The organism is Salmonella sp. GDC200615 (assembly GCF_050574145.1).
GTDB lineage: Bacteria > Pseudomonadota > Gammaproteobacteria > Enterobacterales > Enterobacteriaceae > Salmonella > Salmonella enterica.
In genome coordinates, this window is record NZ_CP192247.1 from 2,411,393 (window position 1) to 2,468,765 (window position 57,373).

57 protein-coding genes, 3 pseudogenes and 1 other annotated feature (2 of these 61 cut by a window edge) are annotated in these 57,373 nt (G+C 51.4%); of the genes and pseudogenes, 32 read left to right on the top strand and 28 right to left on the bottom strand.

Annotated features, from left to right (window positions below; translation table 11 throughout):
• Positions 1–235, top strand: the 3' end of a protein-coding gene (gene sapF, locus ACQ29O_RS11535; RefSeq protein WP_000230460.1) for a peptide ABC transporter ATP-binding protein SapF. The gene continues 572 nt to the left of window position 1, outside the view; 235 of the gene's 807 nt are visible here — the last part of the coding sequence; its start codon lies beyond the left edge, outside the window; the stop codon is at positions 233–235.
• A gap of 15 nt (positions 236–250) precedes the next feature.
• Here sapF and ACQ29O_RS11540 read toward each other — a convergent pair whose 3' ends face one another.
• Both ACQ29O_RS11540 and steC read right to left on the bottom strand, forming a co-directional pair.
• Entirely contained in the window at positions 251–958 is a 708-nt protein-coding gene (locus ACQ29O_RS11540; protein WP_001268403.1) for an EAL domain-containing protein, read from the bottom strand.
• A 466-nt stretch (positions 959–1,424) separates the two neighbouring features.
• Positions 1,425–2,796: pseudogene (gene steC / locus ACQ29O_RS11545) on the bottom strand (SPI-2 type III secretion system effector kinase SteC).
• A 34-nt stretch (positions 2,797–2,830) separates the two neighbouring features.
• On the opposite strand from steC, the gene ACQ29O_RS11550 reads away from it, so the two are divergent.
• From ACQ29O_RS11550 to osmB, 9 genes and pseudogenes are all read left to right on the top strand, one after another.
• Entirely contained in the window at positions 2,831–3,010 is a 180-nt protein-coding gene (locus ACQ29O_RS11550) for a hypothetical protein (protein ID WP_014341090.1), read from the top strand.
• Positions 2,985–3,283: pseudogene (locus ACQ29O_RS11555) on the top strand (hypothetical protein). Before ACQ29O_RS11550 ends, ACQ29O_RS11555 begins: the two are co-directional and overlap by 26 nt.
• A gap of 117 nt (positions 3,284–3,400) precedes the next feature.
• On the top strand, positions 3,401–4,189 hold the full coding sequence (fabI, locus tag ACQ29O_RS11560; RefSeq protein ID WP_000506501.1) for an enoyl-ACP reductase FabI: 789 nt from the start codon (positions 3,401–3,403) through the stop codon (positions 4,187–4,189).
• Between the two features lie 199 nt (positions 4,190–4,388).
• A pseudogene (locus ACQ29O_RS11565) lies at positions 4,389–5,370 on the top strand (carboxymuconolactone decarboxylase family protein); the annotation flags it as partial.
• Positions 5,371–5,614: 244 nt separating this feature from the next.
• Positions 5,615–7,549: an exoribonuclease II gene (locus ACQ29O_RS11570; protein WP_000485049.1), complete on the top strand. Its 1,935-nt coding sequence runs from the start codon at positions 5,615–5,617 to the stop codon at positions 7,547–7,549.
• Positions 7,550–7,810: 261 nt separating this feature from the next.
• A complete protein-coding gene (pdeR, locus tag ACQ29O_RS11575) occupies positions 7,811–9,793 on the top strand; it encodes a cyclic di-GMP phosphodiesterase (RefSeq protein ID WP_024143596.1) in 1,983 nt (660 codons plus the stop codon).
• Between the two features lie 123 nt (positions 9,794–9,916).
• Complete coding sequence (locus tag ACQ29O_RS11580; protein ID WP_253336057.1) at positions 9,917–10,096, top strand: hypothetical protein; 180 nt, start codon at positions 9,917–9,919, stop codon at positions 10,094–10,096.
• Positions 10,097–10,182: 86 nt separating this feature from the next.
• Positions 10,183–10,935: a DNA-binding transcriptional regulator YciT gene (locus ACQ29O_RS11585; RefSeq protein ID WP_001088593.1), complete on the top strand. Its 753-nt coding sequence runs from the start codon at positions 10,183–10,185 to the stop codon at positions 10,933–10,935.
• A gap of 258 nt (positions 10,936–11,193) precedes the next feature.
• Complete coding sequence (osmB, locus tag ACQ29O_RS11590; protein ID WP_000481166.1) at positions 11,194–11,412, top strand: osmotically-inducible lipoprotein OsmB; 219 nt, start codon at positions 11,194–11,196, stop codon at positions 11,410–11,412.
• Positions 11,413–11,531: 119 nt separating this feature from the next.
• Here osmB and yciH read toward each other — a convergent pair whose 3' ends face one another.
• From yciH to pgpB, 5 genes are all read right to left on the bottom strand, one after another.
• Positions 11,532–11,858: a stress response translation initiation inhibitor YciH gene (gene yciH / locus ACQ29O_RS11595; protein ID WP_001285199.1), complete on the bottom strand. Its 327-nt coding sequence runs from the start codon at positions 11,856–11,858 to the stop codon at positions 11,532–11,534.
• Positions 11,858–12,595: an orotidine-5'-phosphate decarboxylase gene (gene pyrF / locus ACQ29O_RS11600; protein ID WP_001675160.1), complete on the bottom strand. Its 738-nt coding sequence runs from the start codon at positions 12,593–12,595 to the stop codon at positions 11,858–11,860. Before pyrF ends, yciH begins: the two co-directional genes overlap by 1 nt.
• Positions 12,596–12,785: 190 nt before the next feature.
• Positions 12,786–13,955 (bottom strand): lipopolysaccharide assembly protein LapB, encoded by a 1,170-nt coding sequence (lapB, locus tag ACQ29O_RS11605; protein WP_000891378.1) that lies wholly within the window; start codon positions 13,953–13,955, stop codon positions 12,786–12,788.
• Positions 13,956–13,961: 6 nt separating this feature from the next.
• Positions 13,962–14,270, bottom strand: coding sequence for a LapA family protein (locus ACQ29O_RS11610; RefSeq protein ID WP_000876301.1), 309 nt, complete (start codon positions 14,268–14,270; stop codon positions 13,962–13,964).
• A gap of 149 nt (positions 14,271–14,419) precedes the next feature.
• Positions 14,420–15,184, bottom strand: coding sequence for a phosphatidylglycerophosphatase B (gene pgpB, locus ACQ29O_RS11615; RefSeq protein ID WP_020936995.1), 765 nt, complete (start codon positions 15,182–15,184; stop codon positions 14,420–14,422).
• Positions 15,185–15,379: 195 nt separating this feature from the next.
• Between pgpB and ribA the strand changes: the two genes are divergently transcribed.
• Positions 15,380–15,970, top strand: a complete 591-nt coding sequence (gene ribA, locus ACQ29O_RS11620) for a GTP cyclohydrolase II (protein WP_001176284.1) — start codon at positions 15,380–15,382, stop codon at positions 15,968–15,970.
• A gap of 55 nt (positions 15,971–16,025) precedes the next feature.
• On the opposite strand, the gene acnA is transcribed toward ribA, so the two are convergent.
• The 6 genes from acnA to topA form a co-directional block, all read right to left on the bottom strand.
• Complete coding sequence (acnA, locus tag ACQ29O_RS11625) at positions 16,026–18,701, bottom strand: aconitate hydratase AcnA (RefSeq protein WP_000099561.1); 2,676 nt, start codon at positions 18,699–18,701, stop codon at positions 16,026–16,028.
• A 182-nt stretch (positions 18,702–18,883) separates the two neighbouring features.
• Positions 18,884–18,976: a small membrane protein YmiC gene (gene ymiC / locus ACQ29O_RS11630; RefSeq protein WP_223148964.1), complete on the bottom strand. Its 93-nt coding sequence runs from the start codon at positions 18,974–18,976 to the stop codon at positions 18,884–18,886.
• A gap of 109 nt (positions 18,977–19,085) precedes the next feature.
• Positions 19,086–19,256 (bottom strand): hypothetical protein, encoded by a 171-nt coding sequence (locus ACQ29O_RS11635; protein ID WP_000029027.1) that lies wholly within the window; start codon positions 19,254–19,256, stop codon positions 19,086–19,088.
• Positions 19,257–19,397, bottom strand: a complete 141-nt coding sequence (locus tag ACQ29O_RS11640; RefSeq protein ID WP_213083631.1) for a YmiA family putative membrane protein — start codon at positions 19,395–19,397, stop codon at positions 19,257–19,259. It lies immediately after the preceding gene.
• 280 nt (positions 19,398–19,677) lie between these two features.
• On the bottom strand, positions 19,678–20,652 hold the full coding sequence (gene cysB, locus ACQ29O_RS11645) for an HTH-type transcriptional regulator CysB (RefSeq protein ID WP_000776233.1): 975 nt from the start codon (positions 20,650–20,652) through the stop codon (positions 19,678–19,680).
• 410 nt (positions 20,653–21,062) lie between these two features.
• Positions 21,063–23,660 carry a type I DNA topoisomerase gene (gene topA, locus ACQ29O_RS11650; RefSeq protein ID WP_000513597.1) on the bottom strand — a complete coding sequence of 866 codons (2,598 nt, stop codon included), beginning with the start codon at positions 23,658–23,660 and terminating at the stop codon, positions 21,063–21,065.
• A 402-nt stretch (positions 23,661–24,062) separates the two neighbouring features.
• Between topA and ACQ29O_RS11655 the strand changes: the two genes are divergently transcribed.
• Positions 24,063–24,314 carry a YciN family protein gene (locus tag ACQ29O_RS11655; protein WP_000548616.1) on the top strand — a complete coding sequence of 84 codons (252 nt, stop codon included), beginning with the start codon at positions 24,063–24,065 and terminating at the stop codon, positions 24,312–24,314.
• 41 nt (positions 24,315–24,355) lie between these two features.
• On the opposite strand, the gene sohB is transcribed toward ACQ29O_RS11655, so the two are convergent.
• Complete coding sequence (sohB, locus tag ACQ29O_RS11660; protein WP_000422081.1) at positions 24,356–25,402, bottom strand: protease SohB; 1,047 nt, start codon at positions 25,400–25,402, stop codon at positions 24,356–24,358.
• A 237-nt stretch (positions 25,403–25,639) separates the two neighbouring features.
• Here sohB and ACQ29O_RS11665 point away from each other — a divergent pair, with 237 nt between their 5' ends.
• A complete protein-coding gene (locus ACQ29O_RS11665) occupies positions 25,640–26,401 on the top strand; it encodes a YciK family oxidoreductase (RefSeq protein ID WP_000559310.1) in 762 nt (253 codons plus the stop codon).
• Positions 26,398–26,988: a cob(I)yrinic acid a,c-diamide adenosyltransferase gene (cobO, locus tag ACQ29O_RS11670; protein ID WP_001278857.1), complete on the top strand. Its 591-nt coding sequence runs from the start codon at positions 26,398–26,400 to the stop codon at positions 26,986–26,988. The genes ACQ29O_RS11665 and cobO overlap by 4 nt, the downstream gene beginning before the upstream one ends.
• Positions 26,989–27,074: 86 nt before the next feature.
• On the opposite strand, the gene rluB is transcribed toward cobO, so the two are convergent.
• From rluB to rnm, 3 genes are all read right to left on the bottom strand, one after another.
• A complete protein-coding gene (gene rluB, locus ACQ29O_RS11675) occupies positions 27,075–27,950 on the bottom strand; it encodes a 23S rRNA pseudouridine(2605) synthase RluB (protein ID WP_001291233.1) in 876 nt (291 codons plus the stop codon).
• A 100-nt stretch (positions 27,951–28,050) separates the two neighbouring features.
• Positions 28,051–28,671 (bottom strand): L-threonylcarbamoyladenylate synthase, encoded by a 621-nt coding sequence (locus ACQ29O_RS11680; RefSeq protein WP_000077250.1) that lies wholly within the window; start codon positions 28,669–28,671, stop codon positions 28,051–28,053.
• Positions 28,672–28,678: 7 nt separating this feature from the next.
• Positions 28,679–29,560: an RNase RNM gene (gene rnm / locus ACQ29O_RS11685; protein ID WP_000500445.1), complete on the bottom strand. Its 882-nt coding sequence runs from the start codon at positions 29,558–29,560 to the stop codon at positions 28,679–28,681.
• Positions 29,561–29,681: 121 nt separating this feature from the next.
• Between rnm and trpL the strand changes: the two genes are divergently transcribed.
• From trpL to ACQ29O_RS11735, 10 genes are all read left to right on the top strand, one after another.
• The gene (gene trpL / locus ACQ29O_RS11690; RefSeq protein WP_010989026.1) at positions 29,682–29,726 is read left to right on the top strand and encodes a trp operon leader peptide; all 45 of its coding nucleotides are present in this window, start codon (positions 29,682–29,684) and stop codon (positions 29,724–29,726) included.
• Positions 29,703–29,798 (top strand) — a sequence feature (Trp leader region). (Overlaps the previous gene by 24 nt.)
• 22 nt (positions 29,799–29,820) lie before the next feature.
• On the top strand, positions 29,821–31,383 hold the full coding sequence (locus ACQ29O_RS11695) for an anthranilate synthase component 1 (protein ID WP_020936997.1): 1,563 nt from the start codon (positions 29,821–29,823) through the stop codon (positions 31,381–31,383).
• A complete protein-coding gene (trpD, locus tag ACQ29O_RS11700) occupies positions 31,383–32,978 on the top strand; it encodes a bifunctional anthranilate synthase glutamate amidotransferase component TrpG/anthranilate phosphoribosyltransferase TrpD (protein ID WP_000763488.1) in 1,596 nt (531 codons plus the stop codon). Before ACQ29O_RS11695 ends, trpD begins: the two co-directional genes overlap by 1 nt.
• A gap of 3 nt (positions 32,979–32,981) precedes the next feature.
• Positions 32,982–34,340 (top strand): bifunctional indole-3-glycerol-phosphate synthase TrpC/phosphoribosylanthranilate isomerase TrpF, encoded by a 1,359-nt coding sequence (gene trpCF / locus ACQ29O_RS11705; RefSeq protein WP_001195280.1) that lies wholly within the window; start codon positions 32,982–32,984, stop codon positions 34,338–34,340.
• Between the two features lie 9 nt (positions 34,341–34,349).
• Positions 34,350–35,543, top strand: a complete 1,194-nt coding sequence (gene trpB / locus ACQ29O_RS11710) for a tryptophan synthase subunit beta (protein ID WP_000209485.1) — start codon at positions 34,350–34,352, stop codon at positions 35,541–35,543.
• Positions 35,543–36,349, top strand: a complete 807-nt coding sequence (gene trpA, locus ACQ29O_RS11715) for a tryptophan synthase subunit alpha (RefSeq protein ID WP_000443029.1) — start codon at positions 35,543–35,545, stop codon at positions 36,347–36,349. Before trpB ends, trpA begins: the two co-directional genes overlap by 1 nt.
• Before the next feature lie 479 nt (positions 36,350–36,828).
• Positions 36,829–37,011 (top strand): general stress protein, encoded by a 183-nt coding sequence (locus tag ACQ29O_RS11720; RefSeq protein ID WP_000807657.1) that lies wholly within the window; start codon positions 36,829–36,831, stop codon positions 37,009–37,011.
• Between the two features lie 89 nt (positions 37,012–37,100).
• Positions 37,101–37,604 carry a ferritin-like domain-containing protein gene (locus ACQ29O_RS11725; protein WP_001022826.1) on the top strand — a complete coding sequence of 168 codons (504 nt, stop codon included), beginning with the start codon at positions 37,101–37,103 and terminating at the stop codon, positions 37,602–37,604.
• A gap of 73 nt (positions 37,605–37,677) precedes the next feature.
• Positions 37,678–38,184 carry a ferritin-like domain-containing protein gene (locus tag ACQ29O_RS11730; RefSeq protein WP_001109977.1) on the top strand — a complete coding sequence of 169 codons (507 nt, stop codon included), beginning with the start codon at positions 37,678–37,680 and terminating at the stop codon, positions 38,182–38,184.
• A gap of 19 nt (positions 38,185–38,203) precedes the next feature.
• Positions 38,204–39,082 carry a manganese catalase family protein gene (locus ACQ29O_RS11735; protein WP_000488349.1) on the top strand — a complete coding sequence of 293 codons (879 nt, stop codon included), beginning with the start codon at positions 38,204–38,206 and terminating at the stop codon, positions 39,080–39,082.
• Between the two features lie 81 nt (positions 39,083–39,163).
• On the opposite strand, the gene ompW is transcribed toward ACQ29O_RS11735, so the two are convergent.
• Positions 39,164–39,802 (bottom strand): outer membrane protein OmpW, encoded by a 639-nt coding sequence (ompW, locus tag ACQ29O_RS11740; RefSeq protein ID WP_000714799.1) that lies wholly within the window; start codon positions 39,800–39,802, stop codon positions 39,164–39,166.
• A gap of 337 nt (positions 39,803–40,139) precedes the next feature.
• On the opposite strand from ompW, the gene ACQ29O_RS11745 reads away from it, so the two are divergent.
• The 4 genes from ACQ29O_RS11745 (at position 40,140) to yciA (ending at position 42,471) form a co-directional block, all read left to right on the top strand.
• Entirely contained in the window at positions 40,140–40,544 is a 405-nt protein-coding gene (locus ACQ29O_RS11745; RefSeq protein ID WP_000114955.1) for a YkgJ family cysteine cluster protein, read from the top strand.
• Between the two features lie 25 nt (positions 40,545–40,569).
• A complete protein-coding gene (locus ACQ29O_RS11750; RefSeq protein WP_000028507.1) occupies positions 40,570–41,313 on the top strand; it encodes a YciC family protein in 744 nt (247 codons plus the stop codon).
• A gap of 56 nt (positions 41,314–41,369) precedes the next feature.
• Positions 41,370–41,909, top strand: coding sequence for a septation protein A (locus ACQ29O_RS11755; RefSeq protein ID WP_000808682.1), 540 nt, complete (start codon positions 41,370–41,372; stop codon positions 41,907–41,909).
• A gap of 160 nt (positions 41,910–42,069) precedes the next feature.
• The gene (yciA, locus tag ACQ29O_RS11760) at positions 42,070–42,471 is read left to right on the top strand and encodes an acyl-CoA thioester hydrolase YciA (RefSeq protein WP_000210317.1); all 402 of its coding nucleotides are present in this window, start codon (positions 42,070–42,072) and stop codon (positions 42,469–42,471) included.
• 58 nt (positions 42,472–42,529) lie between these two features.
• Here yciA and tonB read toward each other — a convergent pair whose 3' ends face one another.
• Positions 42,530–43,258, bottom strand: a complete 729-nt coding sequence (gene tonB / locus ACQ29O_RS11765; protein WP_001525247.1) for a TonB system transport protein TonB — start codon at positions 43,256–43,258, stop codon at positions 42,530–42,532.
• 226 nt (positions 43,259–43,484) lie between these two features.
• Between tonB and ACQ29O_RS11770 the strand changes: the two genes are divergently transcribed.
• Positions 43,485–43,778 (top strand): YciI family protein, encoded by a 294-nt coding sequence (locus ACQ29O_RS11770; RefSeq protein WP_024134354.1) that lies wholly within the window; start codon positions 43,485–43,487, stop codon positions 43,776–43,778.
• A 43-nt stretch (positions 43,779–43,821) separates the two neighbouring features.
• Here ACQ29O_RS11770 and ACQ29O_RS11775 read toward each other — a convergent pair whose 3' ends face one another.
• Positions 43,822–43,995, bottom strand: coding sequence for a YciY family protein (locus ACQ29O_RS11775; RefSeq protein WP_134800391.1), 174 nt, complete (start codon positions 43,993–43,995; stop codon positions 43,822–43,824).
• Between the two features lie 142 nt (positions 43,996–44,137).
• Between ACQ29O_RS11775 and cls the strand changes: the two genes are divergently transcribed.
• Positions 44,138–45,598 (top strand): cardiolipin synthase, encoded by a 1,461-nt coding sequence (cls, locus tag ACQ29O_RS11780; RefSeq protein WP_000210314.1) that lies wholly within the window; start codon positions 44,138–44,140, stop codon positions 45,596–45,598.
• Positions 45,599–45,631: 33 nt separating this feature from the next.
• On the top strand, positions 45,632–45,961 hold the full coding sequence (locus tag ACQ29O_RS11785; protein WP_000425074.1) for an HI1450 family dsDNA-mimic protein: 330 nt from the start codon (positions 45,632–45,634) through the stop codon (positions 45,959–45,961).
• Between the two features lie 47 nt (positions 45,962–46,008).
• Here the strand turns inward: ACQ29O_RS11785 and ACQ29O_RS11790 are convergent, their stop codons facing one another.
• The 7 genes from ACQ29O_RS11790 to ACQ29O_RS11820 all read right to left on the bottom strand — a co-directional run bounded on the left by ACQ29O_RS11790 (position 46,009) and on the right by ACQ29O_RS11820 (position 53,920).
• Positions 46,009–46,845: an ion transporter gene (locus tag ACQ29O_RS11790; protein WP_000059075.1), complete on the bottom strand. Its 837-nt coding sequence runs from the start codon at positions 46,843–46,845 to the stop codon at positions 46,009–46,011.
• A gap of 47 nt (positions 46,846–46,892) precedes the next feature.
• Complete coding sequence (gene oppF, locus ACQ29O_RS11795) at positions 46,893–47,897, bottom strand: murein tripeptide/oligopeptide ABC transporter ATP-binding protein OppF (RefSeq protein ID WP_000994698.1); 1,005 nt, start codon at positions 47,895–47,897, stop codon at positions 46,893–46,895.
• Entirely contained in the window at positions 47,894–48,901 is a 1,008-nt protein-coding gene (locus tag ACQ29O_RS11800; RefSeq protein WP_000058859.1) for an ABC transporter ATP-binding protein, read from the bottom strand. Before ACQ29O_RS11800 ends, oppF begins: the two co-directional genes overlap by 4 nt.
• A gap of 11 nt (positions 48,902–48,912) precedes the next feature.
• Positions 48,913–49,821: an oligopeptide ABC transporter permease OppC gene (gene oppC, locus ACQ29O_RS11805; protein ID WP_253336059.1), complete on the bottom strand. Its 909-nt coding sequence runs from the start codon at positions 49,819–49,821 to the stop codon at positions 48,913–48,915.
• A 14-nt stretch (positions 49,822–49,835) separates the two neighbouring features.
• On the bottom strand, positions 49,836–50,756 hold the full coding sequence (gene oppB, locus ACQ29O_RS11810) for an oligopeptide ABC transporter permease OppB (protein WP_000911097.1): 921 nt from the start codon (positions 50,754–50,756) through the stop codon (positions 49,836–49,838).
• A gap of 121 nt (positions 50,757–50,877) precedes the next feature.
• Positions 50,878–52,509 carry an oligopeptide ABC transporter substrate-binding protein OppA gene (gene oppA / locus ACQ29O_RS11815; protein WP_001746720.1) on the bottom strand — a complete coding sequence of 544 codons (1,632 nt, stop codon included), beginning with the start codon at positions 52,507–52,509 and terminating at the stop codon, positions 50,878–50,880.
• A 763-nt stretch (positions 52,510–53,272) separates the two neighbouring features.
• Positions 53,273–53,920: a YchE family NAAT transporter gene (locus tag ACQ29O_RS11820; RefSeq protein WP_000615841.1), complete on the bottom strand. Its 648-nt coding sequence runs from the start codon at positions 53,918–53,920 to the stop codon at positions 53,273–53,275.
• Positions 53,921–54,396: 476 nt separating this feature from the next.
• Between ACQ29O_RS11820 and adhE the strand changes: the two genes are divergently transcribed.
• Positions 54,397–57,075 carry a bifunctional acetaldehyde-CoA/alcohol dehydrogenase gene (adhE, locus tag ACQ29O_RS11825; protein ID WP_253336060.1) on the top strand — a complete coding sequence of 893 codons (2,679 nt, stop codon included), beginning with the start codon at positions 54,397–54,399 and terminating at the stop codon, positions 57,073–57,075.
• Between the two features lie 196 nt (positions 57,076–57,271).
• Here adhE and tdk read toward each other — a convergent pair whose 3' ends face one another.
• Positions 57,272–57,373 carry the final stretch of a thymidine kinase gene (gene tdk, locus ACQ29O_RS11830; RefSeq protein ID WP_000068095.1) on the bottom strand. Its footprint extends 516 nt past the window's final position, so 102 of the gene's 618 nt are visible here — the last part of the coding sequence; the start codon falls outside the window, past its right edge — the gene reads right to left on this strand; its stop codon occupies positions 57,272–57,274.

The window sequence follows — 57,373 nt, forward strand, 5'->3', positions numbered from 1 at the left end:
TCTGATGCTTGAATTGCAGGAAAAGCAAGGCATCTCCTATATCTATGTCACGCAGCATATCGGCATGATGAAGCATATTAGCGATCAGGTATTAGTGATGCATCAGGGGGAAGTGGTTGAACGCGGCAGCACCGCCGATGTGCTCGCCTCTCCGCTACATGAGCTTACCCGCCGTTTAATCGCAGGCCATTTTGGCGAGGCGCTGACCGCTGACGCATGGCGAAAGGATCGCTAAGCGAAACAAATACCCTCAGTTCGATTCTCTGAGGGTGTTCATGCGACTGCCCAACAGCAATGTTTCAACCTCTTCTAACGCAACGGAAGGAAATAACGTGCCCTGGGTTGCCCAAATGCCTGCCGTTTTTAACACCGGCAAATAGCGTGTGTTTTCCTGGCCCCCCACCACGATCTTGTCACAATAACGCCGGATATGTTTGACAAGCAGCGGAAACGTCATTTTTTCAATTTGTGAGACAAAAAAGCTGCGATCAAGTTTTACGCCGCTAAAACACCCGCAAACTAATGGCGCAGCAGTTGCATTCCCTACGCCCAGGTCGCCCAGCCATAATGGATTAGGTTGCTTATGAAGCGCGTGTATTAAAGGATCGATTAAGGCGTTATCTTGACATGAAAAATGTTCAGCGACCTGCAGCTCCACAAATAGCATGGCGTGTAGTAATGCGCGAATATCTTTATCCTGAAGGACAAGCTGCGCCATACCCCGATCAATATTTACGATACAGAATAGGCCGTGGCGTAGAAACCAGCCATGTTTGGCCGCGATTGTCCGCAACAGATCAAGCAGAAAACGGCGCTTCTGCGAATTGTCCCATGACGAGATAACAAACTCAGGGTGTAGCGGACGAGCGGGCGACGATGCAAAATGGGTAGTGATTTCGACACCCAGTAAATCCCCCTCCATTGCCCTTATCGGCTCTGCCATAAAAAAATAGCGCATGTGACCACTCCACTTGATCTTAACTCCCTGATAATGCGCTTTTAACGCAAATCAATCAATAAAAACGATCAATATATAAAAAATGATCGAAAAAAACAATATATGTTAACTTCATGATAACTTGCTAATTTTATGTTTTGAGAATGTTCTTCTATTGCTATAAGGAAATTTACATACTACGCCGAACAACGCTAATACGACGGCATGAGACCATCCGTAAAGCCAGGTTTTTCTTGTCAGGCAGAGGGGAAAAATCAAGGCGAGTTAATGTTGTTACACCATTGCGAGGCATTTCACCCACTATGGCAGCGCGGCATCGCCAACCCTAGTGGCGAGTTGCATCTCCGCTACAGGCTGTCCAGATCCCCCGAACGACCTTTAAGCGAATAGCAACTCTCAATAATTGATCGGTAAATCTGTAGCGAATGTGCCCCCGGCGATTCGCAGAAAAGAACGGAACTAAATGCTATTTTTTTAATTCATCCTTTAATACCTTAGCCACAAGAGTCCCTTCCTCCGGCGCGGCTAGTTTAAAACGTCTTCCTGGCGCAGGTGTCTGTTCTTCCTCTCCGATTAACGCATCAAGATCCGTAATAAGTGACTTATAATATTCAACATCTTCAGTATTTCCTTCGGTCTCGGCCCGCTTTAATTTTATCATGTGATGGGCCTTAATTTGCTCTTCCAGTTGCCTTGTTGCAAGAGAAACGCTTCGCTGTTGCCGTGATTCTTGTGATAACACGATTTGATCGCCATCCACAAAGAAAAGAACCCCTCTTTAACCAGAATATTACCTAAGATATTTATATCATGCATATAAACCCCCCGGGATTTAAGAAGCGCCTCCGCTATTCGATAGTTATCTTCATCTTCAACATCGAACTCCTGACCTTGAATATATTTTGAAACTAAAACCGTAACGTCTTTACCATTAATATTCATGATGGCCGAACGAGAAAAATTCTTGTCGCCATTGGCCATATTCAAATACTTACTGACACGCTCAGGATGACAATTACGATGTTCCTGAGAGTTAACATCCACTTTTATTCCCCGCTCATTAATTGGAATCTTAACAACAAAGTCATCATGTAACCGATAGACTGTCCCATAACTTCCGCTACCTATTTTATTTTTTTCAATATCACGCATGCGAATATTTTTCTGAAACTCCGGCGAGTTAATAAACGCCTCTATTGCCGCTGGTTGTGATGCATCCGTCTGATCAATAGCGCCGCTCTCATCACCAGACGCCGTGGCGGGCGTGGTCAGGAAGCCTATCAAACGTTGCTCAAAAGCCTCATAGATTCCATTACTACCTGCCTCGCTCGGCGGTAGATTATCATTACCCAAAGCGGCAAGCGTAATTTCCCCGTTATTATAATTAAACATCGTTTCTTTTAAAAAATCGACGCAACGTTCAGAACACTCCGTCTCGGTCACTAATACTCCATCGTAAAACATCTGTAGTAGTAACATATTTTCTTGATGTGCTAATACCTCTACAGTGTATTTATCTATTGTTTCAGGTCTGGAGGCATCAATAAGTTTAATATATCCAAGAAGGGGGCGCCATCGTGTACAGTCTTCATCTCGCTTCGAAAATGGTCCTGGAGAGAAAGGCCCTTTAATATCGGGATGCTCTTTTTTTGGCACAGTAGATTATAGATTTCTCTATAATCAGAAATTAAACTTCGCCTGGTAAATATATTCCTGAAAAAATCTATAAATTTCTCACACGTTGAAAAAACATGTTCTCTTTTATTATCGATGATATCTCTTAAATACCTTTCTGATATCTGGCAACTATGATTTCCGATATGAAATGTAAACGGCATATGTCTCATCCTCTGAAAATTTATTATAATACACATGCAAACATATAAAAACCTGGTTTGTAACTACTGTAATCACCTGATTTCCAAAATTTTTCATATTCAGTATTACTCTGCATCAATAAATAGAGAAAACCTTCAGCGCTTAAAAAAGAAATTATTTTTGTTAAGCATTTGCTGGTTAAAATTACATGTCCATAACACCGCTAATAGGTGAGGTAAACCATTTGGATGAATATTCAGGCTTCCTACAGAACCTTTATTTGTCTGGTGGAAAGCGCATCGCTATCGTACTTGCTATCCGTCCCGGTGTCTCTGGTTGGATGAGGCGAACCTTACACCAGCTGGTATACTGCACCCTAGGGCCTGTCCCATTAGACTCTTTGATTTGCCAGTTTGGCCCTGGGAGTGCTCAAAATCCTCAGGGGCTTCGTTACCGTGTGGTTTTAGAACGTCACCTGCCGGAGATAGCGGCGGAAAAATAGCGTGACACACGGGGCCAGGAGTGGGATATAATTTCAGACTAATTTCGAATAATGTTGAAAAGTTGCTGTTAACCATTGTTCGTAAAAGCAAAAAATAAGCAATGACTATAAGGATTAAAGCTATGGGTTTTCTTTCCGGTAAGCGCATTCTGGTCACTGGCGTGGCCAGTAAACTGTCCATCGCCTACGGTATCGCACAGGCGATGCACCGCGAAGGAGCTGAACTGGCGTTCACCTACCAGAACGACAAACTGAAAGGCCGCGTAGAAGAATTTGCTGCCCAGCTGGGTTCCAGCATCGTTTTACCGTGTGATGTCGCTGAAGATGCCAGCATTGACGCTATGTTTGCGGAGCTGGGTAACGTTTGGCCGAAATTTGACGGTTTTGTACACTCGATCGGTTTCGCGCCTGGCGATCAGCTGGACGGCGATTATGTTAATGCGGTTACCCGCGAAGGCTTTAAAATCGCTCACGATATTAGCTCTTACAGCTTTGTTGCCATGGCGAAAGCCTGCCGCACCATGCTGAATCCGGGTTCTGCGCTGTTGACCTTGTCTTATCTGGGAGCGGAGCGCGCCATCCCGAACTACAATGTCATGGGTCTGGCGAAAGCCTCTCTGGAAGCCAACGTGCGTTATATGGCAAATGCAATGGGGCCGGAAGGCGTTCGCGTCAACGCCATCTCTGCGGGTCCAATCCGCACGCTGGCGGCGTCCGGTATTAAAGACTTCCGTAAAATGCTGGCGCATTGTGAAGCCGTTACGCCAATTCGTCGCACCGTGACCATTGAAGATGTGGGTAACTCAGCGGCGTTTCTGTGTTCCGATCTCTCGGCAGGCATTTCTGGCGAAGTCGTCCATGTTGACGGCGGGTTCAGCATTGCGGCAATGAATGAACTGGAACTGAAGTAAGCACATTAAGTTTATTAGCGGGCGGCACGGCTGTGCTGCCCCATTCCCCTCACTCACCGCTCATCTCGTTATATAGCGTTCTGATATTTGTTATCACCTAACAATCTTTCATCCCTTTCCCGCATACGCCAGGATAATCCAGCATAAACGATCCGACGCCGAATCATTATCGATCGCCATTTCATCCTCGGGAAACCCTATGGAACAATGCCGAAAAGCGGGTAAAAGCCACTGGTATCATGAAACACAATCCACTATGTCGTCACAACCCCCGCTTTCGCTGATGCCGGAAGCCGCGTATGTTAACGATCGTTTTTTACTGGATTTAACGGTATCAGAAACCGCGTTGACGCCTTTTGAGTCATGGTTAAAGCCCGCTCACCAGTTGGCGGATGTCTTATTTCCCCGCACGGTTCTCAACGACCGGCTTCATACGTTTAGCACCTATGAACGTATGAGCACCGCGCTGACCGCCGCTCAGGTATTTGGGGTTCAGCGTTTGTGCCGCTATTATGCCGCGCGTCTGGCGCCGCTACCTGGCCCTGATGCCTCAAGAGAGAGCAATCAACGGCTGGCGCAAATTACGCAATACGCTCGTCAGCTTGCCGGCTCCCCCTCCGTTATCAATACGCGAGCCCGCGAACAGCTTGCAGAGGTGGGATTAACCGCCCGGGATACCGTACTCATCAATCAGATCATTGGGTTTATCGGTTTTCAGGCGCGGGTAGCGGCGATATTTCAGGCGTTTTGCCGTCTGCCCGTGCGCGAACTGCCCGGCCAGGAGATGCAGCGCTTTGCCAGGGCCGCGCGGTTTCAAAACCCCCAGACGATATGGCGGCCCGCCGCCAGTCTGGTAGAATATCCTCCAGCCCATACCAAAGTTCGGCGGCAATATTCGTCTTCACAATGCCAAATGATGGCGCCGGTACTCATGCGCGATCCGTCTTCATTCGCGTTACTCGAACGCATACTGACCAGCACATTACACACTGCATCGCCCCCTTCTTTACTTCCACTTATCACGCTCCTCACATCCATCACGTATCAACGGCAGCGCCGCCTGCTTTAACGAACAGGCAACCCAACCTGGCGCGTGGCGTCGCGCTGTCATCACGTTACGCCAGGAAGACGACGACATCGCTCGTTGGGAACTTGAGCCTGCGCTGACACAGGCGATACAATGGCTCACCAGAGCGCCCGATCGCTTTAGCGCCGCGCATTTTTTCCCGCTACTCACCAGGGGAGTTTCATCGGAGCAGGCCATTAATATGTTAGGCTGGTGCGGCGTGTGCGGATGGTTAAATCGTTTAAAAATCGCGTTGGGCGAAACCTATTAACTCATCCATTACTGAAAGAGCGCTTGCTGCGCCAGGCAGAATCGCGTAAAACTGTCAGCCGCTCTTTTGGCTACGAAAATAGACGAATATGTTTCAGGACAACCCGCTGCTAGCGCAGCTTAAACAGCAACTGCATTCCCAGACGCCGCGCGCTGAAGGGGTCGTAAAAGCCACGGAAAAAGGCTTTGGCTTCCTTGAGGTTGACGCGCAAAAAAGCTATTTCATTCCTCCGCCGCAGATGAAAAAAGTGATGCATGGCGATCGTATCGTCGCGGTCATCCACACGGAAAAAGAACGTGAGTCTGCCGAGCCGGAAGAACTGATCGAACCGTTCCTGACGCGTTTTGTGGGAAAAGTTCAGGGTAAAAATGACCGCCTGTCCATCGTGCCGGATCATCCGTTGCTGAAAGACGCGATTCCCTGCCGCGCCGCGCGCGGCGTTCAGCATGAGTTCAAAGAAGGTGACTGGGCGGTTGCCGAAATGCGCCGCCATCCGCTTAAAGGCGACCGTTCGTTTTACGCCGATTTAACGCAGTACATCACCTTTGCCGACGATCACTTTGTTCCCTGGTGGGTTACGCTTGCCCGCCATAACCTGGAAAAAGAAGCGCCGAACGGCGTAGCGACGGAGATGCTGGACGAAGGGCTGGAGCGTCAGGATCTGACCGCGCTGAATTTCGTCACTATCGATAGCGCCAGCACTGAAGATATGGATGACGCGCTATATGCTGAGGAATTAGCGGACGGCAGACTCCAGCTTACGGTGGCTATCGCCGATCCTACCGCCTGGATTGCCGAAGGCAGTAAGCTGGATAACGCCGCGAAAATTCGCGCCTTCACCAACTACCTGCCGGGCTTCAATATTCCTATGCTGCCACGTGAGCTGTCTGACGATCTGTGCTCACTGCGCGCCAACGAAGTGCGTCCGGCGCTCGCCTGTCGCATGATAATCTCCGCGGACGGCACCATTGACGATGATATCGCCTTTTTTGCGGCCACCATCGAATCGAAGGCCAAGCTGGCGTACGACAATGTCTCCGACTGGCTGGAAAATAACGGCACCTGGCAGCCGGATAACGAAGGCATTGCCCAGCAGATTCGTCTGTTGCACCGTATTTGCCTAAGCCGCAGTGAGTGGCGTCATCATCATGCGTTAGTCTTTAAAGACCGCCCGGATTACCGCTTTGTGCTTGGCGAAAAAGGCGAAGTACTGGATATTGTGGCGGAACCGCGCCGTATCGCTAACCGTATCGTAGAAGAGTCGATGATCGCCGCTAACCTTTGCGCCGCGCGCGTACTGCGCGATAAGCTCGGTTTCGGTATTTACAACGTACATACGGGCTTCGATCCCGCGAATGCCGACGCGCTGGCCGCGCTGCTGAAAACGCATGGTCTGCATGTCGATGCCGAAGAGGTGCTGACGCTGGAAGGCTTCTGTAAACTGCGTCGCGAACTGGATGCGCAGCCCTCCGGTTTCCTTGACAGCCGCATTCGTCGCTTCCAGTCTTTTGCGGAAATCAGCACCGAGCCGGGGCCGCATTTCGGTCTTGGTCTTGAGGCTTACGCCACCTGGACCTCTCCTATCCGTAAGTATGGCGATATGATTAACCATCGCCTGCTGAAAGCGGTCATCAAGGGGGAGGCTATTGCGCGTCCGCAGGAAGATATCACCCAGCAAATGGCGGAACGCCGTCGCCTGAACCGCATGGCGGAGCGCGATGTCGGCGACTGGTTATATGCACGCTTCCTTAACGATAAGGCGGGGACAAATACCCGTTTCGCGGCAGAAATTATTGACGTCAGCCGCGGTGGTATGCGTGTGCGACTGGTCGATAACGGCGCTATCGCCTTTATCCCTGCCCCGTTCCTGCACGCCGTTCACGATGAACTGGTATGCAGCCAGGAAAACGGTACGGTACAGATTAAAGGTGAGACGGTTTATAAAGTGACGGATGTCATTGATGTCACTATTGCGGAAGTTCGCATGGAAACCCGCAGCATTATTGCCCGACCGGCAGCGTAACCACGCTTAGCTCGCTCAACGGCCTTTGCTGAGAAGGCAAAGGCCGTTTCTTTTCTTCTTCTCCCTTCCGTCATGCTCTAAGTTTAATCTTATTCAAGCGCCCCATTTCTTGTTATTTTTAGCTGGCGACTATGCTTTTTCCAGAATCTGGATTACATATGAATACATAGATAAAACAATACGTTCAGCCATAATTACCCTTATGTATAACATGGCTAACCTTTCTTTTCGGGCACCTGGCGCTTAAATGGGATGGTACGCATGATGAAACAGATTCAGGAACAAACGGCGCTAAATCCCCTTCACTCTCACTGGCGTCTGGCTGATGACCGCAACGTGCTGTATCTCTCCCCGACAGGTGAAACGGATACAGAAAAAACGGTCGAGCTATCGCCGGAGCAAGCCGGGCGTATCCGGGAAATAACGGCGATTACGTCCAGTCTGCTGATAACGTTGTTGATAGAAAAACAGGTTACCGCTGTGCACCTGGTAGGCCGTAAGATTAATAACCGTGAATGGGCTGGCAGCCTGGCAACCTGGCCTGATACGCCTGCCGTCACGCCAACGCAGGCGCAGGAGCTCTCTTTTGCCGAGCAAATCGTATCAGAAGCCAACTCAGTCATTGCGATACTGGATAGTCGGGGAAAAATCTGTCGATTTAATCGGTTATGCGAAGAGTACACGGGCTTAAAAGAGCGAGATGTAATTGGTCAAAGCGTCTTTAAATTATTTATGAGTCGCCGGGAGGCGGTTGCCTCCCGGCACTACATTGAGAATTTTTTTCGCAATGGCAATGCCTATGAAATCGAACGCTGGATAAAGACCCGTAAAGGCCAACGCCTGTTCTTATTTCGTAATAAATTTGTCCATAACGGTAGCGGAAAAAACGAAATTTTCCTGATCTGCGCAGGCACGGATATCACCGAAGAAAGGCGGGCTCAGGAGCGTTTACGCATACTGGCGAATACAGACACCGTCACCGGCCTGCCCAATCGCAATGCTATCCATGAATTTATTAATCATGCTATTGCCTCGGCTGGCGAGTCGCAAGTGGGTATCGTTTATCTCGATCTGGATAACTTCAAGAAAATTAATGACGCCTATGGGCATATGTTTGGCGATCAGCTCTTACAGGCCGTTTCGCTGGCGCTGTTGAGTTGTCTGGAGGAAGATCAATTGCTGGCCAGACTGGGGGGAGATGAATTCATTGTCCTCGCTGCCCATACGTCTCAGGCCGCGCTGGAAGCAGTAGCCTCACGAATCCTTACCCGTCTGCGGCAACCGTTTCGTATTGGACTCATTGAAGTTTACACGGGATGCGCCATTGGCATTTCGTTGGCCCCCCGGCACGGACAGGACAGCGACAGTCTCATTCGCACTGCCGACACCGCAATGTATAACGCCAAAGAAGGCGGCCGCGGTCAGTTCTGCGTTTTTTCGCCGGAAATGAATCAGCGCGTATTTGACTATCACTGGCTGGATACAAACCTGCGAAAAGCGCTGGAAAACGACCAGTTACTTATTCACTATCAGCCCAAAATTACCTGGCGCGGCGAAGTACGTAGCCTGGAAGCGCTGGTACGCTGGCAATCGCCGGAACGCGGATTAATTCCGCCGCTGGAGTTCATCTCATACGCCGAAGAGTCAGGACTCATCGTCCCGCTGGGCCGCTGGGTGATTCTGGATGTGGTTCGCCAGATTGCGAGATGGCGCGATAAGGGGATTAACTTGCGCGTAGCCGTTAACTTTTCGGCGCGACAACTGGCCGACCAGACGCTTTTTACTGCGCTTAAACAGGCTTTGTACGATCTGAATTTTGAGTATTGCCCGATCGATGTCGAGCTAACGGAAAGCTGCCTGATCGAAAACGACACGCTGGCGCTATCGGTTATCCAGCAATTTAGTCAGCTCGGCGCCCAGATTCATCTGGATGATTTTGGCACCGGGTATTCTTCGCTTTCTCAACTCGCCCGGTTCCCTATTGATGCCGTTAAACTGGATCAGGCTTTCGTCAGAGATATCCATAAGCAACCGCTGTCGCAATCTCTGGTTCGGGCGATTGTCGCGGTGGCTCAGGCGCTAAATTTACAAGTGATTGCCGAAGGCGTAGAAAATGCTAAAGAAGATGCCTTCCTGACAAAAAACGGCGTCAATGAACGACAGGGCTTTTTATTCGCCAAACCTATGCCCGCCGTTTCTTTTGAACGCTGGTACAAACGTTATCAGACGAAAAAAATGCGTTAATGGCGGCGATAATAGGGAGAACAGCCTGTGCAGACAGGCTGTTCTCCCTATTTTTCCCTTCTCTTTTCAGATTAATTTCTGCATCATGAATTGAAACCTTTTCTGACATTAAGGATGACAAACATGTCTGATATCGAAGCACAACGAATTGCCGCACGCATTGATACCGTGCTGGATATCCTTGTTGCTGGCGATTACCACTCGGCCATCAATAACCTTGAAATATTGAGAGCAGAGCTGTTAGATCAGGTTAAAGACGGTATCTCGCCATCCCAGGCTCCCGGGTCGCCCAGGGAAATCTGATAGCGATTATTTGTCCGGGATGGCCGTTAGCCCTTCCCGGCTCTCTGACTGTCTGTTGACTCCTCTTAACGAATAAAATTAATACTATGAACTCCCGACAACAATCAATTTTGCAAATGGTGGTTGATAAAGGCCAGATGAGCGTTGCTGAACTGGCGAAAATTACCGGCGTATCTGAAGTCACGATTCGTCAGGATCTGAATACCCTGGAAAAGCAGAGCTATTTACGCCGTGCGCACGGTTTCGCCGTTTCGCTTGAGAGCGATGACGTAGAGACTCGCATGATGACGAACTACACGCTAAAACGCCGACTGGCGGAGTTCGCCGCCTCGCTGGTCAGTCCAGGGGAATCCGTTTTTATTGAAAATGGCAGCAGCAATGCGCTATTGGCCCGGACGCTGGCGGAACAAAAAGATGTCACGATCATCACCGTGAGCAGTTATATCGCGCACCTGCTCAAAGAGACCCCTTGCGAAGTCATTCTCCTCGGTGGAATCTATCAGAAAAAAAGTGAAAGCATGGTAGGGCCGTTGACGCGACAGTTTATCCATCAAGTGCATTTCAGCAAAGCATTTATCGGTATTGATGGCTGGCAGGCTGATACCGGTTTTACCGGACGCGACATGATGCGATCGGATGTAGTTAACGCTGTTCTGGAAAAAGGCTCAGAAGCGATTGTCCTCACCGACAGCTCCAAATTTGGCTGTGTGCATCCCTATCCCCTGGGCCCGCTCTCTCGCTTCCATCGTGTCATTACGGATTCCAAAATTTCCGCCAGCGATCAAATGCAGTTAGAACATGCGGGGCTGCTAGTCAATGTTATTGGCTCATCCGTTTAAAATATTTCCCGATGGTTTGCCCTATGGCAAATCATCCTCTCTCTAAGACTTTTCTGACATCCCAATTAAGACTATTTACCTGTTGTAACGAGCGTAACGTCGTAAAATTAATATTAGCGAAATAACAGGAAGTGACTATCACCTGCGTGATATACCCCTGCGCAATAAGGTTTTACGGAAAATCTCTTAACAGGTTTTATTTTAACTATAGTTATAGTGAGCTTAATTCCGTGAATCGTTAATTCAGGAGAGAGTATTATGTTTATGACGAGCAAAAAAATGGCCGCTGCTGTGCTGGCAATCACCGTAGCAATGTCTCTGAGCGCCTGCTCAAACTGGTCCAAGCGCGATCGCAACACGGCTATTGGCGCAGGTGCGGGGGCGTTAGGCGGCGCAGTGTTAACGGACGGCAGTACATTAGGCACCCTGGGCGGCGCGGCGGTCGGCGGCGTGATTGGTCACCAGGTTGGAAAATAATCCAGACGTTTAAATATTGAACGGCTCAAAATAATACGTTTATTCTTTTCAGGTCTGGATTACAAAAATAGACAAAGTTGACTTTTACGCCACGGTAATTTACAACCGTGGCGTTTTCATTAGCCGCCAGCTAATTTTACTTTCATTCCTTTAGCTTCCAGCAATGATTTTATCAAGTCGCGTTTATCACCCTGAATTTCAATAATCCCTTCTTTTACTGCCCCGCCACAGCCGCATTTTTTCTTCAGTTCAGCCGCCAGTTTGGTTAATTCCGCATCATTCATCTCGATACCGGTAATCAAACATACGCCTTTACCCTTACGGCCACTGGTTTGACGCTGAATGCGAACGATACCATCCCCTTTGGGACGAACCGGCGCCGTTTTAGGTTCTTCAATGCGCCCCGTCTGTGTTGAATAAACCAGACGACTATTGGAATCGCTCATTATGCCTCCCGTTTCAGTGACGCGTTAATATCCTTCAGCGTTTGCGCCGGATCTACCGATTGCGTAACCGGGCGGCCAATCACCATATAGTCGACGCCAGCGGATAATGCCTGTTCGGGCGTCATAATGCGTCGCTGGTCGCCTGCCTCGCTGCCTGCGGGCCGAATGCCCGGCGTCACCAGCTTAAATGCAGCGCCAAAGGCCTGTTTAAATCTGACAGCTTCCTGAGCGGAACAGACCACGCCATCCAGCCCGCATTGCTGCGTCAGGCGCGCCAGCCGCTCCGCATGTTCCGCCGGTGACAACGTCACGCCCAGATCGTGTAGATCGCTGGTTTCCATACTGGTCAACACGGTCACGGCAATGAGCAACGGCGCATCTTTACCGAATGGCGCCAGCGCGTCGCGCGCTGCGGCCATCATTCTCGCCCCACCAGACGCGTGAACGTTTACCATCCAGACGCCCAGGTCTGCCGCTGCGGCGACTGCCCGGGCCGTGGTGTTGGGAATATCATGAAATTTTAGATCAAGAAAGACATCAAACCCACGTTGCTGGAGATCCCGAACGAGTTGTGGACCAAACAGCGTGAACATCTCTTTGCCCACTTTTAAGCGACAATCGCGAGGATCGATTTTGTCGACAAACGCCAGGGCTTTATCGCGTTCATGGTAATCCAACGCCACAACGACAGGCGATTCAGTAATAGCGCAGGAAGAAGATGAAGCAGTAAACGTCATGACCAGACCTTCTTGATGATGGGCACCGGAAGTGGCGCAAATTGGATAAACGGCGTGCATTCTACCTGCGGCGCAGGGAAATTAACAGGTTCGATTGACAACCTGATAAGCCCTGGCCGCCGATGCCAGCGTCGTTTCTAGCTTTACGTCATCAAGTATGTTGTAACTAAATTGAGGCTTTTTTTATATACTACTGCCCATCAAGTCCGCGAATAGGTTTAATGGTCGACCATGCCCGGCAGGACGGACAGTGCCAGTACAAGGTATAGGCGGTAAAACCGCATTTCTGACAACGATACCGCGGTTTACTGCGCACCTGCTCGCCAACCATATCACGCAGTACCATCAGGCTTTCTTTCGCTCGCCCTTCTTCCGCCTCGTTGAGATGGTAATCCATCAGCTTATGGAACACCCGCATGGTAGGATGTCGCTGTAGCTGACGCGTGATATAGACTTGAGCTGCGTCACTACCTTCACGCGCTTCCAGAATATCGGCAAGCATTAACTCAGCGCCAGCACCGGTATTCTCCTCAACGGCGCGACGTAAAAACTCCGCCCACTCGGCATTTTTACCGAGCTGTTGATAACAAGTTTGCAGCATCTCCAGCGTTTCGCTGACCAGCTCTTTATCCTGAACGATCACACGTTGCAGGCTTTCGACCGCTTTGGCGTAATCCCCTCTCGCCATATAAACGCGCCCCATCATGATAGACACCCGGGCGCTATTTTTATCTGCGGCGGCACCTTTTTTCAGCAACGCCATCGCGCGATCCATGTCGTCGTTGCCCATCTGCTGTAACGCTAACTCACAGTAAAAATGGGCGATTTCGATACGTTGTTTATCTTTGCCCAGCTTCACCAGCCGTTCTGCTACTTCGATCGCCTTTTGCCAGTCGCTGGTTAGCTGATAGATTTGCAAGAGCTGCTGTAACGCGCCTACGCGAAATTCCGTTTCGTCGGTAAGTTGGTTAAACATATCTTCCGCGCGGTCATATAAACCGGCGGCCATATAGTCGCGCCCCAGTTGCTGAACAGCCAGTAAACGCTGTTCATAGGTCAATGAAGCGCTTTCCATGAGCGTTTGATGAATACGAATGGCGCGATCGACTTCGCCGCGAGAGCGAAACAGATTACCGAGAGTGAGATGAGCCTCAACGGTGCCCGTATCCTCTTTAAGCATATCGAGGAACAGATCCACCGCTTTATCTTGTTGGTTACTCAGCAGGAAGTTAACCCCTGCGACATAATCGCGCGACAGGCGGTTAGCTTCATCCTGTTTTGTTTGTTGCGCACTTCTGCGACCCATATACCACCCATAGGCAGCGGCTACAGGCAACAGCAGAAATAACAACTCCAACATAAATGATTATTCCTTTACAACCGACGAGTCGGCAGGGACCGCAACGTCGGTTGCTGGCGAGAGCTTGTTTTCCAGTCGTTTAATTTTACGTTCAGCACGGGCAAGGGAAACGCGGACCCGCAGCCAGAACAGGCCGCAAATCAGCCAGCCAATCGCAAAACCGACGGCGAACAACACAGCAAGCAACGTGGAGATACGATACTCCCCTTGCGCCAGCAGGTAGTTAAACGTCACCTGTTGATCATTCTGCGCGCCCAGCGTCACCGAAATAACAAAAATCGCCAATACCAGTAAGAAAATGAGTAAATATTTCACATTACTTCCCGTTATGTGGTTTGCGCGAATAAATCGTGTCCAACTTACCGCATCCAGCCTTCTAAATTACCATTTTCCCGCCTCGCGCGAAATGGAAATGCGCCCACCATCAGATGATTTAAGGGCAATAGTCAGAAAATCAACCGTTGTCAGCTTTCCTGCTCGCGTTCAGCAATTTCTTGCGCTTCTTCGCGAGGCGGCATAAGCGGCCCGCAAATTCGCTGCGCCAGCCAGGTCGCCAGGGTAACTAATAGCCAGGAGATGAGCGTGGCGACCACTAAATCTCGCGGCCAGTGCATTCCCAGAAGCAAACGGCTGCCCATTACGCCGGTCGCCCAGACTAACAAAAACGCGATGGTGAAAGTCCGTCTGCGCGGCCATAACAGACCCACGGCCAAAAGCGCCCAGCTCGCTGCAAACATGGTGTGTCCGGAGGGAAACGCAAAGCCCGTCTCTTTTTGCCAGTGCTGACGCAGGAAAACGGGGATGTTCTGTTGCCCGGCCAACTGCTCTTTCACTAAATGTCCGCGTTCTGTACGCTTTAAAGTGTAGAACTCATCGACGGGAATATGGTGCGTTTTTTCAAGCCAGACCACAAATGGCCGCGGCTCCTGTACGCGCTCCTTTACCCATGACTTCACACCCTGCCCGACGATAATCGCCCCGCCGAGGATCGCAAACAGCATAATGGCGGCGCACAGGCGAAATCGCAGGCACCATAAGAACCATCCACAAAGAATCACATGCGTGATAACGCCCCAGGGTTTGGTCACGGTTTCCGTTATCCAGAATAGCGTTTTTAGCCACCAGACCTGATGTCCTGGCTGCCACTGCCAGCCTGATACCCATACGGCAAGCGGCATGATAAGCAACAGGGTGGCGCCTGCCGCGGTGCGCCTCGCAATTGAAAGCATGGATGCTCCTTTTATAAGTAAGTATCACAATCATAACTGAAAATTCTCGCCGGACTGGAAAATTGACAAATTTGTGCCATTCCTGAGCAATTACGTGGTAGTGATTAGGTGATGACCGCCGCCTTATGGCAAAATAGCGGGATACAATCCAACAGGCGACGACACCGCAGGCGTCAGCATAATCTGGAGAAATACATGCAGCTTAAACGTGTGGCAGAAGCCAAACTGCCAACCCCATTGGGTGACTTTCTGATGGTGGGATTTGAAGAACTGGCAACCGGACACGACCATGCCGCGCTGGTTTTTGGCGATATTTCAGGTAAAACGCCGGTCTTGGCTCGCGTTCATTCCGAATGTCTTACCGGGGACGCGCTTTTTAGTCTGCGCTGTGATTGTGGTTTTCAACTGGAAGCCGCGCTGACGCATATTGCGGAAGAAGGACGCGGTATTCTGATTTACCACCGTCAGGAAGGCCGCAATATCGGCCTGCTTAATAAAATTCGCGCTTATGCGTTACAGGATCAAGGCTATGACACGGTGGAGGCCAATCATCAGCTCGGCTTTGCCGCCGATGAGCGTGATTTCACCCTGTGCGCGGATATGTTCAAATTACTGGGCGTAGATGAAGTTCGCCTGCTGACCAATAATCCGAAGAAAGTCGAAATACTGACCGAGGCGGGAATTAATATCGTCGAACGCGTTCCGCTCATTGTGGGTCGTAATCCAAATAATGAGCATTATCTCGATACTAAAGCGGCCAAAATGGGCCACCTACTAAGCAAGTAAGCCACCGGTATTAAAGCGCGGGCCTGCCTGTTTACGGCAGGCCCGATAAACGGCTTTAGTTCAGCATATTTCTAATGACATAGTGCAATATGCCGTCATTCTGGTAGTAAGTCAGCTCGGTGGCGGTATCAATGCGACAGCGGCAAGGCACCGTTTCTTTGCTGCCGTCCGATCTCGTTAACGTCACCGGAATGGTCGCGCCAGGGCGCAGGTTTTGCAGATCCGCGATATCAATCACCTCTTCCCCGGTCAGTCCCAGCGTTTTACGCGTTACGCCCTGTGGAAACTCCAGCGGCAGGATCCCCATCCCAATCAGGTTTGAGCGGTGGATACGTTCGAACGACTCGGCGATCACCACGCGGATACCTAACAGCCGCGGACCTTTTGCCGCCCAGTCACGGCTCGATCCCGACCCATACTCTTTCCCGGCAATTACCGCCAGCGGCGTTTTTTCCTGCTGGTAGAGCATCGCAGCATCATAAATCGACATCGCTTCCGTACCCGGCAAATGCCGCGTCATCCCACCTTCGACGCCGGGCAGCATTTCGTTGCGAATACGAATATTGGCGAACGTACCGCGCATCATCACTTCATGGTTGCCGCGCCGTGATCCATAGGAGTTAAAATCCTTCCGCTCAACGCCGTGGTTTTGCAGATAGCGTCCGGCGGGACTGTCCGGCTTGATACTGCCGGCCGGAGAAATATGGTCGGTCGTTACCGAATCCCCCAGCATCGCCAGGATACGCGCGCCGTGGATATCTTTGACTGGCGCAGGCTGGGCCTGCATTTCATCAAAGAAAGGCGACAGGCGAATATAGGTTGAATCCAACTGCCAGCCGTAGGTATCGGACGATTCAACCTGAATCGATTTCCATTCTTCCGTGCCCTCAAACACTTCCGCATACTCTTTACGGAACATATCTGATGATACCAGTTCAACGGCGCGGGCAATTTCCTGCGCCGAAGGCCAGATATCCTTCAGGTATACCGGATCGCCTTTACGATCGTACCCCAGCGGGTCTGTCGCGAGGTTAATATTCATGTTTCCGGCCAACGCATACGCGACCACCAGCGGCGGCGACGCCAGCCAGTTCGTTTTCACCAGCGGATGGATACGCCCTTCAAAATTTCGGTTACCGGAAAGCACGGCCCCTACCGTCAGATCGCCTTTTTTAATCGCGGTCTCAATAGGCTCCGGCAACGGACCAGAGTTCCCGATACAGGTCGTACAGCCATAACCGACCAGGTTAAAACCGAGCTCATCCAGATAAGGCGTAAGTTTGGCCTGCGCCAGATAGTCAGATACCACTTTTGACCCCGGCGCCAGAGAAGCCTTGACCCACGGTTGACGCTTCAACCCCAGCGTTACTGCTTTTTTCGCCAGTAATCCCGCCGCCATCAGCACGCTGGGATTCGAGGTATTCGTGCAGGAGGTGATGGCGGCAATGACGACAGCGCCATCCGGAAGCTGATATGGCTGTCCGTTCATCGTATAGTCAACCGGCTGGCGATCTCTTTGCGCGGTATTCAGCTCCAGCTCGGCGCTGGCGGCAAAGGCTTTCGGCACATCGCCTAACGCCACGCGATCCTGCGGGCGTTTCGGCCCGGCCAGGCTGGCCTCGACATCGCCCATATCCAGTTCCAGCGTACTGGTAAATACCGGTTCGTCTCCGGGATTACGCCACATTCCCTGCGCCTTCGCGTAGGCTTCAACCAGCTCGACCAGATCGTCGCTACGTCCGCTTAATCGCATATATTCCAGGGTGATGGCGTCAATAGGGAAGAAACCACAGGTGGCGCCATATTCCGGCGACATATTAGCGATGGTCGCGCGATCCGCCAACGGCAGCGAATCCAGACCATCACCATAAAATTCAACAAATTTACCCACGACGCCATGCTTACGCAGCATTTGCGTGACGGTTAGCACCAGGTCAGTAGCGGTGATCCCCTCCCGAAGCTTACCGGTTAACTTAAAGCCGACAACATCCGGGATAAGCATCGACACGGGCTGACCAAGCATCGCCGCTTCCGCTTCGATACCGCCCACGCCCCACCCCAATACGCCCAGACCATTAATCATGGTCGTATGGGAGTCAGTCCCCACCAGCGAGTCCGGGTAAGCAATCCACTCCCCGTCCTGTAATTCGCTCCAGACGGCTTTACCCAAGTATTCCAGGTTAACCTGATGGCAAATACCGGTGCCGGGCGGCACCACGCTGAAACGGCTGAATGCCTGCTTTCCCCATTTCAGGAACATATAACGCTCATGGTTACGTTCCATTTCCAGCCGCACGTTTTCTTCAAACGCATCGTCATCGCCGAAATGATCGACCGTCACAGAGTGGTCAATAACCAGATCAACCGGCGATAACGGGTTCACTTTCGACGTATCGCCGCCGAGGCGTTTAACGGCTTCACGCATCGCCGCCAGGTCGACAACGGCAGGCACGCCGGTAAAGTCCTGCATCAGGACACGGGCGGGCCGCCAGGCAATTTCACGATCGGCATGGGCATTTTTAAGCCAACCGGCCAGCGCCTGAATATCTTCATCAGTCACAGATTCGCCGTCCTGCCAGCGCAACAGGTTTTCCAGTAACACTTTAAGTGATTTGGGCAAACGGGCGATATCGCCCAGGGATTTGGCAGCCAGCGGCAGACTGTAGTAATAATACGTTTTATCTTTGGCCTGCAATGTATCCTTACTGGCTTCTCGTAGGGTTGACGACATAGCTCCTCCTTAAATGACAGGGTTGCGTTACCCTGATTCTCCACAGGGTTTTATTAAAGATAACACAAACAAAATGTAACGTTTTGATAACAACCCAAATTGCTAAAAGAGGAGAAACCTAACAGGCGAGGAACGAAGATGAAAAAGCCCGATAAATAACGCATTATCGGGCTTTGACGAGATTAGACGGCAATCCAGATTAACTCGGCCCAGAACAGTAGCGATAATATAAACGCGCCAGTCCATGACCAATACTTTATATTTGACGTTAACATAGGCGACACCAACTGTGTTTAATCAATACTGAGAAGCGCTCAGCACACGGTTGCTGCGGTGTAATAAGACAGCGTTAATAAAACAGTAACGCCAATAAAAAGACGAATATTATTTTTGTGACACCTCGTCAGCAAAAGCATCAATAAATGCCCGCTGCTGCGGTGTGAGCGTCCAGTGTTGCGGAACAGACCGAAAAACGGTCGTATCCGGGGTGTTATCATCGTCACCAGATTGAATCGGGGGCGCGACCACGCGCTCGCGTTCCGACGTAATGCTCACTTAGCCCCACCAATGCCAGATAACAAGCGCTACCACTACCCAGAACAACGCAGAACTCACAAAAACCGCCAGCCATGCTTTACGTTTGAGCTCAGGGTCGCGGCGCGGTTCCTGGTTTTCAGAAGGCATTACTAACCTCATGCTATCGGTATCACTTATCATTTCAGCACCAAACAATCGGTACAATTAATCATCAGATGAGACAAATCCTAAATAAACTTTAGTCAAAAATCCAGTCAATTTACGAATCGTTGCCAGTGAATAAATCAATCTTTTGACTCAAGATAACTATTTGGAAAAAGAAACTGGCGGGACGGGTAATTCAACACTATTTTGCTGATCATTACCCGTAATACTTCGAGGGATATTGCAAAAGGCGGCTTTGTCTGCCATGCCACTACGACACAAACCGACGGTGATATTACTTTTCAGGCAGCTTTATATCCTGAAACATCGCTTCAATTTCTTCATTAGAACGCAACGCCACCGCCGTATCCACCACATCACGCGTCAGATGTGGCGCAAAACGCTGGATAAAATCATACATATAGCTGCGTAAAAAAGTACTACGGCGAAAACCAATTTTTGTGGTGCTGTGGCTAAAAATATCGTGCGCGTCAATCCGCACTAAATCAGGATCGGCAAGCGGATCGACCGCCATGCTAGCAATGACGCCAACGCCCAGTCCCAACCTGACATACGTTTTAATCACATCCGCATCGGTTGCAGTAAAGACGATCCGCGGCGTTAATCCTGCGCGATTAAAAGCGGTATCCAGTTCGGAACGCCCGGTAAAGCCGAAGGTATACGTCACCAGCGGATACTGCGCCAGCGCTTCGATCGTTACGGAAGACGTTGCCGCCAATGGATGATCCGGCGTCACCACTATCGAACGGTTCCAGTGATAGCATGGCAACATCACCAGATCGTCATATAAATGCAGCGCTTCCGTGGCAATCGCGAAATCGGCGTTCCCTTTCGATACCGCTTCCGCAATCTGCGTTGGCGACCCCTGGTGCATATGCAGCGAAACGCGCGGGTAACGCTCGATGAAGCCTTTAATCACGCCTGGCAATGCGTAACGCGCCTGAGTATGGGTAGTGGCAATATAGAGCGAGCCTTTATCCGGCCAGGTGTGCTCGCCGGCGACCGACTTAATGGCATCGACTTTGGAAAGCACCTCACGCGCAATACGAATAATCTCCTGACCTGCGGGCGTCACCTGAGTCAGATGCTTACCACTGCGGGCGAAAATCTGGATGCCAAGCTCATCTTCCAGCATCCTAACCTGCTTGCTGATCCCCGGCTGGGAAGTATACAACCCCTCAGCGGTAGAGGAGACGTTAAGGTTATGATTAACCACTTCAACAATGTAACGAAGCTGCTGCAATTTCATAATACATCATCCAGATTAGCGCCATCAGGCCATCGTTTATCTGCAGACTTAATCGGGCTGCTAATACGATTTAATAATAAAAAAGGTGTTAACTATAACCACTATATCATTTATATCTGAACTGTATAGCCAGCGCGATAAAATAATAAGACCGCTATACCTAAAATAATTCGAGTTGCTTAAAGGCGGCAAGGGAGTGAGTTCCCAGGAGCATAGATAACTATATGACTGGGGTGAGCGACAAATCTGCCGGGAGCAGATTTGAACGTCGCGTGCGACGGCCCGTCAGGGCGAGGCCATAGATGGGCCGAGTAATCCGTAGCCAACACATAAGCCACTTGAAGTATGAAGGGGATATAAAAAAGGGCCGCTTACGCGGCCCGCTTGACTACAGTGGCGACAGGCCGGGGTTATTTCTTACCTTCAACCCACTTGCCGTCGACGAAGAACGCTGACCATCCCGTCGCCTTCCCGTCTTTTTCCGCCGCAACGTACTGCTGTTTTGTTTTGCGGCTAAAGCGAACAACGGTTTTATTACCTTCCGGATCCTGCTGCGGCGCATCCGCCAGATACCGCAGTTTTTCCGGCAGGCGATCGCGGAACCGGTAAAGCTCCTCGACTAATGGCGCGCGCGTTTCGCGTGATTTCGGGAACGTATTGGCCGCCAGGAATATCCCTGCGGCGCCATCGCGCAGCACAAAGTACGCGTCCGATTTTTCACACGGCAGTTCCGGTAATGGAACAGGATCTTCCTTCGGCGGCGCAACTTCGCCGTTACGCAAGATCTTACGGGTATTTTTACATTCGTCGTTAGTACAGGCCATGTACTTACCAAAACGCCCCATTTTAAGGTGCATTTCGGAACCACATTTCTCACACTCAACGATCGGGCCGTCATACCCTTTGATGCGGAACTCGCCTTCTTCAATCTCGTAGCCGTCACAGGTCGGGTTATTACCACACACATGCAATTTACGCTTCGGATCGATCAGATAGCTGTCCATCGCCGTACCGCACTTCTGGCAGCGACGCTTGGCGCGCAGGGCGTTGGTTTCGGCGTCGTCGCCTTCCAGCACGTTCAGAACTTCATTTTCCGGCACCAGGTTAATGGTCGTTTTACAACGCTCTTTCGGCGAAAGCGCATAACCTGAACATCCAAGGAAAACGCCCGTACTGGCAGTACGAATTCCCATTTTACGGCCACAGGTTGGACAGTCGATGCTGGTCAGCACCATCTGGTTAGGACGCATCCCCCCTTCTTCCGGATCTTTCTCGGCTTTATCGAGCTGCTGAGTAAAATCGCTGAAGAAGTTATCCAGTACCGCTTTCCACTCGGCCTGGTGATTCGCAACCTGATCCAGACTATCTTCCATCTGCGCAGTAAAATCGTAGTTCATCAATTCGCGGAAGTTTTCTTCCAGCCGATCGGTGACGATTTCACCCATTTTTTCCGCATAGAAGCGACGGTTTTCAACGCGAACATAGCCGCGATCCTGAATGGTCGAGATAATCGACGCATAGGTAGACGGACGACCAATACCGCGCTTCTCAAGCTCTTTAACCAGAGAAGCCTCGCTGAAACGGGCTGGCGGTTTAGTAAAGTGCTGAGCAGGCGTCAATTCAAGTAGCGTCAGCGCATCGCCCTTATTCACGGCAGGCAATGTGCGATCTTCATCGCCTTTACGCAGCGCCGGCATCACTTTTGTCCAGCCGTCAAAGCGCAAAATACGCCCACGCGCTTTCAGACGGAACTCGCCTGCACCAACGGTAAGCGTAGTGGAGTCATATTGTGCTGGCGTCATCTGACAGGCGACAAACTGACGCCAAATTAGCTGATACAACTTCTGCGCGTCAGCCTCCATGTCTTTCAGCGACTCCGCCATGACCGCAACGTCGGAAGGACGGATCGCTTCGTGCGCTTCCTGAGAGTTTTCTTTGCTGGCGTACTGGTTCGGGTTATCCGGCAGGTATTTCTTGCCGAAATTATCGCCAATATAGCCGCGCACCATGTTGACCGCATCCTGACTCAGGTTGGTGGAGTCTGTACGCATATAGGTGATGTAGCCCGCCTCATACAGACGCTGCGCCATCATCATGGTTTTCTTCACGCCAAAGCCCAGCCGGGTGCTGGCCGCCTGTTGTAGCGTGGAGGTGATAAACGGCGCGCCTGGCTTGCTGCTGGTCGGCTTGTCTTCTCGCTCCAGCACGCTATAGCTGGCTTTTTCCAGCAGGCTCACCGCAGCAAGCGTCTGCTCGCGATTTACCGGCCGGAATGGCTTGTCGTTCTGATGCGTGACCTGTAGCGGTAGCGCCTCGCCAGACGGCGTCGTCGTATTAGCGTCAATTTCCCAGAACTCTTCCGGAACAAACGCTTTAATCTCGCGCTCGCGTTCAACGACCAGACGGACCGCGACAGACTGAACGCGACCTGCCGACAAACCACGGGCGATCTTTTTCCACAGCAGCGGCGAGACCATATAGCCTACCACGCGATCCATAAAGCGGCGCGCTTGCTGGGCGTTGACCCTGTTAATGTTCAGCTCGCCCGGCTGTTCAAACGCCTGGCGAATGGCATTTTTGGTTATTTCGTTAAAGACTACGCGACTGTAGCGCGCGTCATCGCCGCCGATCACTTCCCGCAGGTGCCATGCAATGGCTTCCCCTTCGCGGTCAAGGTCGGTTGCGAGATAGATGTGGTCGGCTTTTTCCGCCAACTGTTTCAGTTCAGAGACGACCTTCTCTTTACCGGGCAGCACTTCATAGTGCGCATCCCAGTTGTGCCACGGGTCAACCCCCATACGGTTGACGAGAGCGCCACGTTCATCCTTTTTGGGCTTTTTAGCCGTTTTGGTGGAGGTAGAGTCGGCGCTCTTTTTAGCTGCTGAGCCACTGGTCGGCAAATCACGGATATGACCCACGCTGGATTTCACCACGTAGTCATTACCCAGATACTTGTTGATCGTTTTGGCTTTTGCCGGGGACTCAACGATGACAAGAGCTTTACCCATATTCACCTTTACCTAAGTTGATTCTTCCAGGAATGCGTCGCACGTTGATTCACCTTCCACTGGCGACGAGACAACGATATATGGTCTCTGCGTCTGCGGATATCAACCCCTTGTACTGGCTTTGTGTACGAAATGTAACCCTCAGGTGACTGAGTTAACAGGCTTTTTTGCACACACGCGCTATAGCACGACGGAATTTTGGTCGAATGTCAAGCAATTCTGTTGCCAGATTGACGAAAGCGTCACACTGTACCTGATAAAATTCGATACGCAACTTTATTAGCATGCAAAAACAAATCTTGCCAGTGAACGCAACATGACAAATCCATCAATTTCCTGTGAGAATATTTGCCCATCAGAAGTGCTCAGCGTAGACTAATCTCCTTGTTTAAGGAGTAAAAAATGCATAAAGAGACGCAACCTATCGATCGCGAAACACTGTTGCTTGAAGCCAACAAAATTATTCGGGAACATGAAGACACGATGGCAGGTATTGTCGCCACCGGCGTAACGCAGAGAAATGGCGTGCTGGTTTTCAGCGGCGATTACTTTTTAGACGAGCAAGGGTTACCGACCCCTAAAAGCACCGCGGTGTTTAACATGTTTAAACACCTGGCGCATGTGCTGTCTGAGAAGTATCACCTGGTTGATTAATCCATGCCGGATGGCGCTGAATGCCATCCGGCAATAGCGGTTTACATCAACGGCTTTTGTCCACGCTGCCACCAGCGCAGCAGCAGCCGAGCCGCGCTTTCCGCCGCGCTGCCGGTAACACGATCGATCAGTTTTTTACGCTGCATATAGCGCACATTCAGCACCTCGCGCCCTTCCATCAGGCCGAGGATAACCTCATCGCTGGTGTTAATCTCATCAACCAGTCCCTTCTCCAGCGCCTGCTGACCGTACCAGTGTTCGCCCGTGGCGACCTGTTCAATGTCCAGAGCCGGACGCATCCGCTGCACAAACTCTTTGAACAGATGGTGCGTTTCGTTGAGATCTTCACGAAACTTCTGACGCCCTTCTTCCGTATTCTCGCCTAACAAAGTCAGGGTACGTTTGTACTGCCCTGCGGTATGCAGTTCAATATCAATGTCTTTACTTTTGAGAAAGCGGTTAAAGTTCGGGATTTGCGCGACAACACCAATTGACCCCACAATAGCGAACGGCGCCGCGATAATTTTTTCCGCCACGCAGGCCATCATGTAGCCTCCGCTTGCCGCGACTTTATCCACCGTCACGGTCAGCGGAATATTTTTATCGCGCAGGCGCTGCAATTGCGATGCCGCCAGGCCATAGCCGTGCACAACGCCACCGGGGCTTTCCAGACGCACAACCGCCCGATCGCCGGGTTTCGCCACTGCCAGCACCGCCGTGACCTCTTCGCGTAACGCATTAACTTCGTGAGCGTCCATACTGCCTTTGAAATCTATCACCCATACGCGCGGTTTGTCCGATGTCGCAATGTCCCCCAGCTTCGCTTTCGCTTTGGCGGCTTTCGCCTCCTGCTTATGCTTTTTTTTCTGCGCTTTATGCCACAGTTTTTGCTGATGGCCATCCATCAACGCCGCAGCAAGGTCATCCTTCATCTCCTGATACTGCTCGCTCAAATTGGTCACGCGCAGCTCGCCGCGCTGACGTTTGCGTTGCGTAGCATTCACGATCAGCAGCACAATGACGGCAATGGCCACCACAACGGTGACGATTTTTGCCAAAAATAAGCCATATTCAGACAACAATTCCACGACTCCCACCTTGATTAAATAACGCGACTTGCGCTCAGTGTACAACAGGCATCGAAGTCAGTCTCTCTTCATCCGTATGCCTGTTGAGGAAGAAAAAGTATGACAAGACGTTCATTTTACGGCGTTATCGCCCCTGTCTGATTGAAAAAAAAGGCGCTTTCAGGCATAAACCCGAAAAGTTAACGCGAAGATAAGACAACCTGGCAGGACGGTGCACCACACCGTTGAGGAGTAGCCATGCATTACCAACCGAAACAAGATCTATTGCAAAACCGCATTATTCTGGTCACTGGCGCCAGCGATGGCATTGGGCGGGAAGCCGCGCTTACGTATGCGCGTTACGGCGCAACGGTGATTCTGCTGGGACGCAACGAAGAGAAACTGCGTCGGGTCGCGCAGCACATTGCTGACGAGCAACATGTTCAACCACAGTGGTTTACGCTCGATCTGCTGACCTGCACCGCTGAAGAGTGCCGGCAAGTGGCCGACCGCATCGCCGCGCACTATCCCCGCCTGGATGGCGTCCTGCACAATGCCGGGTTACTGGGGGAAATCGGTCCAATGAGCGAACAAGATCCGCAGATCTGGCAGGATGTCATGCAGGTAAACGTTAACGCCACCTTTATGCTCACCCAGGCGCTGTTACCGTTATTGCTGAAGTCCGATGCCGGCTCGCTGGTCTTTACGTCATCAAGCGTTGGCCGTCAGGGACGCGCCAACTGGGGCGCCTATGCCACCTCGAAGTTTGCTACTGAAGGAATGATGCAGGTGCTGGCGGACGAATACCAGAATCGTTCTCTGCGTGTTAACTGCATTAACCCGGGCGGCACGCGCACCAGTATGCGCGCCAGCGCCTTTCCGACGGAAGATCCACAGAAATTAAAAACGCCTGCCGATATTATGCCGCTTTACCTGTGGCTTATGGGCGACGACAGTCGCCGTAAAACCGGTATGACCTTTGACGCCCAACCGGGCCGTAAACCAGGAATCGCCCAATGAGTGATGAACGTTATCAGCAGCGCCAGCAGAAGGTAAAAGATCGGGTTGACGCCCGTGTCGCCCAGGCACAGGAAGAGCGCGGTATTATTATCGTGTTTACTGGCAATGGTAAGGGCAAAACCACGGCGGCTTTCGGAACTGCCGCCCGCGCCGTAGGACACGGTAAAAACGTAGGCGTGGTGCAATTTATTAAAGGCACCTGGCCCAACGGCGAGCGTAATCTGCTGGAACCGCATGGCGTCGAATTTCAGGTGATGGCAACGGGATTTACCTGGGAGACGCAAAATCGCGAGGCAGACACCGCAGCATGTATGGCCGTTTGGCAGCATGGGAAACGGATGCTGGCCGATCCGCTGCTTGATATGGTGGTCCTGGATGAGCTGACCTATATGGTGGCGTATGACTATTTGCCGCTGGAAGAGGTCATAAGCGCGCTAAACGCGCGCCCTGGTCACCAGACGGTGATTATTACAGGTCGCGGCTGTCACCGGGATATTCTTGATCTTGCGGATACCGTCAGCGAACTGCGTCCGGTTAAACATGCTTTTGACACGGGCGTAAAAGCCCAGATGGGAATTGATTATTAACCGTAGGCCGGATTAAGGCGTTTGCGCCGCCATCCGGCACAAACCCTCTTGTCTGATGATTCTCGGCCTATAGACCGCGGTAGAGATTACCCGTTGTTATTACGCCCACCGGAGCGGCGTCCGCCAGCGATCTGGCTGTGGCGTTTTACCGCCCGACGGATCTGGTTCGCTTTCATACGACGGCGGTCTTTTTCGACGGCAACCTTCGACGAGGTTTCCGGCGGGAGCTCTACCAGACCACGCAGATAGTTCGTTTGCGCGAGGTCGAGCTCAGTCCAGCCGCCGCGCGGCAGGCCTTTCGGCAGCGGGATATCGCCGTAACGAACGCGGATCAGACGGCTGACCTGAACGCCTACCGCTTCCCACAGTCGGCGAACTTCGCGGTTGCGCCCTTCCGTCAGCGTCACGTTGTACCACTGGTTAATGCCTTCGCCGCCGCTGAATTTAATGGTCTTAAATGCCGCCGGACCATCTTCCAACTGTACGCCACGGCTTAAATCACGCAGTTTCGATTCATCCACCTGACCGAACACGCGCACGGCATATTCACGTTCAACTTCACGACTAGGGTGCATCAGGCGGTTCGCCAGTTCACCGTCGGTGGTAAACAACAATAGCCCGCAGGTGTTGACATCCAGACGTCCTACCGCAATCCACCGCGCGCCGCGCAATTTCGGTAAGCGATCAAAAACGGTTGGCCGCCCTTCAGGGTCATTGCGGGTACACAGTTCACCTTCTGGTTTGTAATAGGCCAGAACGCGGCAAATTTGTTCCGCCGACTCTTTCACCGAAATCAGGTGACCGTCGATACGGATTTTCAAACCGGGAGTGACTTCAACACGATCGCCAAGCGTGGCGATTTTACCGTCAACGCTGACACGTCCCGCTTCAATAATGGATTCGATTTCACGGCGAGAGCCGTGGCCAGCGCGCGCCAGCACTTTTTGTAACTTTTCGCTCATAGAGCTTCCTTCAGGTGTCGCCTTCACAGGCGTCGAACAGGAGAATGAACGGCGCGTTGCCGCGCCATTTTAAGGCCGCGTAGTATACAGGCTTACGCCCTTATAAGAAAGGTGTAACGTCGCCGACGCCTTCGCGCAGCACCACCGGGGAGTCATTGGTCAAATCGATTACCGTGGTAGGCTGTTGACCGAGGTAACCACCGTGGATGATCAGATCCACCTGCTTCTCCAGCCGATCTTTAATCTCCTCCGGGTCCGACTCGGTAAAATCGCTGCCAGGCAGCATCAACGACGTCGAGAGCATCGGTTCGCCCAGCGTATCCAATAACGCCAGCGCAATCGGGTTTGACGGTACGCGCAGGCCGATAGTTTTACGCTTTTCCTGCAACAGACGGCGCGGCACCTCTTTTGTCCCCTTCAGGATAAAGGTGTAATTACCCGGCGTATTGTTTTTCATCAGACGAAATGCCACGTTGTCGACGTAGGAGTAGGTCGACAACTCGGACAAATCGCGGCACATCAGCGTGAAGTTGTGGCCGTCCGGCAGATGACGGATGCGGCAAATGCGCTCCATTGCGCCTTTGTCTTCAATTTTACAACCAAGGGCATAGCCGGAATCGGTTGGATAAACAATAACACCGCCTTTACGCACAATGTCGACGGCCTGATTAATCAGCCGTTGCTGTGGGTTATCCGGATGGATATAAAAAAACTGGCTCATACTTCCCTCACTGTGATATTTGCGGCTGTTCCCATGCCTGCCATACGCCTTCAACGCCAGCGGGCAGCCAGAGTTTACGCCCCAACTCAATCCACGGGCAGGGCTGATGGAAATCAGATCCAAGCGATGCCCATAAATGATGCTGACACGCAAGCGTCGCCAGTTGGGTGCGTTCATTGGGTGATTGTTGGCACTGCGCCACTTCCATCGCGTCGCCGTGATGGTCGGCAAAATGCGCCACTAATCTTTTCAGCCACTTAGCGCTAAGGTCGTAGCGTCCCGGGTGGGCCAACACCGCCTTACCGCCAGAATGATGAATGACATCAATAGCTTGTTCTATTGTACACCACTGCAGCGGAACGTAACCGGTTTTCCCACGCGCGAGATATTTTTTAAAAACATCCGCCATGGTCGCTGCTTTGCCGCACTCCACCAGAAAGCGGGCGAAGTGGCCGCGCGTCACCGCGCCGCCATTGGCCAGTCTCAATGCCCCTTCCCACGCGCCGGGAATATGGGCTTTTTCCAGACGCTCCGCAATGAGCCGACCACGCGCCTGACGCCGCTGTGTCTGCTGCGCCAGAAAATCGCGCATTGCCGGATGCGCAATATCAATATTCAGACCCACAATGTGAATCTCATGATTCTCCCAGACCGTTGAAATCTCCACGCCGGGAATAAGATTCAGGGCCAGCCCGGAACGTGAAATTTCTTCTCTTGCCGCAGGAATCGCGGCTGTGGTGTCATGATCGGTAATCGCCAGCGTGCCGACTCGCATCTCTACCGCACGGTGTACTAATGTTTCTGGCGTCAACAGTCCATCGGACGCCGTGGTATGACTGTGCAGATCGTAAATCACTGCGTAATTCGTGTCGCTCAAGGCGGCTCCCATAGAGATAAAGTTATGTCATGTACATCATAACGGTTCCGGCAAATATACTGAAATAGGTGTTGACATTATTCCATCGAACTAGTTAACTAGTACGAAAGTTCACATGAAGAGGGTATCTAAAATGGCAGCGACATTTGCATTACACGGTTGGTGGCGCACTTCCTGATAGCGGGCGGTGTATGAACAGCTGTAATCAGCCAAACGATACCCGGCCCGCCTGTTAAGCGGGCTTTTTTTTGAACAAAATAATGAGAATAACCATGCAAACACCAAAACCCACGCTCGAACTGTTGACCTGCGATGCCGCCTATCGGGAAAACCCAACGGCGCTTTTTCACCAGGTCTGCGGCGATCGCCCGGCAACGCTGCTGCTGGAATCCGCGGATATCGACAGTAAAGATGATTTAAAAAGCCTGCTGCTGGTAGATAGCGCGCTGCGCATTACCGCTTTAGGTGACACTGTCACCATTCAGGCGTTATCTGATAATGGCGCCTCGTTATTGCCGCTACTGGATACCGCCCTGCCCGCTGGCGTGGAGAACGAAGTCCTGCCTGCCGGTCGCGTTCTACGCTTCCCGCCCGTCAGCCCATTATTAGATGAAGACGCCCGTTTATGCTCTCTGTCGGTATTTGATGCGCTCCGTCTGTTACAGGGAGTGGTGAACATACCGACGCAAGAGCGGGAGGCTATGTTTTTCGGCGGTCTGTTTGCCTACGACCTGGTCGCTGGCTTTGAAGCGCTGCCACACCTTGAGGCTGGCAATAACTGCCCGGACTACTGCTTTTATTTAGCGGAAACGCTGATGGTCATAGATCATCAGAAAAAAAGCACCCGTATTCAGGCCAGTCTGTTCACCGCAAGCGACCGGGAAAAACAGCGCCTGAACGCCCGCCTAGCTTACCTTAGCCAACAGTTAACCCAGCCTGCGCCGCCGTTGCCGGTCACGCCGGTGCCGGACATGCGCTGCGAATGCAATCAGAGCGATGACGCGTTCGGCGCGGTGGTACGCCAGTTGCAAAAAGCCATCCGCGCGGGGGAGATATTTCAGGTGGTGCCGTCGCGCCGCTTTTCACTGCCCTGCCCGTCGCCGTTGGCTGCCTACTACGTGCTGAAAAAGAGCAACCCCAGCCCGTATATGTTCTTTATGCAGGATAATGATTTCACGCTTTTCGGCGCGTCGCCGGAAAGCTCGCTGAAATATGACGCCGCCAGTCGTCAGATTGAGATTTACCCCATCGCGGGTACCCGTCCACGCGGTCGCCGCGCCGATGGTACGCTGGACAGAGATCTCGACAGCCGTATTGAGCTGGACATGCGTACCGACCATAAAGAGCTTTCCGAACATCTGATGCTGGTCGATCTGGCGCGCAATGACCTGGCGCGCATCTGTACGCCGGGCAGTCGCTACGTTGCCGATCTGACCAAAGTTGACCGCTATTCGTACGTGATGCATCTGGTTTCCCGGGTAGTGGGCGAACTGCGTCACGATCTCGACGCGCTGCACGCCTATCGCGCCTGCATGAACATGGGCACCCTGAGCGGCGCGCCGAAAGTACGCGCCATGCAGTTGATTGCCGATGCGGAAGGACAGCGCCGCGGCAGCTATGGCGGCGCGGTCGGTTACTTCACCGCCCACGGCGATCTGGACACCTGTATTGTTATCCGCTCCGCGCTGGTGGAGAACGGTATCGCCACCGTACAGGCGGGCGCCGGAATAGTGCTGGACTCTGTTCCGCAGTCTGAAGCCGATGAAACCCGTAATAAAGCGCGCGCCGTATTGCGTGCTATCGCCACCGCGCATCATGCACAGGAGACCTTCTGATGGCTGATATTCTGCTGCTCGATAACATCGACTCGTTTACCTGGAACCTGGCAGATCAGCTACGGACCAACGGTCATAACGTGGTGATTTACCGTAACCATATTCCGGCGCAGACGCTTATCGATCGCCTGGCAACAATGAAAAATCCGGTGCTAATGCTCTCCCCCGGTCCGGGCGTTCCCAGCGAGGCAGGCTGTATGCCGGAGCTGCTGACCCGACTACGCGGCAAGTTACCGATCATCGGCATTTGTCTGGGGCATCAGGCGATTGTCGAAGCTTACGGCGGTTATGTCGGTCAGGCGGGAGAAATCCTGCATGGCAAAGCCTCCAGCATTGAGCATGACGGTCAGGCGATGTTCGCCGGGCTGGCGAATCCGCTACCGGTCGCGCGTTATCATTCGCTGGTCGGCAGTAATGTTCCTGCCGGGCTAACCATTAACGCCCATTTCAACGGCATGGTGATGGCGGTACGTCATGATGCGGATCGCGTTTGCGGTTTTCAATTTCATCCTGAGTCCATCCTGACGACACAGGGTGCGCGTCTACTGGAGCAAACATTAGCCTGGGCGCAGCAAAAGCTGGAACCGACCAACACCCTACAGCCAATTCTGGAGAAACTCTATCAGGCGCAAACTCTGACGCAACAAGAGAGCCATCAGTTGTTTTCGGCGGTCGTCCGCGGCGAACTTAAACCTGAACAGCTCGCCGCCGCGCTGGTGAGCATGAAAATTCGCGGCGAGCATCCCAATGAAATTGCCGGCGCCGCCACTGCGTTGCTGGAAAATGCCGCCCCGTTCCCGCGCCCGGACTACCTGTTTGCGGATATCGTTGGTACCGGCGGCGATGGCAGTAACAGTATCAATATCTCTACCGCCAGCGCCTTTGTCGCAGCGGCCTGTGGACTGAAAGTGGCGAAACACGGCAACCGTAGCGTGTCCAGCAAATCGGGGTCATCCGATCTGCTGGCGGCGTTCGGTATTAATCTGGATATGAACGCCGATAAATCACGTCAGGCGTTAGATGAACTGGGCGTCTGTTTCCTGTTCGCGCCGAAATATCACGCCGGATTCCGTCACGCGATGCCGGTTCGCCAACAGTTAAAAACGCGAACCCTGTTCAACGTACTCGGCCCGCTGATCAACCCGGCGCATCCGCCGCTGGCATTGATTGGCGTCTATAGCCCGGAACTGGTGCTGCCGATTGCGGAAACCTTACGGGTACTGGGCTATCAGCGCGCGGCGGTGGTACATAGCGGCGGCATGGATGAGGTTTCGCTCCATGCGCCGACGATTGTCGCGGAGCTGCATGACGGCGAAATTAAAAGCTATCAACTTACGGCGGAGGATTTTGGCCTGACGCCTTACCATCAGGATCAGTTGGCTGGCGGCACGCCGGAAGAAAACCGTGACATTCTGACGCGGTTATTACAAGGTAAAGGCGATGCCGCGCATGAGGCCGCCGTCGCCGCCAACGTGGCGATGCTGATGCGTCTGCATGGTCAGGAAGATCTCAAAGCCAACGCGCAAACCGTGCTTGATGTTCTGCGCAACGGCACCGCATATGACAGAGTCACCGCACTGGCGGCAAGAGGGTAAATAATGCAAACCGTTTTAGCGAAAATCGTCGCAGACAAGGCGATTTGGGTAGAAGCCCGCAAACAGCAACAGCCGCTGGCCAGCTTTCAAAATGAGATCCAGCCAAGTACACGCCATTTTTATGATGCGCTCCAGGGCGCGCGTACCGCCTTTATTCTGGAGTGTAAGAAAGCATCGCCATCAAAAGGCGTGATTCGCGATGATTTCGATCCGGCGCGTATTGCCAATATTTATCAACATTACGCCTCGGCAATCTCGGTGCTCACCGACGAAAAATATTTTCAGGGTAGCTTCGATTTTCTGCCGGTCGTTAGCCAAAGCGCACCGCAGCCGATTCTGTGTAAGGATTTTATTATCGATCCCTATCAGATCTATCTTGCCCGTTACTATCAGGCCGATGCCTGTTTACTGATGCTCTCGGTTCTGGATGACGAACAGTATCGCCAACTCTCCGCCGTCGCGCACAGTCTGAAAATGGGCGTGCTCACGGAAGTCAGTAATGACGAAGAACGGGAGCGCGCGATAGCGTTAGGCGCAAAAGTGGTAGGTATCAACAATCGCGATCTGCGCGATCTGTCGATTGATTTGAATCGCACCCGCCAGCTGGCGCCAAAACTGGGCCACGGCGTGACTGTCATCAGCGAGTCCGGGATTAACACCTATGGTCAGGTACGCGAACTGAGCCACTTCGCCAACGGTTTTTTAATTGGCTCGGCGTTAATGGCGCATGACGATCTTAACGCCGCCGTCCGTCGCGTGCTGCTTGGCGAAAATAAAGTCTGCGGCCTGACCCGCGCCCAGGACGCTAAAGCGGCCTGTGACGCTGGCGCAATATATGGCGGGTTGATTTTTGTGCCCTCATCTCCACGCGCGGTGAGCGTTGAGCAGGCGCGAGAAGTGATAAGCGGCGCGCCATTGCAGTATGTCGGCGTTTTCCAGAACGCTGATATCGCCGATGTTTGCCAGAAAGCCGCCGTCCTGTCGCTTTCTGCCGTACAGCTACATGGCAGCGAAGACCAGGCGTATGTCAACGCGCTGCGCGAGGCGTTGCCGCGCAATGTGCAAATCTGGAAGGCGCTGAGCGTTAGCAATGCCCTTCCCGCACGCGATTATCACCATGTCGATAAATACATTTTCGACAATGGGCAAGGCGGCAGCGGGCAGCGCTTCGACTGGTCACTGCTACAGGGGCAACCGCTGGATGATGTGTTACTGGCGGGCGGGCTGGCGGCCGATAACTGCGTCCAGGCGGCGCAAGTCGGCTGTGCCGGTCTCGATTTTAATTCAGGTGTAGAGTCACAGCCGGGCATCAAAGATGCTCGTCTTCTGGCCTCGGTTTTTCAGACACTGCGCGCATATTAAGGAAAAAACATGACAACACTTCTCAACCCCTACTTTGGTGAATTCGGCGGCATGTATGTGCCGCAGATCCTGATGCCTGCGCTGAACCAGCTTGAAGAGGCCTTCGTCAGCGCGCAAAAAGATCCTGAATTTCAGGCGCAATTCGCCGATCTGCTAAAAAACTACGCGGGACGCCCCACCGCGCTGACGAAATGCCAGAACATTACCGCCGGTACGCGTACCACGTTGTATTTAAAGCGCGAAGATTTACTGCACGGCGGCGCACACAAAACCAATCAGGTACTGGGTCAGGCGCTGCTGGCCAAACGGATGGGTAAAAGCGAGATTATCGCTGAAACCGGCGCCGGTCAGCACGGCGTCGCCTCTGCGCTCGCCAGCGCCCTGCTGGGTCTGAAATGCCGTATCTATATGGGTGCCAAAGACGTTGAGCGCCAGTCGCCGAACGTCTTCCGTATGCGTCTGATGGGCGCTGAGGTTATCCCGGTTCATAGCGGCTCCGCTACGCTAAAAGATGCCTGTAACGAGGCGCTGCGCGACTGGTCCGGTAGTTACGAAACCGCGCACTATATGCTCGGCACGGCGGCAGGACCGCATCCCTATCCCACCATCGTTCGCGAGTTCCAACGCATGATTGGCGAAGAGACGAAAGCGCAAATCCTCGACAAAGAGGGCCGTCTGCCAGATGCCGTTATCGCTTGCGTCGGCGGCGGCTCAAACGCTATCGGGATGTTTGCGGATTTTATTAATGATACCAGCGTCGGGCTAATAGGCGTTGAACCTGGCGGTCACGGTATTGAAACCGGCGAGCATGGCGCGCCGCTTAAACATGGTCGCGTTGGCATCTATTTCGGGATGAAAGCGCCGATGATGCAAACAGCGGACGGGCAAATTGAAGAGTCCTATTCCATTTCCGCCGGGCTCGATTTCCCATCCGTTGGGCCGCAACATGCGTACCTGAACAGCATCGGACGCGCGGATTATGTCTCCATTACCGATGATGAGGCGCTGGAAGCCTTCAAAACGTTGTGCCGCCATGAGGGAATTATCCCGGCGCTGGAATCCTCCCACGCGTTGGCGCACGCTCTGAAAATGATGCGCGAGCAGCCGGAAAAAGAGCAACTGCTGGTGGTCAATCTCTCTGGCCGCGGAGATAAAGACATCTTTACCGTACACGATATCCTGAAAGCGCGAGGGGAAATCTGATGGAACGCTACGAAAATTTATTTGCACAGCTCAACGATCGCCGGGAAGGCGCTTTTGTCCCCTTCGTGACCCTGGGCGACCCTGGCATTGAACAGTCACTGAAAATTATCGACACACTGATTGACGCTGGCGCCGACGCTCTGGAACTGGGAGTTCCCTTCTCCGATCCGCTGGCCGATGGCCCTACCATCCAGAATGCGAACTTACGCGCCTTCGCCGCTGGCGTCACGCCGGCTCAGTGTTTTGAAATGCTGGCGCTGATTCGTGAAAAACACCCGACCATTCCGATTGGCCTGCTAATGTACGCGAATCTGGTGTTCAATAACGGCATAGATGCGTTCTATGCCCGTTGTGAACAGGTTGGCGTAGATTCCGTGCTGGTCGCAGATGTCCCGGTTGAAGAGTCGGCCCCCTTCCGCCAGGCGGCGTTACGGCATAATATCGCGCCGATCTTCATCTGCCCGCCAAATGCGGATGACGATCTTCTGCGCCAGGTCGCATCTTACGGCCGCGGTTACACCTACCTGCTTTCGCGTTCGGGCGTCACCGGCGCGGAAAACCGTGGCGCATTGCCGTTGCATCATCTCATTGAGAAGCTTAAAGAGTACCATGCCGCGCCTGCGTTACAGGGCTTCGGTATCTCCTCGCCGGAACAGGTGTCTGCGGCCGTGCGTGCCGGGGCGGCTGGCGCTATCTCCGGCTCAGCCATTGTCAAGATTATCGAGAAAAACCTCGCGTCTCCCGAACAGATGTTGGCGGAGCTCAGGTCCTTTGTCTCAGCCATGAAAGCCGCCAGCCGCGCATAACGAGTTAAGCCGTCAGCATAACGCTGGCGGCTTAATGAGTGGCTGGCGCCGAACCAGAATCACGATTCAGATGTACATCATCAATCTTTTTGGTGTTATTCCCCGTCCAGCTTTCAAAAAGTCTGAAGTCAATTTTTGCTAAGAAAACTCCTAATCACGCCGAAAAATTTAGCGTTTTCACGTCAATTTCCCCCGCCTTTATGTAAAGAAATGTCAACAAACAATGCATTAACGTTTCTATGGCTGCAGATAGTGACGCTTGTTATTAATAACAATGCAAAGCATTTTCTGTTAAATCGCTTATTCTAAAAGAAAATATAGAATATATTATCTCTAAACCATTTTTTGTGCGTTATTTACGCGGTAAATCACAACTATTTCCGTCAATTTGACTAATCGGTTTAACCAACTAATTTTAATAGGGTGTCGACACGGTTAAAACCGATTTTTTCAGCAAGCAACGAGACAGGAGAAATAATATGGCCGAACATCGTGGTGGTTCAGGAAATTTCGCCGAGAATCGTGAAAAAGCATCTGAAGCGGGCCGCAAAGGCGGTCAGCATAGCGGCGGGAATTTCAAAAACGATCCGCAACGAGCTTCTGAAGCCGGTAAAAAAGGTGGTCAGAATAGTCACGGCGGACGTAAATCCGATAATTCCTGATTTACTGTAATGTAAATACAACACATGCTTTTATCAAGCAATCTGCGAGTCTTCTGGCTCGCAGTATTTTGCCCAGGAGAATTAGATTTATGAATATCAAAACCGTTGAAGACCTTTTTATCCATCTACTTTCAGATACCTATAGTGCAGAAAAACAATTAACCAAGGCTCTTTCTAAACTAGCCAGAGCCACGTCCAATGAAAAATTAAGCCAGGCCTTTCAATCTCATCTTGAAGAAACCCAGGGTCAGATTGAACGTATTGATCAGATCGTCGAATCTGAATCTGGCATTAAACTGAAAAGAATGAAATGCGTCGCTATGGAAGGGCTGATCGAAGAAGCCAATGAAGTCATCGAAAGTACGGAGAAAAACGAAGTACGCGATGCAGCGCTTATCGCCGCGGCGCAAAAAGTCGAGCATTACGAAATCGCCAGCTACGGCACGCTAGCCACCCTGGCCGAGCAGCTCGGCTATAGCAAGGCATTAAAACTGCTCAAAGAAACCCTCGACGAGGAAAAACAAACTGATTTAAAACTTACCGATTTAGCAGTCAGCAATGTTAATAAAAGTGCTGAACGCAAATCGAAATAATATTTTTAATTATCAGCTTGCATGATTCCGATTTTATTATCGGAGCAGATTATCACGCATTGAGGAATGTAAAATGAATTATACTGAACATTATCATGACTGGCTTCGTGACGCCCATGCCATGGAAAAACAGGCAGAATCGATGCTTGAATCTATGGCCAGCCGTATTGAAAATTATCCTGATATAAAAGCCAGAATTGAACAACATATTAGTGAAACCAAACATCAAATTACCATGCTCGAAGAAGTATTGGACCGTAATGGCATTTCTCGTTCGGTGTTGAAAGACTCCATGAGTAAAATGGCAGCAATGGGGCAATCTATCGGTGGCATGTTCCCTTCCGATGAAATTGTCAAAGGCTCAATTAGCGGTTATGTTTTCGAGCAGTTCGAAATTGCTTGTTATACCTCCCTGCTGGCGGCGGCAAAAAAAGCTGGCGACACTGCCTCAATTCCGACGATTGAAGCCATTCTGAAAGAAGAAATGCAAATGGCTGACTGGCTGATCAAACATATTCCGCAGACAACGGAACAATTTTTACTGCGATCTGAAGCAGATGGCGTTGAAGCCAAAAAATAAATAATAAGCAGGAGGCAATATGTTTCGACACGTAAAACAACTTCAATATACTGTGCGAGTGAGCGAACCTAATCCTGGATTAGCGAACCTGCTGCTGGAACAGTTTGGCGGCCCGCAGGGCGAACTGGCGGCCGCCTGCCGCTACTTCACGCAAGGTTTAAGCGATGATGATGCCGGTCGTAGAGAAATGTTAATGGACATCGCCACCGAGGAGCTGAGTCATCTGGAAATTATCGGCTCACTGGTAGGAATGCTTAATAAAGGCGCTAAAGGCGAGCTGGCGGAAGGTACCGAAAACGAAGCGGAACTTTATCGCTCGCTGACGCAGAATGGTAATGACAGCCATATCACCTCTCTGCTGTATGGCGGCGGCCCGGCGTTGACGAACTCCGGCGGCGTACCGTGGACCGCGGCTTATATTGATACTATCGGCGAAGTCACAGCCGATCTACGCTCAAACATCGCGGCAGAGGCGCGAGCGAAGATCATTTATGAACGCCTGATTAATCTGACCGACGATCCCGGCGTAAAAGACACGCTCAGTTTCTTAATGACCCGTGAAGTCGCGCACCAGCTCTCTTTTGAAAAGGCGCTGTATTCGATTCGTAACAACTTCCCGCCGGGTAAATTACCGCCGGTAGAACAGTATACCGACGTGTACTACAACATGTCGCAAGGCGACGATCCGCGAGGTAGCTGGAATAGCGATGAGAACTTCAACTATGTCGCAGAACCGATGCCTGCTGTTGATGGCGGCGATGGCCTGGCGACAGTGAAATTGCCGCGCGAGCAGATGGCGCTGCTCAAAGCGATGGCAGAAAGAACGAAATCGGACCCCACCGTTGATCCTCTCACTGGCGCAGAACTAGGCTGCGGCGAACCGAAAGAAGACAAGTGAGTTCCGACAAGTAAAATCCGTGTGTCATGTCCTTTTTTGACCCCGCCTGGCGGGGTCTTTTTTCGTCACAACATCACGCGATTAGAAACGATAGCCTGCCGAGAACATAAATACCCATGGGTCCAGACGCACGCTGTCATGATGCTGAACGCCGCCCATTTTATAATTGGCGGTAGTATCAATATCCATGTACCAGACAGAGGCGCCAATTAACCAGTCGCGGTTAATCAGGTAATCTACCCCAACTTGCCCTGCCGCGCCCCAGGAATCCTTAAAGCTCAGATCGGACAGCCCGGCATTTTTACCATTATCGTTAAAGTCGTTATCGAAGAAGGTGGTGTAGTTCACCCCCACGCCGACATAAGGACGCACTTTGCTGCTGGAATCGCCGAAGTACCACTGCGCCATTAACGTTGGCGGTAACAGGTGAACCGTGGCGATATCTCCCGTCGCGCCCGTACCCACCTTATGGCGGAACGGCGTGGCCGCCAGCAATTCAACCCCGATATTGTCCGTCGCCATGTAAGTGAATGTCAGGCCGAGTTGCGTGTTATTACTCACATCAAACCCGTTTAAATGCCCCAGCGTACCACCCGCCCCTTCTGTAGGTCTGACGGTTGCCGGACCTGCACGCATAAAGAATTCTCCGGCTTCGTGCGCGAAAGCGCTGCCTGAGAGAAGAGTTGTTAACGCCAGTGCCGCCACTGTAAATTTTTTCATACCCGCTCCATCGTTATGGTTATAAAAGCGTGATGAATATACCCACAATGAAGTAATAAGTGATCTAACACAGATCACATTTGTTCTTATAATTTAACATTTATTGATCCAGATTAATTCAGAACTTGTATTGAAAATCCTGGTTATAGGAGTTCAGATCAATTTTGACATATTCACGCTATGCAAATATTTGTCTGCTCCTGTTGCCCTGGCGATAAAGGCTGGCTAAGGTAATCAATGTCCCGCAATGGCGCGTGGCGGTAAGATTCGCGAACACTGCGGGACAGATTAATTTCCGTTGTAATCTATTGATACGTGAGTTTTTTGCAGGTGAATCATGAGCGTTCTTAACCCATGCATGACATGCGGTGCCTGTTGTGCCTATTTTCGTGTCTCCTTTTATTGGGCTGAAGGCGACGATGCCAGCGGACGCGTTCCGGCGTCATTAACCGAGCCTGTTACCCCTTTTTTACGTTGTATGGCCGGTACCAACCAAAAACAGCCGCACTGTAAAGCGCTAATTGGCACGCCGGGTGAAAACGTCAGTTGCGCTATTTATGAAAACCGCCCTTCAACCTGTCGCGAATTTTCGATATCGGGCGAAGGAGGCGAAGTGAATGAGGCGTGTAATCGCGCCCGCGCGCGATACGGATTACCGCCGCTTTACAAAGATATGCTTTTCCATACAACTGCTGATGCTGCCACTGTAGAGTTATCCAGGGTACAATTGCCCGCAAATTAACACCTGCAAAACTCAAGGAGAGTGCATGTCTATCACGGCGAAGTCCGTTTACCGTGACGCCGGAAATTTTTTCCGAAATCAATTTATTACTATCTTGCTGGTTTCGTTGCTGTGCGCATTTATCACGGTGGTCTTAGGTCATGCCTTTTCACCCAGCGATGCGCAAATCGCGCAACTCAGTGAAGGAGAACATCTGGCAGGCAGCGCTGGCCTGTTTGAGCTGGTACAAAATATGACGCCGGAGCAGCAGCAGATCCTGTTGCGCGCCTCTGCCGCCTCGACGTTTTCCGGGCTTATCGGCAACGCTATTCTGGCCGGCGGTATCATCCTGATGATTCAGTTAGTTTCAGCGGGACATCGGGTTAGCGCGCTGCGCGCTATCGGCGCCAGCGCCCCTGCATTGCCTAAACTGTTTATTCTCATTTTTCTGACTACCCTGTTAGTGCAAATCGGTATAATGCTGATTGTCGTTCCGGGGATTATTATGGCCATTGTGCTGGCGCTTGCGCCAGTGATGTTGGTTGAAGAGAAAATGGGCGTGTTTGCCGCAATGCGCAGCAGTATGCGTTTAGCCTGGGCTAACATGAGACTGGTCGCGCCTGCGGTGATAGGCTGGTTACTGGCTAAAACATTGCTATTGCTGTTCGCGCCCAGCTTCGCTGTACTGACCCCAAATGTAGGCGCTGTACTGGCGAATACGTTGAGCAATCTGATTTCCGCAGTATTGCTTATCTACTTATTCCGCCTGTATATGTTGATTCGCCAATAATCCGCAATGCGCCGTTACGCGGCGCATTCGACGCTCGTTGATGATGGAATCGAAGAATGAAGCAGTTTCTGGATTTTTTACCGCTGGTTGTCTTTTTTGCGTTTTATAAACTTTATGACATCTATGCGGCGACCTCCGCACTGATTGTCGCGACGGCAATCGTGCTGATTTATAGCTGGGTGCGCTATCGGAAAATAGAGAAGATGGCGCTGATTACCTTTGTTCTGGTTGCCGTCTTCGGCGGTCTGACGCTCTTCTTCCATAACGATGAATTTATTAAATGGAAGGTGACGGTTATTTATGCGCTGTTCGCCGGCGCGCTGTTAATAAGCCAGTGGGTGATGAAAAAACCGTTAATCCAACGTATGTTAGGTAAAGAACTGGCGTTGCCGCAGCAGGTCTGGTCAAAGCTGAACCTGGCGTGGGCGCTGTTTTTTATTGCGTGCGGTCTGGCTAACATTTATATCGCCTTCTGGTTGCCGCAAAATATCTGGGTCAACTTTAAGGTCTTTGGACTCACGGCGCTGACGCTCATTTTTACCCTGCTGAGCGGCGTCTATATCTACCGGCATCTGCCACAGGAAGATAAATCATAACCCTCCCGTGACTTATCATCGCCAGACTGCGAACGCCTGGCGATATTTTCTTCGCCTTTACGCCCTGCGCTTTCCCGTCAGTACCTTTATTCCCACTATTCTCCACACAAAATTCATAGTAGCATAGCGGCTGTAATTTTTTCTGATAGTCGGTTTTACAATGACAACAATGGATAATACTCCTCAGGGCGAGCTGGTTTTACGTACATTGGCCATGCCTGCCGATACCAATGCGAACGGCGATATTTTTGGCGGCTGGCTGATGTCGCAAATGGATATTGGCGGCGCGATACTGGCCAAAGAGATCGCGCACGGTCGGGTTGTAACCGTACGCGTGGAAGGAATGACATTTCTGCGCCCCGTCGCGGTTGGCGATGTCGTATGCTGCTACGCGCGCTGCGTTAAACGCGGTACGACGTCTATTAGCATCAATATTGAAGTCTGGGTGAAAAAAGTCGCGTCAGAACCGATTGGACAGCGCTACAAGGCCACCGAGGCGCTGTTTATTTATGTTGCCGTCGATCCGGACGGTAAACCTCGCCCGCTCCCGGTTCAGGGTTAAGTATGCCCGCTTACGCCGCCAGCAGGTGATGGTATATTCCTACTGGCGGCGCCAGAGATTACTCAATCTGCGCCGTACCGTTCAGACGGAAGATAATATTGACCACCAGCCCGGAACCCGGCTTGCCTGCTTCATAGCGCCATTTACGCATCGCATTCTTAACTTCACGCTCAAACATATTGGCTGGCTGCGCGGACAGAATCTGTACATTTTCCACTCGCCCAGCAGAGGTCACATCAAACTTAACCTTTACGCGGCCTTCAATACGTAACGCCTGTGCTCGCGCCGGATACTGCGGCTGGTTACGGCTCAGAGCGCGAGGTCCAGTGGGTACGCTCACCGCCGGCTTGCTGGTCGCCGAGGCGGTGCTGCTTGTTGGCCGCGCCGGGGCGCTATTTTCAAACGGTGAGGCAGGACGAGGCGCGGCTGGTTTGACTTCGCGCTTCGGCTGCTCTTCAACCTTTTTCACCGGTTCCGGTTTCGGTTTTGGCTTGGGTTTTGGCTTAGGTTTGGGTTTCTCAATCACCACGGGCGCTTCTTTAGGCGGTTCAGGGATCGGCTCTGGCTCCGGTTCGGGTTCAACCACTGGCTCCGGCGGCGGCTGAACCGCCTGGGGAGGCTCCAGGTCAGCGGGTGAAACCATTGTCACCGTGATAGGCTGCGCTGGCGCAGGCAATTCAATAACCTGATGTACCGAGGTATAGAGCAAACCTGCCACTACAGCACCATGAATGCCTACGGAAAGGAGTGTCGGCCAGGGAAAGCGACGAGGTAAATCAAGGGTCATTGAAGTCATAATCGTTTCAGTTGAAAAACCAGAGCTGAATTTTAAATGCAAATAGCAATCATATTCAATAAGGCATTGCCGATAGCGGCATTTAAAAGATGATATCGCGCAAAAACACCACACAAAATGTGCATGTTTAACAAAGTCGGTATCTTTACATTGCAGTTAAATGCCCTTTCCAATAACGTAATCAGCAACTTTTACCGATTAAGGAGCTCTACCCGCGCTGTATGTTATTTACGCTCAGGATAATGCCAACTCGCTTGAAAAACGCCTCTCGGTACGGCCCGCGCATCTGGCGCGCCTGCAACTTCTGCATGATGAAGGGCGATTATTAACTGCCGGGCCGATGCCCGCAGTGGACAGTAACGATCCTGGGGTAGCCGGATTTACCGGGTCAACGGTGATTGCTGAATTTGAATCTTTAGAAGCAGCGCAATCCTGGGCTGATGCGGATCCCTACGTCGCAGCGGGCGTCTATGCGCAGGTTTCGGTCAAACCGTATAAGAAGATCTTTTGAAAAGGATGGCCTGTTGGGCACCGCATACGGTGCCCTTTCTGGCTCACACACCGTGAATCGCAAAGAGTAATGAATTACGCTGACGATTAAAGATGCATTTCCTGATAGTATGGATACGCATATTACGGCGTGATTGCCCTTCAAGCCAACGCGCTTTACGGCGGCTCGCCTGACGTAGCATTCGCCAGAGCCCCACTTCCGTTCTACTACGCTTCATGTTTACGACTCTCACTGTAACAGAAGCGCCATTATACCCCCTCGCCGGATGCAGACCAGCGCTTTTCCCGTGTTTTTATTTGCCATGTGAATCCTGACGCGTAAACTCTTAACAACACGCTTTCTAAAGGATTTTTAAAGTTATGACAACCCTCTACACCGTGGTGAGTTGGCTGGTCATTTTGGGATACTGGGTTCTCATTGCCGGCGTCACATTACGTATTCTAATGAAACGGCGCGCAGTTCCCTCCGCAATGGCCTGGTTGTTAATCATCTATATCCTTCCGCTGGTCGGGATCATCGCCTATTTGTCCGTGGGCGAATTGCATTTAGGCAAACGTCGCGCCGAGCGTGCCCGCGCCATGTGGCCATCTACTGCCAAATGGTTGAATGACCTCAAAGCCTGCAAACACATTTTCGCGCAAGAAAACAGTAGCGTCGCATCGTCCTTGTTTAAGCTGTGCGAACGACGTCAGGGGATTGCGGGCGTCAAAGGCAACCAGTTGCAATTACTTACCGACTCCGATGATGTCATGCAGGCGCTTATTCGCGATATCCAACTGGCGCGGCATAATATCGAAATGGTGTTTTACATCTGGCAGCCAGGCGGCATGGCGGATCAGGTCGCTGAATCGCTAATGGCCGCCGCCCGCCGCGGCATCCATTGCCGGCTTATGCTGGATTCCGCGGGTAGCGTCGCTTTCTTCCGCAGCCCCTGGGCGGCCATGATGCGTAACGCTGGCATTGAAGTCGTAGAGGCGCTGAAGGTGAATCTGATGCGCGTCTTTTTACGCCGTATGGATCTTCGCCAGCACCGTAAAATGGTGATGATTGACAATTACATCGCCTATACCGGCAGTATGAATATGGTGGACCCGCGTTTTTTCAAACAGGATGCCGGCGTTGGACAATGGGTCGATTTGATGGCGCGGATGGAAGGCCCCGTGGCGACAGCAATGGGGATTGTTTACTCCTGCGATTGGGAAATCGAGACGGGTAAACGCATTCTGCCTCCCCCGCCGGATGTGAATATTATGCCGTTTGAGCAGGCCAGCGGGCATACCATTCATACCATTGCTTCCGGTCCTGGTTTTCCGGAAGATCTCATTCACCAGGCACTATTAACCGCCACCTATGCTGCGCGCGAATATTTAATTATGACCACGCCATATTTCGTCCCCAGCGACGATCTGCTGCACGCCATTTGTACCGCTGCGCAGCGCGGCGTGGATGTCAGTATTATCCTGCCCCGTAAAAATGATTCACTGCTCGTCGGCTGGGCCAGTCGCGCCTTTTTCAGCGAGTTACTGGCGGCGGGCGTGAAAATCTATCAGTTCGAAGGCGGGCTGTTGCATACTAAAAGCGTGCTGGTCGATGGCGAACTGAGCCTGGTCGGTACCGTGAATCTCGACATGCGTAGCCTGTGGCTTAATTTCGAGATTACGCTGGTCATTGATGATACGGGTTTCGGCGCCGATCTGGCTGCGGTACAGGACGATTATATTTCGCGCTCCCGTCTCTTAGATGCGCGTTTGTGGGTAAAACGTCCGTTATGGCAGCGTATTACCGAGCGATTGTTTTACTTCTTTAGTCCATTGCTGTAAAACGTGACCAACATGAGTAAACAGGTAGTCACTATGGAAATGGATCTGAACAATCGCCTGACTGAAGACGAAACGCTTGAGCAGGCTTACGATATTTTTCTTGAGCTGGCGGCGGATAATCTTGATCCGGCTGATATCATTCTGTTCAATTTGCAATTCGAGGAGCGCGGCAGCGCGGAGTTGTTTGATCCCGCTGAAGACTGGCAAGAGCACGTCGATTTTGACCTGAATCCAGACTTTTTTGCCGAGGTAGTGATTGGCCTAGCGGATACCGAAGACGGCGAAATTAACGACATTTTCGCCCGCGTTCTGCTGTGCCGGGAAAAGGACCACAAGCTGTGCCATATTCTCTGGCGCGAATAAGCGGTTCAGGCCGGATGGCGTCTGATTGCGCCCTCCGGCAAGCCTGTTTAATCCGGTAGCTTACTGCCGCATCGGTTACAATATTGCGCGCTATGTTCATGCTGGCTTTGCTGGCACTGCGGACATTTTCGCTGCCAGTGACGTTTTTGAAACGCGCTGCTCATGTGCGTGGTAATCAGTCCTGTAGGAATCGCAATCACCGAATAACCAATCAAAATAAGCACCGACGCGACAATACGTCCCAGCGGCGTATGCGGCGTAATATCACCATACCCCACGGTTGTGACTGTCACTATCGCCCAATACACCGAGGCATTAAGCGTCGTGAAGCCATATTTCGGTCCTTCAATAAGATACATCAGGGCACCGAAAATAATCATCACGATCGCAATAAATGAATAGAACAGAATAAGCTGATGACGCGCGCTAATAATGGCGCTCCAGAATACGCGCAGGGATGGCATAAAGCGTAGCAGTTTAAGAATACGCAGCACGCGAATCGCTCGCATAGCACGCCAGGAAAACATATAGTTCAGGCTAATTTCCGGCCACAGCCACATGACGTACAGCGGCAAAATCGTCACCAGATCAATAAATCCCCAGAAACTAAAAACGTATTTTGCCGGTTCGGGCCAGCTAAACAGTCTGAGCAAGTATTCACCGGTAAATATCAGGGTAACGCAGAGCTCCAGCCAGACAAAAATATGCCATTCATCAAATGTCAGGTGATATTCCGTTCCTACGCCTGATTCAACAAAAATGACCAGTACGCTAAGCAGCGCAAACAGCGCGCATAACCCTTCAAAACGGCGACCTGAGCGCGTAGTCAAATCGAACAGATTATGATAAAGACGACGGCGAACCGACGACAAAGAAAGTGACACGGTAACCTCACCTAAAAGAAGGGCTGACGAATTGTCAGCCCTTGCGATTATAACGGGTCTACTTTAAGGCAGGAAACGGCATGGCGAAAACTTCCTTCCAGCACCGGTCGCGTTTGCGCGCATTCTGGCCCGGCTAGCGGACAGCGTGTACGGAACACGCAGCCGGAAGGCGGGTTAATGGGCGAAGGTAATTCGCCCTCCAGCAATTGTATCTTCTTATTTCGCTCCAGATCGGGATCGGGAATCGGTACCGCCGACATCAGCGCTTTGGTATAAGGATGCAGTGGATTATGGTACACCTCATCATAGGTGCCCAATTCTACTGCATGACCGAGATACATCACCAGGACACGATCGGATATGTGCTTTACGACCGCCAGGTCGTGCGCAATAAAAATCAACGACAGCCCCATCTCTCGCTGTAACTGCTGGAGCAAATTCACCACCTGCGCCTGAATAGAAACGTCCAGCGCCGACACCGGCTCATCGCAAATAATGAGCTTAGGTTCCAGGATCAACGCCCGGGCGATACCGATGCGCTGGCACTGCCCCCCGGAAAATTCATGAGGATAACGGTTGATGAGATTCGGCAGCAGCCCCACTTTCAGCATCATGGCTTTCACGCGGTCACGCACGTCCTGGCGCGAAAGTTTAGGATGATAAGTGCGCAGCGGTTCCGCGATAATTTCGCCAATCGTCATTCGCGGGTTGAGTGACGCCAGCGGGTCCTGGAAAATCATCTGGATATCGCTGCGCACTTCGCGCCACTCATCCGCTTTCATGCCCAACAGATCTTTTCCCAGCCAGGCGACTTTACCGTCTGTCGCCTTCACCAGACCAATAATGGCGCGCGCAAACGTCGACTTGCCGCAGCCGGATTCACCCACCACGCCAAGCGTTTCGCCTTCATACAGGCGTAGCGTAACGCCGTCCACCGCTTTCAGAGTTTTCGGCGGTTGCCAGAACCACTGCTTCCCTTCTTTGATATCAAAATGTACTTTCAGATCGGCGATTTCGAGGAGAACTTTACGTTGTTCAATCACAGCATTCATAGCAGTTCCTCCACCGGTTTAAAACAGGCGCGCAAGCGACCAGGACTAAACGCTTCAAGTGGCGGCGCATTATTGCAGATCTCCATCGCATGAGGACAACGCGGCTGGAACGGACAACCTTTAGGCAAACGCAATAAATTGGGAGGATTGCCCGGAATCGTCAACATTTCCGCCCCCTCGCTATCCAGACGCGGCACCGCATTAAGCAAGCCTATCGAATACGGATGAACGGGCTGATAAAAGACATCGCGCGCCTTACCGTATTCCATGGTACGCCCGGCATACATTACCAGGACCTTATCGCAAATACCCGCGACCACGCCCAGATCGTGGGTAATCATGATAATGGCGGTATTAAATTCGCGCTTTAGCTCATTAAGCAAGGTCATAATCTGCGCCTGCACGGTAACATCAAGCGCGGTGGTAGGCTCATCGGCAATAAGCAGTTTCGGCCTGCACAACAGCGCCATCGCAATCATCACACGTTGACGCATTCCGCCGGAAAATTCGTGCGGGTACATTTTCATCCATTTGCGCGCTTCCGGCATTTTTACGGCATCCAGCATTCTGACGGACTCTTCAAAAGCTTCCGCTTTGCTCATCCCTTTATGCAGCATCAGGACTTCCATTAACTGCTCCCCAACGCGCATATAAGGATTTAGCGAGGTCATCGGGTCCTGAAAAATCATCGAAATCTGTTCTGCGCGCAGCGTATTCAGTTCGCGCTCAGGTAGATTAAGAATTTCACGTCCGTTGAAGGTCGCAGAACCGCCGATTCGACCATTCGTCGCCAGCAGTCCCATTAATGCGAACGCCGTTTGCGATTTCCCCGATCCAGACTCGCCAACAATACCTAACGTTTCTCCAGCGCGAAGCGTAAAGTTCAGATCGTTGACCGCCGTCACATCGCCATCAGGCGTAGCGAACGTAACACGAAGATCGTTTACCTCCAGCAGTACATTCGCCGGTTGCGGCGCCTGAGTTGCGGTTTCTGATAAGCTCATGGCTGTACTCCTTAACGATCTTTCGGGTCGAGGGCATCACGCAGGCCATCGCCAATAAAGTTAAAACAGAATAACGTCACCACGAGAAAGCCAGCCGGAAACAGCAGCAGCCACGGTGAGACTTCCATTGACTTTGCGCCATCGCTCAATAACGCTCCCCAACTGCTTAACGGTTCCTGCGTCCCAAGCCCCAGGAAACTGAGGAAAGACTCAAACAGAATCATGCTGGGCACCAGCAACGATGCATACACTACCACTACGCCCAGGACGTTAGGCACAATATGGCGGATCACAATGCTGGCAGTCGACACACCACCCACCTGCGCGGCTTCGATGAATTCTTTACGTTTAAGACTTAGGGTTTGGCCACGCACGATACGCGCCATATCAAGCCAGGAGACCATGCCGATGGCGACGAAAATCAACAGAATGTTCTGCCCAAAAAACGTCACCAGCAAAATCACAAAGAACATAAACGGGAACGAGTTGAGGATCTCCAACAAACGCATCATCACAGAATCAATTTTGCCGCCCAGATAGCCGGACAGCGAGCCATACAGCGTTCCGACAATGACCGCCACCAGCGCGGCGGCAATCCCGACCATTAATGAGATACGCCCGCCGATGGCAACGCGCACCAACAGATCGCGCCCGGAAGAGTCAGTGCCGAAATAGTGACCGGACGCCATATCCGGCGCACTGGACATCATGCCCCAGTCGGTATCGAAATAGGTAAATTGCGACAGCATAGGCGCCACTGTCACGAACAGGGCTATCAGAAACAGGACAATAAGACTGGCCACCGCCGCACGGTTATGCATAAAGCGCCGACGGGCATCTTGCCAAAGGCTGCGACCTTCCACCTCCAGCTTTTCACTGAAATTTTCCAGCGTCTCGCTGTTTTTCTTACTTAACATCATCGCGAGCTCCAGTATCAATAGCGAATTTTCGGGTCGATAACGGCATAGAGCACATCGACAATGGCGTTAAATAATATGGTCAGCGCCCCGACCAGAATGGTCAAACTTAACACCAGCGAGTAATCGCGGTTGAGCGCGCCATTAACGAAAAGCTGCCCAATGCCCGGTAAGCCATAAATAGTTTCAATCACCATTGAGCCGGTAATAATGCCGACAAAGGCTGGCCCCATATAGGATAAAACCGGCAGCAGCGCAGGTTTTAACGCATGGCGGAAGATGATTCTGCGCATCGGTAATCCTTTTGCCCGCGCGGTACGAATAAAGTTCGAATGCAGAACTTCAATCATTGAGCCGCGCGTAATACGAGCGATGCTGGCAATATAGGCCAGTGAAAGCGCGACCATCGGCAGGATCATAAATTTTAACGCCCCGCCGTTCCAGCCGCCGCCAGGCAGCCATTGCAAGGTTATTGCAAAGACCATCACCAGTAGCGGCGCTACCACAAAACTGGGGATAACGACGCCGGTCATGGCAAATCCCATCACCGTATAATCCCATCGCGTATTTTGCTTTAGCGCGGCAATCACGCCAGCACTGACACCAATAATGACCGCCAGCAAAAAAGCGGCAGCGCCAAGTTTCGCCGAAACGGGGAAGCTGGCGGCAACCAGATCGTTGACCGTGTAATCTTTGTATTTAAACGATGGTCCAAAATCGCCATGCGCCAGCTGCTTCAGGTAGCTGAAGTACTGCGTCATGATGGGATCGTTCAGATGATATTTTGCTTCAATATTGGCCAGCACTTCCGGCGGCAATGCGCGCTCGCCAGTAAAAGGGCTACCCGGCGCGAGGCGCATCATAAAGAAAGAGATGGTAATAAGAATAAACAGCGTCGGAATCGCTTCCAGACAGCGGCGTAAAATAAATTTCAACATTGCCCGTACCTTCTGGCCTGTGCCTTTACTTCCCGGACGTGACAAAAGATCCGCCAGGGAAAGTTATAGTGCGATGAAAAAAGACACCATGGGACAACCGCAGTTGTCCCATGTCTTGCCATTAATGTTTGATAATATATAAGTTTTTCACATAAATATTATCCAGCGGGTCTTTACCGGTATACCCGCCCACCCAAGGTTTCACCAGGCGCGCGTTAACGTAGTAATACACCGGCACAATAGCCGAGTCTTTATCTAACTGCTGCTCCGCTTTAGCGTAGAGTTCGCTGCGCTGCGTATCGTCCGCCACTTTCAGCGTGTCAGCAATCAGCTTATCAAACGCCGGGCTATTATAATGCGCGGTGTTATTTGAACTGTCGGACAACATAGTATTCAGGAATGAGGTCGGTTCATTATAATCTGCGCACCACCCGGCTCTGGCAACATCAAAGGTGCCCTGATGACGGGTATCCAGGAAGGTTTTCCATTCCTGATTCTCCAGACTCACATTGACGCCCAGATTTTTCTTCCAGATAGACGCCACGGCAATGGCCAGTTTTTTATGCAGATCGGAGGTGTTATACAGCAGGTCGAATGTTAAGGGCTTATCCGCCGTAAAGCCGGCTTCAGCCAACAATTTCTTCGCTTCTTCATTACGCTTTTGCTGGGACCATTTGAACCACTCAGGCTCTACCAGTTTTGCGCCATCGGTATACGGCGGCGTGTAGCTATAAGCGGGTAAATCGCCCTGATTTTTAACCTTATTAACAATAATGTCGCGATCTAACGCCAGTTTCAGCGCGGTACGCACGCGGACATCGTTAAACGGCGCTTTTTGATTATTAATTTCGTAATAATAGGTACACAAATAAGGGTCTACGCGGACTTCATTCGGGATCTCTTTTTTCAGTTTCTGGAATAATTCGATCGGCATATTGTTATAAGTCATATCGATCTCGCCGCTGCGGTAGCGGTTGACATCCGTCACCTCCGAAGAGATAGGCAAATAAGTTACCTGATTGATGACGGTTTTGTCGTTATCCCAGTATTGCGGGTTACGCTCCAGCACGATACGTTCGTTCACCACCCAGTTTTTTAACTTATAAGCGCCGTTAGTGACAATATTGGCCGGTTGTGTCCACTTATCGCCAAATTTTTCGACCGCTGATTTCGGTACAGGAGACACTGAAGGGTGGACCAACAATTTGTAGAAATAAGGCACCGGCTCACTTAAGGTCACTTCAAAGGTGTGATCATCAAGCGCTTTTACCCCCAGATCGGTGGCGGGTTTTTTACCGGCGATAATGTCATCGATATTAGCGATATGACCGTATTGCAGATAGCTGGCGTACGGCGATGCCGTATTAGGATCGGCCAGGCGTTGCCAGCTATAAACGAAATCATGGGCAGTGACGGGCGTACCATCTGACCATTTCGCATTTTCACGTAGATGGAATGTCCAGACTTTAAAATCTTTATTCTCCCATTTTTCCGCGACGCCCGGTGAAGGATGCCCCTCGACATCACTAATTAATAAGCCTTCAAAGAGATCACGGCTAACGTTCGATTCCGGCACGCCTTCAATTTTATGCGGGTCGAGAGACTGCACTTCTGATCCATTATTACGTACCAACGTTTGCTTGTCGGCTAACTGAACACCGGCGGGCACGTCTGCCGCAGTCGCGGCGCTGGCGGCGATGAGCGCAGTGAGTATTCCCACTGCAATTAAACTTTTTTTCGTGATGTTAGACATTGTGTTTGTACTCCACTCATTATAATTACTGGTTTTTACCAGCCTGTTTAATCCCGTCAGGGTTCCTGTACAGCACTGGTGGTGTACTGCCAGGTCTGTCACTGCTTTTGCTATCACCGACTTTATTTATTCTGACGATTCGTTCGATCGCCTTTCGTCGATTCGGTATACGACGTACCTGCCCACGTCGCACGTTATTTCTGACAACCATCTAAATGAAAATAGTTATCAACAATGTGAAATCTTCTACAAAAATGTTTGGCCGAAAAGTATCAAATGCGTTTCTGAACCGCCAATTCATTTTACAATTTTGTTAACCAATTCTCTTTTATGGAAAAATCCCTGCCCAAAAAAACAGTTAAACAATGTTAAAAATATTTTATTTATTCTTTATAATCAATAAGTTGAAAGAAAAATATCTCTCTGTCGCATCGTAGGTTATGCCTGCGCCAGAAAACACACACAAATTTAACAAATGCTCATTATTTAGCACATTCATCTACGATGGAGCTGAAACAACTAATAACATTTCAATAATCCTTCATCAAGCCCCAGAGTATGGTGTGAATAAAATAACAGACCTACCGCTTCTCACGGTCTCAGTAATGTTGATAATAGTTTGATTAATAAAAATAAATAGCGTTAGATTATATTAGTATTTTTATCATTTAAACGCTGAATGCTTATCAAAGTAAGAAGTGTTACGTGGGAATGTCACAAGGCGGCCCCTTAGGGCGCCGCCTGTAAATCAGCAGGTGGGAGTTTAGTTGAGCAAGCCGGGGAAAATGCCTTTTACTCCTGTGACAATAAATTCGATGCCGAGCGCCATTAACAACAACCCCATGATTCGGGTAATAACGTTGATACCGGTTTGCCCCAGCAAACGAACCAGCCACGGCGCCATACGGAACACGCCCCAGCAGCAAAGCGCAAAAAGCGCAATGGCAACTGAAAAACCAAGCAAATGCGCGATGCTGTGATAACGCGTCCCCCAGACGATAGTGGAGCTGATCGCCCCTGGCCCCGCCATTAACGGCAGCGCTAACGGCACAACGCCAATGCTCTCGCGTATGGCCGTCTCTGACTTTTCTTGCTTGTTTTGTTTATCTTCCCCCAGCTTCCCGCTGATCATCGACATTGCAATGGTGACAACCAGGATACCGCCCGCAATTCTGAACGAGTCAATAGAAATACCAAACAGCTGCAGGATGCCATCGCCGAGGAATAAGGAACTCCACAAGATAATCGCAACCGACAGATTCGCGGTGAGGTTAGTTTTATTACGCGCCGTGGCCGTCTGGTAGCTGGTCATGCTGATGAAAACGGGGATAATCCCCACCGGGTTAACCAGCGCAAAGAGCCCGATAAAGAACTTAAAGTAAACAGGAAAATCAAAAAGCGGTTGAATCACGGTTAGCTCCGAAGCGTTAGCCGGATGAAGTCAATGTTCGTTAATGATCAAAACGCGCAGAAGATACGCCTTTTATTCGCATAGTTCACCTCTTATCTACACCTAATTTCATCCATTCATCGCTGTTATTTATATGTACTCGTTATGCTAATCCACTTACTCTTCATGACAACGATTTCTTAACAATTTACATAAAAGGCTAAAATGGCCTGCTGAAAGGTGTCAGCTTTGCGTAATCTTGATTTAGATCACACAATCGCTACTCAGAAGTGAGTAATCTTGCTTACGCCACCTGGACGTAACGCGTTAGAGTTAAATGATACTAACGCAGAAGCTCTTTTAGTAAATCAGAGCGAAACGGACGTTAAGTAACCACCTGAATTTCAGGCATTTATACAAAGTATCGTCGATCTGTCTATACTCACGTATCGCGCAGATGATTTACTAAAAAAGTTTAACATTATCAGGAGAGCATTATGGCTGTTACTAATGTCGCTGAACTTAACGCACTCGTAGAGCGTGTAAAAAAAGCCCAGCGTGAATATGCCAGTTTCACTCAAGAACAGGTCGACAAAATCTTCCGCGCCGCCGCTCTGGCAGCCGCTGATGCCCGCATTCCGCTGGCCAAAATGGCCGTCGCCGAATCCGGTATGGGCATCGTGGAAGACAAAGTGATTAAAAACCACTTCGCTTCTGAATATATTTACAATGCTTATAAAGATGAAAAAACCTGCGGTGTGCTGTCTGAAGACGACACCTTCGGGACCATCACCATTGCCGAACCTATCGGCATTATTTGCGGTATCGTTCCAACCACTAACCCGACCTCTACCGCGATCTTCAAATCGCTGATTAGCCTGAAGACCCGTAACGCCATCATCTTTTCTCCGCATCCGCGTGCTAAAGAAGCAACCAACAAAGCGGCAGACATCGTTCTGCAAGCGGCTATCGCTGCCGGCGCGCCGAAAGATCTGATTGGCTGGATCGATCAACCTTCCGTAGAACTGTCTAACGCGTTGATGCACCACCCGGATATTAACCTGATCCTCGCCACTGGCGGTCCAGGCATGGTTAAAGCTGCATACAGCTCCGGTAAACCGGCTATCGGCGTAGGCGCAGGCAACACTCCGGTTGTCATTGATGAAACTGCGGATATCAAACGCGCTGTGGCGTCTGTTCTGATGTCTAAAACCTTTGATAACGGCGTAATCTGTGCTTCTGAACAGTCTGTTGTCGTTGTTGATTCCGTCTATGATGCCGTTCGCGAACGTTTCGCCAGCCACGGCGGCTACATGCTGCAGGGCCAGGAGCTGAAAGCGGTTCAAAACGTTATCCTGAAAAATGGCGCTCTGAACGCCGCTATCGTCGGTCAGCCAGCCTACAAAATTGCTGAACTGGCAGGCTTCTCCGTACCAGAAACCACCAAGACTCTGATCGGTGAAGTTACGGTCGTTGATGAAAGCGAACCGTTCGCACACGAAAAACTGTCTCCGACTCTGGCGATGTACCGTGCGAAAGATTTCGAAGAAGCGGTAGAAAAAGCAGAAAAACTGGTCGCTATGGGCGGTATCGGTCACACCTCCTGCCTGTACACTGACCAGGATAACCAGCCAGAACGCGTTGCTTACTTCGGTCAGATGATGAAAACCGCGCGTATCCTGATCAACACTCCGGCCTCTCAGGGTGGTATCGGTGACCTGTACAACTTCAAACTCGCACCTTCCCTGACGTTGGGTTGTGGTTCCTGGGGTGGTAACTCCATCTCTGAAAACGTTGGTCCGAAACACCTGATCAACAAGAAAACCGTTGCTAAGCGAGCTGAAAACATGTTGTGGCACAAACTTCCGAAATCTATCTACTTCCGCCGTGGCTCTCTGCCCATCGCGCTGGATGAAGTGATTACTGATGGCCACAAACGTGCGCTCATCGTGACTGACCGCTTCCTGTTCAACAACGGCTATGCAGACCAGATCACCTCTGTGCTGAAAGCGGCTGGCGTTGAAACCGAAGTCTTCTTCGAAGTTGAAGCCGACCCGACTCTGAGCGTTGTGCGCAAAGGCGCTGAGCTGGCGAACTCCTTCAAACCAGACGTGATCATCGCGCTGGGCGGCGGTTCCCCGATGGACGCCGCGAAAATCATGTGGGTCATGTACGAACATCCGGAAACTCACTTCGAAGAGCTGGCGCTGCGCTTTATGGACATCCGTAAACGTATCTACAAGTTCCCGAAAATGGGCGTGAAAGCGAAAATGATCGCCGTCACCACCACTTCCGGTACCGGTTCTGAAGTCACACCGTTTGCGGTTGTGACCGACGATGCAACCGGTCAGAAATATCCGCTGGCTGACTACGCCCTGACCCCGGATATGGCGATTGTCGACGCCAACCTGGTGATGGATATGCCGAAGTCCCTGTGTGCGTTCGGTGGTCTGGATGCGGTAACTCACGCCCTGGAAGCTTACGTTTCCGTACTGGCTTCTGAGTTCTCTGACGGTCAGGCTCTTCAGGCTCTGAAACTGCTGAAAGAAAACCTGCCGGCGTCTTACCACGAAGGGTCTAAAAACCCGGTTGCGCGTGAACGTGTTCACAGTGCAGCGACTATCGCCGGTATCGCGTTTGCCAACGCCTTCCTCGGTGTATGTCACTCCATGGCGCACAAACTGGGCTCTCAGTTCCACATTCCGCACGGTCTGGCGAACGCCCTGCTGATTTGTAACGTTATCCGCTACAACGCGAATGACAACCCGACCAAGCAGACCGCTTTCAGCCAGTACGATCGTCCGCAGGCACGCCGTCGTTACGCTGAAATTGCTGACCACCTGGGCCTGAGCGCGCCGGGCGACCGTACCGCCGCTAAGATTGAAAAACTGCTGGCATGGCTGGAAAGCATTAAAGCTGAGCTGGGTATTCCTAAGTCTATCCGTGAAGCAGGCGTGCAGGAAGCTGACTTCCTGGCACACGTTGACAAACTGTCTGAAGATGCCTTCGATGACCAGTGCACCGGCGCTAACCCGCGTTATCCACTGATCTCCGAACTGAAACAGATTCTGCTGGATACCTACTACGGTCGTGATTTCACCGAAGGTGAAGTTGCAGCGAAGAAAGACGTCGTTGCCGCACCGAAAGCAGAGAAAAAAGCGAAAAAATCCGCTTAATTCGTTATCTGTTTTAGCATGACAATAACGGCCTCAATTGAGGCCGTTTTTTTGTTTTACCTGTTTATCTGATGCCTGAAGGCGCTATGCTGATCATCTGGCCTACGTGCTCACGGCACGCCCTTCGTCAGGAGGCCTGAATAATGACCTCCAAAGCGCTACAGGGCGTTTTATAAGCCGATCTTTACCTCAGGTATCATATGTGCCGATGACGCTCCTGAATCGCCGTCAGTGAGTCCTCCTCCAGCGCGTCCTTATAATGCTTACGGCAAACTGAAACGTAGCGTTCATTCCCGCC

Excerpts from the sequence above, each read along its gene's own strand:
- ACQ29O_RS11540 (WP_001268403.1), bottom strand. The coding sequence starts at position 958 with ATGCGCTATTTTTTTATGGCAGAGCCGATAAGGGCAATGGAGGGGGAT.
- ACQ29O_RS11550 (WP_014341090.1), top strand. The coding sequence starts at position 2,831 with ATGCAAACATATAAAAACCTGGTTTGTAACTACTGTAATCACCTGATT.
- fabI (WP_000506501.1), top strand. The coding sequence starts at position 3,401 with ATGGGTTTTCTTTCCGGTAAGCGCATTCTGGTCACTGGCGTGGCCAGT.
- ACQ29O_RS11570 (WP_000485049.1), top strand. The coding sequence starts at position 5,615 with ATGTTTCAGGACAACCCGCTGCTAGCGCAGCTTAAACAGCAACTGCAT.
- pdeR (WP_024143596.1), top strand. The coding sequence starts at position 7,811 with ATGATGAAACAGATTCAGGAACAAACGGCGCTAAATCCCCTTCACTCT.
- ACQ29O_RS11580 (WP_253336057.1), top strand. The coding sequence starts at position 9,917 with ATGTCTGATATCGAAGCACAACGAATTGCCGCACGCATTGATACCGTG.
- ACQ29O_RS11585 (WP_001088593.1), top strand. The coding sequence starts at position 10,183 with ATGAACTCCCGACAACAATCAATTTTGCAAATGGTGGTTGATAAAGGC.
- osmB (WP_000481166.1), top strand. The coding sequence starts at position 11,194 with ATGTTTATGACGAGCAAAAAAATGGCCGCTGCTGTGCTGGCAATCACC.
- yciH (WP_001285199.1), bottom strand. The coding sequence starts at position 11,858 with ATGAGCGATTCCAATAGTCGTCTGGTTTATTCAACACAGACGGGGCGC.
- pyrF (WP_001675160.1), bottom strand. The coding sequence starts at position 12,595 with ATGACGTTTACTGCTTCATCTTCTTCCTGCGCTATTACTGAATCGCCT.
- lapB (WP_000891378.1), bottom strand. The coding sequence starts at position 13,955 with ATGTTGGAGTTGTTATTTCTGCTGTTGCCTGTAGCCGCTGCCTATGGG.
- pgpB (WP_020936995.1), bottom strand. The coding sequence starts at position 15,184 with ATGCTTTCAATTGCGAGGCGCACCGCGGCAGGCGCCACCCTGTTGCTT.
- ribA (WP_001176284.1), top strand. The coding sequence starts at position 15,380 with ATGCAGCTTAAACGTGTGGCAGAAGCCAAACTGCCAACCCCATTGGGT.
- acnA (WP_000099561.1), bottom strand. The coding sequence starts at position 18,701 with ATGTCGTCAACCCTACGAGAAGCCAGTAAGGATACATTGCAGGCCAAA.
- ymiC (WP_223148964.1), bottom strand. The coding sequence starts at position 18,976 with ATGTTAACGTCAAATATAAAGTATTGGTCATGGACTGGCGCGTTTATA.
- ACQ29O_RS11640 (WP_213083631.1), bottom strand. The coding sequence starts at position 19,397 with ATGAGGTTAGTAATGCCTTCTGAAAACCAGGAACCGCGCCGCGACCCT.
- cysB (WP_000776233.1), bottom strand. The coding sequence starts at position 20,652 with ATGAAATTGCAGCAGCTTCGTTACATTGTTGAAGTGGTTAATCATAAC.
- topA (WP_000513597.1), bottom strand. The coding sequence starts at position 23,660 with ATGGGTAAAGCTCTTGTCATCGTTGAGTCCCCGGCAAAAGCCAAAACG.
- ACQ29O_RS11655 (WP_000548616.1), top strand. The coding sequence starts at position 24,063 with ATGCATAAAGAGACGCAACCTATCGATCGCGAAACACTGTTGCTTGAA.
- ACQ29O_RS11665 (WP_000559310.1), top strand. The coding sequence starts at position 25,640 with ATGCATTACCAACCGAAACAAGATCTATTGCAAAACCGCATTATTCTG.
- cobO (WP_001278857.1), top strand. The coding sequence starts at position 26,398 with ATGAGTGATGAACGTTATCAGCAGCGCCAGCAGAAGGTAAAAGATCGG.
- rluB (WP_001291233.1), bottom strand. The coding sequence starts at position 27,950 with ATGAGCGAAAAGTTACAAAAAGTGCTGGCGCGCGCTGGCCACGGCTCT.
- ACQ29O_RS11680 (WP_000077250.1), bottom strand. The coding sequence starts at position 28,671 with ATGAGCCAGTTTTTTTATATCCATCCGGATAACCCACAGCAACGGCTG.
- rnm (WP_000500445.1), bottom strand. The coding sequence starts at position 29,560 with ATGGGAGCCGCCTTGAGCGACACGAATTACGCAGTGATTTACGATCTG.
- ACQ29O_RS11695 (WP_020936997.1), top strand. The coding sequence starts at position 29,821 with ATGCAAACACCAAAACCCACGCTCGAACTGTTGACCTGCGATGCCGCC.
- trpD (WP_000763488.1), top strand. The coding sequence starts at position 31,383 with ATGGCTGATATTCTGCTGCTCGATAACATCGACTCGTTTACCTGGAAC.
- trpCF (WP_001195280.1), top strand. The coding sequence starts at position 32,982 with ATGCAAACCGTTTTAGCGAAAATCGTCGCAGACAAGGCGATTTGGGTA.
- trpB (WP_000209485.1), top strand. The coding sequence starts at position 34,350 with ATGACAACACTTCTCAACCCCTACTTTGGTGAATTCGGCGGCATGTAT.
- trpA (WP_000443029.1), top strand. The coding sequence starts at position 35,543 with ATGGAACGCTACGAAAATTTATTTGCACAGCTCAACGATCGCCGGGAA.
- ACQ29O_RS11720 (WP_000807657.1), top strand. The coding sequence starts at position 36,829 with ATGGCCGAACATCGTGGTGGTTCAGGAAATTTCGCCGAGAATCGTGAA.
- ACQ29O_RS11725 (WP_001022826.1), top strand. The coding sequence starts at position 37,101 with ATGAATATCAAAACCGTTGAAGACCTTTTTATCCATCTACTTTCAGAT.
- ACQ29O_RS11730 (WP_001109977.1), top strand. The coding sequence starts at position 37,678 with ATGAATTATACTGAACATTATCATGACTGGCTTCGTGACGCCCATGCC.
- ACQ29O_RS11735 (WP_000488349.1), top strand. The coding sequence starts at position 38,204 with ATGTTTCGACACGTAAAACAACTTCAATATACTGTGCGAGTGAGCGAA.
- ompW (WP_000714799.1), bottom strand. The coding sequence starts at position 39,802 with ATGAAAAAATTTACAGTGGCGGCACTGGCGTTAACAACTCTTCTCTCA.
- ACQ29O_RS11745 (WP_000114955.1), top strand. The coding sequence starts at position 40,140 with ATGAGCGTTCTTAACCCATGCATGACATGCGGTGCCTGTTGTGCCTAT.
- ACQ29O_RS11750 (WP_000028507.1), top strand. The coding sequence starts at position 40,570 with ATGTCTATCACGGCGAAGTCCGTTTACCGTGACGCCGGAAATTTTTTC.
- ACQ29O_RS11755 (WP_000808682.1), top strand. The coding sequence starts at position 41,370 with ATGAAGCAGTTTCTGGATTTTTTACCGCTGGTTGTCTTTTTTGCGTTT.
- yciA (WP_000210317.1), top strand. The coding sequence starts at position 42,070 with ATGACAACAATGGATAATACTCCTCAGGGCGAGCTGGTTTTACGTACA.
- tonB (WP_001525247.1), bottom strand. The coding sequence starts at position 43,258 with ATGACCCTTGATTTACCTCGTCGCTTTCCCTGGCCGACACTCCTTTCC.
- ACQ29O_RS11775 (WP_134800391.1), bottom strand. The coding sequence starts at position 43,995 with ATGAAGCGTAGTAGAACGGAAGTGGGGCTCTGGCGAATGCTACGTCAG.
- cls (WP_000210314.1), top strand. The coding sequence starts at position 44,138 with ATGACAACCCTCTACACCGTGGTGAGTTGGCTGGTCATTTTGGGATAC.
- ACQ29O_RS11785 (WP_000425074.1), top strand. The coding sequence starts at position 45,632 with ATGGAAATGGATCTGAACAATCGCCTGACTGAAGACGAAACGCTTGAG.
- oppF (WP_000994698.1), bottom strand. The coding sequence starts at position 47,897 with ATGAATGCTGTGATTGAACAACGTAAAGTTCTCCTCGAAATCGCCGAT.
- ACQ29O_RS11800 (WP_000058859.1), bottom strand. The coding sequence starts at position 48,901 with ATGAGCTTATCAGAAACCGCAACTCAGGCGCCGCAACCGGCGAATGTA.
- oppC (WP_253336059.1), bottom strand. The coding sequence starts at position 49,821 with ATGATGTTAAGTAAGAAAAACAGCGAGACGCTGGAAAATTTCAGTGAA.
- oppB (WP_000911097.1), bottom strand. The coding sequence starts at position 50,756 with ATGTTGAAATTTATTTTACGCCGCTGTCTGGAAGCGATTCCGACGCTG.
- oppA (WP_001746720.1), bottom strand. The coding sequence starts at position 52,509 with ATGTCTAACATCACGAAAAAAAGTTTAATTGCAGTGGGAATACTCACT.
- adhE (WP_253336060.1), top strand. The coding sequence starts at position 54,397 with ATGGCTGTTACTAATGTCGCTGAACTTAACGCACTCGTAGAGCGTGTA.